Source organism: Faecalibacterium tardum (genome assembly GCF_040096515.1).
In the GTDB taxonomy this organism is placed as follows: Bacteria; Bacillota; Clostridia; order Oscillospirales; family Ruminococcaceae; genus Faecalibacterium; species Faecalibacterium tardum.
Genome location: NZ_JBBMEO010000001.1, coordinates 285,769 through 337,365 on the forward strand (window position 1 = coordinate 285,769; position 51,597 = coordinate 337,365).

Sequence of the window (51,597 nt, forward strand, 5' to 3'; positions counted from 1 at the left end):
GAGACCACCAAGGCCAGCGGGGTACTGTTCAAAAGCGGACTGATGCAGGCGCTGGAACTGCTGGGTCTGACCGATGGCAGCATCTACGGCGAGACCTACCACAAGCTGTTCGGGTGGAACCCCCGGGGCATCGTGCTGCACTCGCCGGAGTATTTGCCGGTGCGGCAGGTGCTGGCTACCGCTAAAGCCAGCGGCGGCGCGGTGGTATTTGCCCACCCCACGGTATATAAAAGTATGCCCCTGCTGCGTGAACTGGCGGCAGAGGGTGCAGTGGACGGCATAGAGGTGTACCATCCCAGCAACAGCCCGGAGGACAGCGCCGAGTGCCTTGCTTTGTGCAAGCAGTACGGCCTTGTGGCGACCGCAGGTACGGACTTCCATGGCCGCAATCACAAGCACCCGCACCCCATCGGCACCTGCACCGCACCGGACGAAGCCGCAGCGCAGCTGCGCGCCATCGCTGAAAAACGTAAAAGAGAGAGGACGTAAAGACCATGAGCAAGGAATTTTCCTTCCCGAACAAGGGCACCTGCTCCAAGCAGACCAACTTTGTACTGAACGATGACCACACCATTGCATCCATCGAGGTCGTCGGCGGCTGCAATGGCAACCTGAAAGGCATCTGCCAGCTGCTTACCGGAATGAAGGCAGAGGACGCCATTGCCCGCATGGACGGTACGCTGTGCGGCTTCCGCAGCACCAGCTGCCCGGACCAGATCGCCAAGAACCTGAAAAAGGCACTGGAACAGATGAACTAAATCCACCGGAGAGCCGCTGCACAGAACCTTGTGCGGCGGCTCTCTTTTTGCGCGGGGACGATTTTGAATGCCCGCCGCTATGCTCTGGGCATGAATAGCGGAAAATTATTTTAAATTAGTGCAATGCCGGGCAGCCTGCGGGCTGCCCGGCATTGCACTTTTGAGGGAGTGTTTTAAATGATTTTGCGCTGCGCTTTATGTCACAATTTGTACGCATTTCCAGCAAATGAAGGAGGATGTAAAAAATCTATACACAGGGCAAAGTTTGTTTGTTGTTCCTGTTCACTTTGCGGGGTATACTGTTGCCATAGAGAGCAGCACGATGAAGGCTGTGAAACGAAAATATGAAAGCAGGGAGGCTTTTTTATGTACTATTCCAGTGGCAACTACGAAGCTTTTGCAACCCCCAAAAAGCCGGAGGGCGTGGATCATAAATCCGCTTATATCATCGGCTCCGGTCTGGCAGCCCTGACCGCTGCCTGCTATCTGGTGCGCGACGGCCAGATGAAGGGCGAGCACGTCCATGTGTTTGAAAAGAACGCACTGGCCGGCGGTGCCTGCGATGGCTACAAGTACGATATCGGCTATGTGATGCGCGGCGGCCGTGAGATGGACAACCACTTCGAAGTTATGTGGGATCTGCTGCACTCCATCCCGTCTCTGGAGACCGAGGGTGCCAGCGTGCTGGATGAGTATTACTGGCTGAACAAGGAGGACCCCAACTTCTCCCTGTGCCGTGCCACTGTCAACCGCGGCGAGGATGCCCACACCGATGGCAAGTTCGGCCTGTCCGATAAGGGTGCCATGGAGATCATGAAGCTGTTCTTTACCCCGGACGAGCAGCTGCAGGATAAAAAAATCACCGATTTCTTCGATGACGAGGTGCTCAACTCCAACTTCTGGATGTACTGGCGCACCATGTTCGCCTTCGAGAACTGGCACAGCGCTTTGGAAATGAAGCTGTACCTCAAGCGCTATATCCACCACATCGGCGGTCTGCCGGACTTTACCGCTCTGCGCTTTACCCGCTATAACCAGTACGAGTCCATCATCCTGCCCATGGTGCGCTATCTGGAAAGCTTCGGCGTGCAGTTCCACTACAACACCAAGGTCACGGATGTGAAGTTCGACATCCAGAAGGGCCGTAAGCTGGCAAGTTCTGTCACCGTGGAGCACGAGGGCGAGACCACCAACATCGACCTGACCGAGAACGACCTGCTGTTCATCACCAACGGCGGCTGCGTGGAAAGCTGCACCGTTGGTGCACAGAATAAGGCCACCGGCTTCGACCCCACCATCCAGCCCGGCAACGGCTGGGATCTGTGGAAGAAGATCGCCGCACAGGATCCCTCCTTCGGTCACCCGGAAAAGTTCTGCTCTGAGCCGGAGCTGAGCAACTGGGAGAGCGCCACCATCACCACGCTGGACGACAAGATTCCTCAGTATATCCGCAAGATCTGCAAGCGCGACCCCTTCAGCGGCCATACCGTCACCGGCGGCATCGTCACCGTCAAGGACTCCAGCTGGCTGCTCAGCTGGACGCTGAACCGTCAGCAGCAGTTCAAGGATCAGCCCAAGAATCAGCTGTGCGTCTGGGTGTACGGCCTGTTCAGCGATAAGCCCGGCGATTACGTCAAGAAGCCCATGCGTGACTGCACCGGCCGCGAGATCTGCATGGAGTGGCTGTACCACATCGGTGTGCCCGAGGATCAGATCGCGGAGCTGGCAGAGCACAGCGCCAACACCGTGCCTGTGATGATGCCCTATATCGACGCCTTCTTCATGCCCCGTGCCATGGGCGACCGTCCCGATGTTGTGCCCGAGGGTGCTGTGAACTTTGCCTTCCTCGGCCAGTTTGCCGAGACCGCCCGCGATACCATCTTTACCACCGAGTACTCCATGCGCACCGGTATGGAGGCCGTGTACACCCTGCTGAACATTGACCGCGGCGTGCCCGAGGTCTGGGGCAGCACCTACGATGTGCGTGCCCTGATCGATGCCACCGTGAAGCTGCGCGACGGCAAGAAGATCACCGACATGGATCTGCCGCTGATCCCGCGTCTGGCTTTGAAGGAAGTCTTGAAGAAGATTGAAGGCACCGATCTTGAGAAGTTCCTCAAGGAGTATAACGCCATCTGATATTTCCCTCTTCTCCGATAGACCCGGCAACGGGTCAACATCCCCCTAAAAAAGACCTCTCTGATGCTCTGCGACAGGGCACGGGGAGGTCTTTTTTGTATGGAGTTTATGTAAAAATGGTACAATATGTGTTAAAATAAAGAGGAACGTGAAAATAATTTGTGCCAAAAGAATGATTTTGGCTTGTTTGCGGCGGCGTTCTGTGCTATGCTAGAGCTATTGAAAGGGCAGGAGGGAAGAGCCTGCCCCAAATGCGATACGCCAAAAATAAAAGGAGGTCGTTTTCCTGTGAAACAACTTATTTCCCGTCGCAGCTTTTTAAAGGCTGCTGGTGTGACCGCTGCCGCTGCATCTATGGCCATCGGTGCGCCTGCCGCATCGGCCTGCTGGTATGGTGATAAGTCTGACGTCACCATCCTGTACACCAACGATGTCCATACCTACATCGACAAGCAGAGCCCCAAGCTGACCTACGCCGCCATTGCCGATTTGAAGCAGAGCTATCAGAACGCCGGCAAGGACGTGCTGCTGGTGGACGCAGGCGACCATGTGCAGGGCACTGCCTACGGCTCCATGGACGAGGGCGCATCCATCATCAAGCTGATGAACGCTGCCGGTTACGATGTCGCCACCCCCGGCAACCACGAGTTCGACTACGGCATGGACCGCGCCAAGGCCATCATGAAGGAAGCGGACTTCCCGTACCTGTCCTGCAACTGGGTAGACCTGCGCACTACGCTGCGTGTGCTGCCCTCCGTCAAGGTGTTCGTGCGCGGCGGCAGACGCATTGCCTTTGTGGGCGTGACCACCCCCGAGACCTTTACCAAGTCCACCCCGGCCTACTTTATGGATAAGGCACAGCGCAAGTACATCTACGATATTCAGGGCGGCGAGGACGGCAAAAAGCTCTACGATGCCGTGCAGAAGGCCATTGATAAGGCAAAGCTTCTGGCAGACGTGGTCATCGGTCTGGGCCATCTGGGCGTAGACCCCTCTTCCTCTCCGTGGACCAGTGAGGAGGTCATTGCCCACACCAGCGGCTTTGACGCCTTTATCGACGGCCACTCCCATACCGTAATGGAGAACAAGCAGGTGCAGGATGCTTCCGGCAAGGCTGTCACCCTGACCCAGACCGGCTCTTACTTTGCCAACGTTGGCGAGATGACCATTGCTGCGGACGGCACCATCACCACCAAACTCATCCCCACTCACGAAGGCATGGACGCAGGCATCGCCGCCATGCAGACCGACTGGGTGCATACCGTGGACGATATGCTGGGCGAGAAAATCGCTGTGGGCGACAGCGATTTCTACGTCTCTGACCCCGCCACCGGCAAGCGCCGCATCCGCTCTGCCGAGACTAACCTCGGCGACTTTGTGGCCGACGGCATCTACACCTACTTCAACGAGGTGGAAAAGCTGCACTGTGATGTGGCCATCATGAACGGCGGCGGCATCCGCGCTGACGTGCCCGCAGGCGACTGGACCTTCAAGACCTGCAAGCAGGTCAGCCCCTTTGGCAACGTGGCCTGCCTGATGTCGGTCACCGGCAAGCAGATCCAGGACGCATTGGAGTTTGCAGCCCGCTTTGCAGGCGAGGACGGCAAGGAGAACGGCGGCTTCCTGCAGGTGGCTGGTGCTACCTACGAGATCCACACCGATATCCCCAACACTGTGCAGACCGATGAGAAGAACGTCTGGATCGGCAGCGCCACCGGCACTCCGCGCGTGCAGAACGTGAAGATCTACGATAAGGCTTCCGGCAGCTATCTGCCGCTGGACCCGGGCGCTACTTACGCACTGGCCGGCATGAACTACACCCTGCGCAATCTGGGCGACGGCTTTGCCATGTTTGACGGCGCAGAGCTGATCAAGGACTATGTGTCCGAGGATTATCTGGTCATGTCTACCTACGCTATGATCTTTGATGGCGCAGATGCTGCGGGTCTGCCGCACCTGTCCAGCGCCAACAGCCCGCTGGCCGCTTACTCCGGCTATCTGCTCAATTACGAGCAGCCCTACGGCGCAGGCCGCATCACCATTCTGTAAATTTATATTTCCCGTGAAAAGGCGAACCCGGAAAGCCCTGCGGACTTTCCGGGTTCGCTCTATCTATAATAGTTTTTCCGCGCGGAATCATACAAACAGAAAAGCCACCTGAGTTTCCTCAGATGGCTTTGTTCTGGTTGACCGATGGAGAGAATAATCGAACTTTTCCGCTCCATCGGAAAATGCTGATTGATTATCAGTTTCACCAAAATCAATAGGCAAATCAACGGTGTTGTTATCTCCGAAAGCGTTAAATACAATCTTTAAGTGCCCATTGTTATCGTCATCGTAGACATACACGGATATCAGGAATGTCTTGAAAAGGTCTTCCTGATATTGGCGGTCGTGGATGTCGCCGTTTCTGAAAAGCAGCAGGCTGGAAATCAGTTTTTTACGGTCAACATGGACAACTTCCTCTTTGGCAAGTGCCAGCTTTGACTTCAAGTCGGTACGCTGCTTTTCCAATTCTATGAGCCTGTCACGAGTTGTTTCTGTGACCACACCCATCTCGATGGCTTTCATCACGTTCGAGATAGACGACTGCACGGCTACCAGATCGCCCTCGATGGAATCAAGCTGGAGATTCCTGTCTGCCTTCTCCCAGTATTCCACAGTTTTATCGGCAATCCATTCGATGGCATCATCGGTCAGACAGTATTCCTTGATGGCCTGTGCTACCGCTGGCTCGATAACATCCCGGCGGATATTCTTCTTGTCACAGGTGCGCCCGACACGCCTGTTCTGACAAGCGTAATAGTAGTGGATATCTCCGGTCTTTGATCTGCCGGACATTCCAATCATGTAGCCACCGCACTTCCCACACCGGAGTTTTCCGGTCAAAAGATAGTCCTCATCGCCGGGACGGTGACGGCCATTCCTTTTCAGTTTTTTCACTCGTAGCGCCTCCTGTACCTTGTACCACAGGGGATCATCAATGATGGTCGGGATGCCGCCCTCGATGCGAACATCGCCGTATATGTAGATGCCACGGTATTTCTCGTTGGAACACAGCCTGTGAAAGCTGTTCTTATTCCATTCGCCTTTATCAGCCGTTTTTATGCCCCGGCGGTTCAGATCACGGGCAATGTCCGTGAATAACTCGCCGGAAGCGACACGAGTATAGACCTCCCGGACGATGGCAGCCGCTGGCTCATCCACCACGACCTTGCCATCCTTACCCCGCTTGTAGCCCAGAGGCTGCCGACCATTGACCATGCACTTGTTGGCATTATCCATCAGACCGCGGCGTACGTCTTCAGCGAGGTTGTCCGAATAGAACTGATTGACATTCATCATGCTGCGCAGGGCAAACCGCCCAGCGGCTGAATCGTCAAAATCTTCCTCGGCATAGTAGACTTTTATGCCGCAGTCCATCAGGCGGGATTCGTTCACCATTGCCTGCATCATGTTCCGTCCCATGCGGTTGGACTTCCACGCCAACACATAGCTGAATTTGCCTTTTTCAGCATCGTGCATCAAGCGCTGGAATGCTGGGCGGTTATCGGTGCGACCGCTGATCGCCCGGTCTTCATAGGTGGCAATAATGGTCAGACCGAGTTCTGCAGCGTGCTTCCGGCACGCCTCGATCTGCTGCTCAATGGAAACATCCCTTTGGTTATGGGACGAGTAGCGGGCATAGATGACGGCAATGCCCCCGGCGGGCTTCTTCTTTTTTGCCATTATCCATCACCACCCACATCAAAACGGTAGATACCATCGTCATCCGCGAATGAAATTGGCTTTCCGTTCCACATTCCAGCGGCCTCAAGTTCCGGCATGAGTTCAAACCATTGCTGCTCCGAAACGATTGGAATATTCAGGGCATCTGCTCTGTCGATTTTCTTTTGCATTGAGTCGCTGCACACAATCAAAAGACCTGTCTTTTTTGACACGTTCATGTCCATAGTCAAGCCATACGCAGAAATAATATCAAGAAAATCTGTTCTATTTCTCAGCATGACTGGATTCCCGGTCACACAAACACTCTTAAATTCCTGCAAGCGCGATGCGATTTCTTTCAGATTCATAGAGAAACACCCATCAGCTTAACTTCACAGCCGTTCCAAGCAGCATGAAGTTGTTGCCCTGCGTGGTAAACTTCAATCCGATAACGGCATCCGCCCCAAGCTTGGCCGCTTTTCTTTCCAAATCCTCCTGCGCCTGTTTCGTGAAATTGTCGATAGCATTCCCCATCATCTTGTTGCCGCCAGGCATAACGGTCAGAATGACAGAAGCTACGATACCCAAATATTCCGTTACATTTTTGCCTTGTATGTTGTCAGTTGTAGTCAAAAACATAATTATCCCTCGCATTCTGGCATTATTTTACAAACGGCTGAAAACCATGTGCTATTCTGGTATAATCAGATAAACTGCTGGCAGTAATTTTACAGAAAGGAGCGGAATATTATGGACGTTTCCATCGATTCCGATGATGTCCGAGAGCAGCTTCGCGCCATGCTGGCACTTGAACTGTTCTTGCATCTGTCAGCAGAAGATCAAGAACGTGTCATTGCTTTTCTAAAAAGCCTTTCATAACATAAAGAACGGCCTTTTTCTGCTCGGTGCTGAGCTGATTAAATAGTTCGACGAACTCTTTACTGCGCTCATCCTCTTCCATGGGGATGGGTGCAGTTTTTCTTTCCATGGGAACATCGTAGCCCATCAGCCATACCTCTGAAACATCAAGGGCTAATCCCAAGATGGTTAGCTTATCTTGCCGAGGAACGATTTTCCCTGAAACATATTGGGTCAAAGCGGTTTTTCCAAGATTGACACCGTAAGCGCGGCAGTACGGCTCTGCAAGCCTCAAAACATCAACCTGTTTCAGACCTCTGATATTCATAGCTTCTTGCAGACGTTCTGCGGTCGTTGATGGCTTCATTTGGTTCACCTCCAGTATGGTTACATCATATCATGGTATAAATAAAAGTTCAAGTATTCCAGCCAAAAAGTTCAAAAAAAGTGAATTTTTGTATTGACAAGGAGAAATCGTTGTGGTAAAGTGTGAACAGTTCAGTTAAACTGAACCGAACGGAAAAGAGGTGAAAACGATGCAGAGAAGCTATAACAAGCTGCTGGGCCGAATCGTTGAGATTTTCGGAACCAGAGGGGCATTTGGCAAGAGTATGGGATGGTCGGACCGCACCACATCTCTCAAACTCAACGGTAAGGTTGACTGGAAACAGGACGAAATCGAAGCTGCGTGTCAGGCACTAAAAATCGAAGTGTCGGATATCCCAGACTATTTTTTTGCCCTGTAAGTTCAGTTAAACTGAACGACGGAGGTTTACATGGATAGCGTTCCACACATCCACTTGGATGAAATCAGCCCCGAAGATACCGCCCGGCTGGCGCGGGGCTGCAAGAGGCTCTACCTCAAAATCATGGCCATGCCGGACGGAGAAGCCATGCTGGATGCCGCATGGGAGGCCTACCAACAAAGAAAGAAAGGGGAGAACAAGACGTGATTAAGATCCTGATGACCGTGTACGGCCTCACCGCTGAACAGGCAGCAGCTCGTGCCCCGGCGGCGCAGTTTGCTGTGACCTCTGTTATCGCAGCCCTGTTTGTCTGGCTGGACAGCATGGGGATGTTCGATGATGTAGGCCGCTGGATGGGTCGCAAGCTCCGGGAGGTGCTGGATGCTGTATCCGAGGACTGATGCGGAGGCTGGCTACCCTGACCCTCCTGTGTGCCCCCTCTGCCATCAGAGGTGCGATACCATCTATCGCGCCGAGGATGGAACAATCGTAGGCTGTGACCACTGCTTAGAGGCCACAGACGCATGGGAAGTCAACGAGTGCTTCCCGGAAAAGGAGTGTTTTTATGAAAGGATTGGTGTTTGACACCGAGAATCGGATGCAGTTCAAGGACTTCAGCGAACCGCTGCTGGACAACCTCCAGAAAGAGGTCGGCGGTTGCATCGAGGTGGTTCATCCCAAGTATCTGCCGGAAGGACTGTGCATGGTGATTGATGATGAGGGACTGCTGAAAGGCTACGCCATCAACAGCATTGCCAGCATTCTCTACGGTACGCCGGAACATGGTCAGCCCATTGTGGGCACCGCTGTGATTCTCCGTGAGGGCTTTGTGGCCGGGGAGCTCGACTTTATGAGCCTGGATGACGGAGATGAAGTTGGCCTGATGCTCTTGTTCTCTGCGCTTGGTATCTGCATCAAGAACGAAAGCGAGGCTGAGTGATGGATCTGGAAAAATTCTACTTCACCTACGGCTCCGATGATGTTCAGCCGTACTGCGGAGGATGGACGGAGGTTTGGGCACCCAACTACCAGATGGCGTGTCAGGCATTCCGGGCAGTGCATCCCGACCGCATTCCCAATATCCTGAACTGCTCCAGCGTGTACAGCGCAAGGGAGTTCGAGAAAACCAAGATGTTCGGCCCGGGCGGCAACTTCGGCCTCCGTTGCCGGGAGACCATCACTCTGAACATCGCTGTCAACAAGGCCGAGGAGGGGGTGATTTTTTGAAAGTAAGAGGCAAAAAGCTGACCCGCAAGCAGAAAGAGGCCCTTTCCGCACAGGGCTGGGACTTCCGCCTGTACCTCTGTGTCCGGGATGGCCCGGACTTCATGGAGCTGGTCAACCGTACCACCGGCAAGTACGTCATGTTCCGCAAGTAAGCCTATCAACTGAAAAGGAGTAAACATTATGATTCGCAATCCCAACGACATTCAGGACGGCGCAAAGAAGATTCGGATGCTCATTGCTGGCTACCCCGGCATCGGCAAGTCCACGCTGGCCCTGTCCGCACCCCGCCCGCTGCACATCGACTGCGACTTTGGCATTGACCGTATCGAACCTCGCTACCGTATGCCGTACATCCAGCCCCGCAGCTATGACGAGATTCTGAATGACCTGAAGCCGGAGAACCTCAAGGACTTCGAGACGCTGGTGTTCGATACCGCCGGAAAGCTTATCACCCTGATGGGCCTGTGGGCTATCAAGCAGAACCCCAAGTATGGTCAGCGGGACGGCAGTCTGTCCCTCAAGGGCTATGGCTTTGTTGGCCGCGAGTTCGTCCGGCTGATGGACTACTGCTTCTACGAGCTGAAGAAGAACATCGTGGTGGTCTTCCACGCCACCGAGGAAAAGGACGGCGATAACACCCGTCTCCGCATCAAGGTCGAGGGTCAGACCAAGAACAATGTGTGGGAGCCTATGGATCTGGGCGGCTTCGTGGAAATGTACGGCAACGACCGCACCATTGGTTTCTCCAACTGTGAGAAATATTTTGCCAAGGGCACCCGCGGCATCCACGGTGTCTATAAGATTCCCGCCCTCGGCCCCGGCAGCCCGAACGACTTCCTGACCAAGCTGTTTGAGGAGTACAACAGCAAGGCCGCCGAGGAGGTGGCTGCAAATGCCAAGGAGAACGAAGCCTACGAGCAGGTCATGCAGGAGGGCAGCAAGATCATTGCTGGCATCAAGGATGCCGATACCGCCAACGCTGCCATGCCGCCGTTCAAGGCTCTTCAGCACCACTTGACTTCCCGTCAGGAACTGAATGCCCAGTGGAAAGCTAAGATTGCCGCTCTCGGCCTGACTTTTGATACGACCGCTGTCCAGTACAAGCCCGCAGAGGAGGCACAGTAATGGCTGCATACCTTGTTACTCACTCGCTGCTGTCCTCGTGGCTGCACCTCATCCGGGAGAACCCCTACGAGGATTTGACCACCGAGGGCGACCCGCTGGCAGAGTTCATGCTGGTCCTGCGTCGGGAGCCTACACCCCGGACGGAGGCTATGCAGAACGGAATTGACTTTGAGAACCTTGTGACTTCCATTGTCAACGGCCGCGACGACCCCAATAATCCGTGGAACTGGGCCGCCGGGCAGATTGCCGCCATCATCAAAGGCGGGCAGTTGCAGTTTAAGTCCCGCAAAACCATTCGGGTGCGCGGTATGGATGTGGTCCTGTATGGCCGCCTCGATGCCCTCAAGGCTGGCACCATCTACGACATCAAGTTCAGTAAGGGCTATGAGCGCGGGAAATTCTATTCCAGCACTCAGCACCCCACCTATATGCTGCTCATCCCGGAAGCACAGCAGTTTTCCTACCTTGTCAGCAATGGCATGGATGTCTGGACGGAGTGCTACCGCAGGGACGAAACGCCGGATATTCGCCCCATCATTTCGGATTTCTTTGACTGGCTGGATGCCTATGGGCTGATGGCCGAGTTCAAGGAGCACTGGAAAGCCTTATGACCGGGCGGCTCGTGGACATAAGTTTCAGCCTGAACCGCAAGCAGCGCATCACGCTGGAAGTTGATTCCGATTTCCGAAACCTGTGGGACAAGCTGAATCAGGAGCCGCTGCTGGACATTGAAATCAAGAAGCACCGCAACAAGCGCAGCCACAGTGCAAACGCCTACTTCCATGTTCTGGTCAACAAGATCGCCGCTGAAACTGGCGAATCGGACGACCTTGTGAAAGAGCGGCTGGTTGTGGCCTACGGCACGGTTGCGAGAGATAAGGATGGCTGCACCGTGGGCTTCAAACTTCCGGTCAGCGTGGATGTTCACGACCTCTACAAATACACCCGCTGCTTTGATGTGCGGGAAGAGGACGGAAAATGGTTCAACTGCTACTTGGTTTACAAGGACACCAGCAAGATGGACACAAAAGAATTTTCACACCTGATTGACGGTGCGATTGATGAAGCCAAGGCTCTGGGTATCGAGACGGATACCCCGGAGCAGTTGGCCCGGTACAAGGAGGAATGGTCACGATGAAAGGCCGAATCGTCATCTGCGACTACTGCGGAACGCCCGCAGACTTCGTAGACAGTTCGGTGGTTTACCACGGCCACAGCTTCGGCATGATTTACCTCTGCCCTCGCTGCGGTGCCTATGTCGGCGTACACAAGGGGTCTGACAAACCCCTTGGCCGCTTGGCAAATTCGGAGTTGCGCAACTGGAAAAAGGCAGCTCATGCAGCATTTGACCCGCTCTGGAAATACGGTCCCTACCGTGGCCGCCGGAATGAGGCCTACCGCTGGCTGTCCGAGAAGATGGGCACCCCGATTGAATTTACGCATATTGGAATGTTCGATGTGGACCAGTGCCGCAAGGTGGTCCGCATCATGCGAGAAGAAAGGAACCGGTTATGGAAGATTTGAACGTCCAGACCATCGCTATCCCGGTTGAGGAGTACAAGGACTTGCTTCGGGCACAGACCGAGCTCGCCATCATCTACCAGAAGAACGCCAACGGTGATGCTTACGGCACTGGCACTTTCGTGCAGGAGATGCGGAACGCATTTTGCAACGTCAGGCAGGAGGACGCGCATGCTGAATAATTGCATATTTCAGGGCCGCTTCGCTGCCGATCCTGAAATGCGGACCACACAGAGCGGCCTGACAGTCGCCAGCTTTCGCATGGCCGTTGACCGGGACAATGTCGGTCAGGATGGCCGGCGGGCTACCGATTGGCTGAATTTCGTGGCATGGCGTAAAACGGCAGAGTTCGTTTGCCAGTATTTCCGCAAGGGAAGCACGGCTCTTGTGGAGTGCCAGTGCCAGACCCGCTCCTACGAAGACAAGAACGGTCAGAAGCGCACCGCCACCGAGTTTGTGGTCCAGAAGATTCACTTTTGCGGCCCAAAAACGGAGCAGCGAGTGGATGATGGCGGTGAGGCACCGCCGCCGGGCTACCAGCAGCCGCAGCAGATGGGCTTCAACACCCAGAGCCAGCGGCAGCAGTGGCAGCAGAGTGCCCCCGGCGGGCAGCAGCCCAGCTACTCGCAGGGCGACCCTGACGATTTCTCGGTCATCGATGACAGCGACGACCTGCCGTTCTAAGGGGGGCTGATAATGGCAACTGGAAAACGGTATTACTGGATTAAGCTCAAGGACTCGTTTATGTCGTCGGACATGATCGATTACCTCATGGGGCAGCCCGATGGTGCCAACTATGTTGTCCTTTATCAAATGCTCTGTCTCAAAACCATCAACACTGGCGGCCGACTGGCTTTCCAAATCGGGGATATGATTATTCCTTATGATGTAGAAAAAATTCAGCGCGAATGCAAATGGTTCTCGTTGGCAACTGTCCGTGTTGCTTTGGAAGTCTATAAGCAAATCGGTCTAATTTATGAGGACAAAGATGGTGTTCTCGTTTTGGCCAACTACTCAGACATTGTCGGCAGTGAAACAGACTACTCTGCGCAGAAGCGCCTTCAGCGTGAAAACCGCCGCAGACAACTTCCCCCAAAGTGTGCAGACAGCAACGAGGACAACAATGTGGACAATGTCCATACAGAGAAAGAGATAGAGATAGATAAAGAGAAAGATATAGAGAACAGAGAAAGAGTAAGAGATAACGGTAGTCCGACCGTCGATGCTGGGCTGGCTGAGATCATCCGCTCTTTCGAGGACAATCTCGGAGGTTTCCCACCAGCAGCGCGGGAAGACCTACTGGGCTGGAGGGAGATTTTCACGGACGACCTCATCTTGCTGGCCATCAAAAAGGCCGCTCTGGCCGGGGTTCGCAAATGGTCCTACGTCAACGGCATCCTGAAAGTATGGAAAAACGAGGGTGTGAGAACCCTTGGTGACGTGCAGTCCCGTGACGAGCGGCGCAAGCCCCCGGCGGGTCAGCAGCCCAAACGCTCCGCTGCCGAGGACTACAATGAAATTTTCGGTGAACTTTTGGGAGGTTCAACATGACAGACAAAAAACTGATGGAGTTGCTGGTGGTCATTGATGATCACTACGGCCGCATCCGCAGCAAAGAGGAACGCATGGCAGATACCAAAATCTATATCCAAGCGTTCGGTGCTATCCCGGATGAAATCGTGGAAAAGGCCCTGTACACTGCATTTACGCAGTGCCGCTACCAGAATCAGCTTATTGTTGACTGGTGCGCCGAGGTCAAGAAGCTGCTGGCCGCCGGGCTTCCCTCGGCAAACGACCTCTGGGCACAGGCTGCGACCGCCGCCAAGCAGATTACGGCAAATCTGTACTACATGACCCACGGCGGGCTGGTGACCAGCGAGGGCAAACTCACCGGAGAGAACTTCAAAACCCGGAATGCTGAGATCTTCGCCGCCCTGCCGGTGGCGGTGCAGCGCTGGGCTGGCTCTCCGGCAGAGCTGAGCATGACCTTTGGCCGTGACGGCGCAGACCTGCTCCAGTTCGTGAAGCCGGGCTTCGTCCGGGCGGTGTCCGAGGCTCCGATCGAGAGCTTGCAGCCCCCGGCCCTGCCCGGTGGGGCAGCTCCGGCGCAGATTGGAGGTGGCACGGCATGAGGCGGAAAAGTCCTTTTCACAGCCTGATCGTGGGCGTTTCGTGCGCAATGGTTGGCTGCATCCTCGCAAGCACGGCCTACTCCCGGCGAGTAGACGAGCTGGAAATCGAGCGGGACATCTACGCCAGCCGCTTCCAGAACTGGCAGATGCGGGCTATCGATGCAGAGGAAAACGCCAGCCAGCTTCAGACTGAGGTTGACAACTTGACTGCAGAACTGGCAGCGCAGATCGATTTGACACTTACATACGCCGGGTCATTCAGCTGCACTGCCTACTGCACCGAGGAATACGCCCACATCTGCGGCGAGGGACACGGCATTACATCCAGCGGCGCAAAGGCGCAGCCGGGCGTGACCGTGGCAGCTGACACCAGCATCCTGCCCTACGGCACGGTGATCTATATCGAGGGTGTAGGTCTCCGGGTCGTTCAGGACACCGGGAGTGCTGTGGTAGGTAACAAGCTGGACGTGGCGGTAAACACCCATGCAGAGGCTCTGAGCTGGTCTGGCTGGGGTTCTCACCGGGTCTGGATTGTCACAGCAGGAGGTGACGCTGATGCGGACACCTAAACAGAAAACCTCCGCCCAGAAGCGGTATGAGCAACTCAAGTCCCGTGGCCTGTGCGTTGCCTGTGGAAAAGTGCCGGCGCAGCCCGGCAAAACCAAATGCATCCAGTGCGGCATCAACGCCAGCAAGTCGGCGCTGAGCTGGTATTACCGCAAGCACAAGGAGGTGCAGCATGGCACTGAATGAATATGGAGTCAAACTGGACAGCAACGGCTATGCACCCAGCATCCTCAACCAGCAGCCCACCTGCCTGATTTGCGGGCGATACCACACGGCCCGGCACGAGGTCTTTTATGGCCCCTACCGGGATAAGAGCAAGCGCTTGGGGCTGTGGGCGAATCTCTGCCCGTGGTGTCACCAGAACGGCCCGAACGCCATCCACCGCAACCATGACGAAGATCTCCGCTTGAAAAAGTGGGCGCAGAGAAAGGCCATGGAGCATTACGGGTGGCCGGAGGAGAAGTTCCAGCAGGAGTTCGGGAGGTCGTACCTGTGAGCACTTGCCCGATTATCGCCATTGACCCCGGCAATGCCCAGTCTGGCTACTGCGTTATCGATCGCAACACCCTGCGCCCGCTGGAATTCGGCAAGGTTGACAACGCCGAGCTGCTGCGGAAGCTGGCCTCTGCCACGGAGCAGGGCTGGCGGTGGGCGGTCATCGAGATGGTGGCCTCCTACGGAATGTCGGTAGGCCGGGAGGTGTTCGATACCGTCCTCTGGATCGGCCGCTTCTACCAAGCTCTGAACGCCTGCTGCCCAGTACGGCTGCTGTGCCGCATCGAGGAGAAGCAACACATCTGCCACAACACCCGCGCCAATGATGCTGCCATCCGGCGGGCACTCATTGACCGATTCGCAGACCACGACCTCAAAAATGGCCGTGGTACAAAAAAGAACCCGGATTTCTTTTACGGCTTCAAAGCCGATGTGTGGGCAGCCTACGCTGTGGGTCTGACCGCCATTGAAAACCGAGAGAACGATTATCATTTTTCTGCTACTTGAAAGGAGCACATACCATGGATAGCTACGAAAACGAAGCCTCTAAGTTCGCCGCCCAGCGCACCAAGCTGAAGAACATCTGCGAGGCGCACGACCTGACCTACACGTTCATCAAGAACAGCTACCCCATCAAGCTGATTATCCGCCCCATCAAGGGTGTGGGCGAACAGATGTCCATGCTGGAAACCGCCAGCGAGGACAGCTACATCTCCCCGGATGCCTACCTCCTGTTCACCATGAAGGATGGTGTGCTGGTCTACCGCATGAGCAAGACCTTCACCATTGAGGATGCCCTGTTCGGCAAAATCAAGAACATCTTCAAGAATATGCACTCCTACTACTGCCAGTTCTTCTTCCGTGAGCTGATTGAGAGCGGCCGGCTGAAAGCCATCGGCGGGAAGATGCCGGAAATTCCTGAAACCACCGCAAAGGAGCCTGAGGAAAAGGCTCCCGACCTGCCCTCGGATGCCGAAAAGCTGGAAGAAATCGAGGATGATACCGATGATGCAGACGATGCCGAGGCCGAAGCGCCCGCAGAGGACGAGCTGGCAAAGGCCACCGAGATTGCCCGGCAGAACGACGGCATCACGCAGGTCCTGCTGGAACAGCAGATGGGTGTGACCGCAGAAAAGGCCATCGCCCTGCTGGATGAACTGGAAACGGCCGGCGTGATTGACTTCTACGATGGCCGCTACTACCTCGCCAAGGCAGACAGCGAGGAGGAATAATCCATGGCAAAGGCAGCAGTAACGCGCAGCATCCGAGACGACCACCAGAAGAATTTCCTCAAAATCTTCAATGGCCTGACCGGAAAACATAGCCGCTGGGAGATTTGGGAGGATTTCGTCACCCTGACCGCTATTGAGATCTCAAACAGCACGGACAAGGTAAACGCCACGGAGCGCACCAAGATGTATCAGACCATCATTTCCAAATACTCCGCCAAAGAGCGGGACGGCATGGCCGAAATGCTGGCCGAGGTGGTCATGGGCATGGAACAGAACCCCGACCAAGATTTCCTCGGCTCCTTGTACATGATGTGTGAGCTGGGCAATGACCACGCCGGGCAGTTCTTCACCCCCTACGATGTGTGCCGCTGCATGGCCGAGATCACGTTTGACCCGAAGCTGCACCCGGACATGGAGGGCTTTATCTCGGTATCTGACCCGGCCTGTGGAGCTGGCGCCACGCTGCTTGCCTTTTTGAACGTCTGCAAAAGACGGAATATCTGCTACCACAACAAAGTCCTTGTCATAGCCCAAGACATTGACTTTATCGTTGGGCTGATGTGCTACATCCAGTGCAGCTTCATGGGCTGCGCTGGATATGTAGTCATCGGTGACACACTCGTGAACCCGGCAACGGCCTACGACAGCCGCGGATTGCTGCCCGCAGGACCACAAAACCGCATCTGGTATATGCCGCTTTTCTCAACCGATGTGTGGTATATGCGCCGCCAGATAGCGCAGATGAACCTGCTGTTTGAGCCGAAAGGCGAACCTGCAAAAATCGAAAAAACCGATATTAAACCCGCAAATTTGCAAAAATCTATCAAAAATGAGCCTAAAGCCCCGGAAAATGAGCCTCTTAACGAAACCAAAACCGGGCAGCTCACGTTTTTCTAACCTGAATCAAGAAAGGAGTAACCCCTATGGCAGACATTACTTATATCCCTATCCGGCAGCTTCACCCGCACCCGGATAACCCCCGCAAGGAGCTGGGCGACCTGTCCGAGTTGGCGGCCAGCATCAAGGAAAACGGCGTGTACCAGAACCTGACGGTCATTCCCGGCCACTACCTCAGCAGCCGGGAGTACATCAGCAAGTGCGTTGACGAGGGCGGCGATGCAGCCGCCGCCGCAGCAGCATGGGCTCCCAAGGTTATGTGGGTGGGTGACGACTACACCATCATCATCGGCCATCGCCGGGCAGCGGCAGCGCAGCAGGCCGGGCTTTACGAGCTGCCCTGCGCCATCGTTGAGATGGATGAGCGGGAGCAGATGCAGACCATGATGGTGGAGAATATGCAGCGGTCAGACCTCACCGTCTACGAACAGGCTCAGGGCTTCCAGATGATGATGGACTTTGGGCAGACCGTGGAGCAGATCTCCGACAAATCCGGCTTCTCACAGTCCACCGTTCGGCGGCGTATCAAGCTGCTGGAACTGAACCACGACAGCTTCAAAAAAGCCGAAAAGCGCGGTGCAACCCTGTCTGACTTCGCCCAGCTGGACAAAATCGAGGACTTGGAAGCCAGAAACCGGGTGTTGGAGACCCTCGGCACCCAGAACTTCAACAGGGCTATGCAGGATGCGCTGGAACAGCAAAAATGGCAGCACCAAAAGGCCGAATGGATTGAGCAGCTCAAAAAATTCGCCGTGGAAGATCCGCAGGCCACCTACCAGACACACGAACACGTAAATGCGTATGGCAAATGGGGCACAAAAAAGGAAGTCATCATGCCGGAAGATGCCGACAAGGTTGCTTATGTCTATAAGGTCAGTGAAAATCAGATTGACCTGTATAAACCTCGCGATACGGATGCCGAGGATGCCAGCAACTCAGCGAGAGAAGCCGCAAGAGCCACCGAGAAGCTTGCGAGAGAACAGTTTGCCGCCGTCACAAAGCTCATGTATGAGCTGCGCTGGGACTTCGTGAAAAACCTGACTCCCGCAGAGTGCAGAAAGCACCTGCCGGAAATCTTGGCTTATTCCACCCCGGTTCTGACCGAATATCGGCACATGGAGGACGACGAAAATGTGTTGCAGCTGCTCGGCATCGGTCTGGATGAGCAGATTCGGGAAGACACGGAACTGGAAGATGCCCTGAAAATGTTCAATGCTTACGATACCGAGCCGGAGAAGATTCTACTGGCGGTTGCTTTTGATGCAACGGACAGCAGTCGTGAGGGTTATTGGAGCACGGAATGGAACGGGCCGACAGGCGCGAGCAAGTTCGTTCACCGCAAAAATGATGACCTTGACAGCACCTATGAACTGCTCGCTGCACTCGGTTACGAAATGGCCGATGATGAAAAGGCTTTGCAAGACGGCACCCACCAGCTTTTTGCGGTGTATGGTTCCGGCAGCCAGGCTGACACGCCCTGCGATAAGTGCAAAGCTGCTCACCCTGAATGCGACAAGTGCTGCAAAACTTGCGATGACCACTGCAATGCGTTCCAGCTGTGCAGAAAGGAGTATGGCGAATGACCGACCTTGTAAAGTGTGACCGCTGCGGTACGCCGTTCAGCATCCAGACCGCCGGCATCCGCGCCACATGGAGCGGCGACTACATGGTGCAGTATTTCACCTGCCCTGGCTGCCACCATCGCTACCAGATTCTGACCACGGACACCGAGCTGCGCCAGACCATCCAGAGGCATAAGGCCATCGCCGCAAAAATCAAGCTGGGCCAGACTAAGCATTTCCGGCCGGGAACGCTGAAAAAGTATCAGGCTGAAATGGAAAAGCTGGAGGCTGAGCAGAAAAAGCGGCGGGATGAACTGCTGGACAAGGGCAACGAGATTCTCGCCGCACTGGGAAAGGAGTAACCCATGGACGACTTAAAAGAATATGCAGACCGCCTCAAATTTGAAATTGTGGCTGCCGACTTTCTGAGCACCGAAGACCGGGAAATGGTCTTTGACCTCATCGAGAAAGTGCTGGGTGATACCGATGCCTGACCAGTTTTTCATCAACATTGCGCTGCTGGCCGTTGGCGTGTCCATCGGGGCGCTGCTGGGCGAAACCAGCCGCCAGCAGCACGACCGTGCTCTGTTCCGGGAGTATATCAACTTCATGGCCGAATCAGAGCAGAAAAACGAATTGCTTTTCCGTGAAGTGATTCATTTCCAGACACAGAAAGGAGCCTCCCATGAGGAAGAACAGGAATAACCGCCCGCCGGAAGTCGGCGCACGGGGGCTGCTGCGGCTGCGCTGCCCCTGCTGCGGTAAGGAGTTCGGTACATACCTCCACGTTTCGCAGATGTCCATCGGCTGCCGCTGCGGGGCCACGATCTCGCTTGAACGTGGGCTTGCCCACTATGAGTTTGAGTGTGGGTGCTGCGGGCTGCACGCCAAAGGCCAGACCAACATCGAGGATTTGGAAATCACCATCCCCTGCAAGTGCGGCAATCCCATCACGTTGCACTGGGACAAGGACAAGCGGAGGTACATCGAATGACCCTTGAGGAAGCCTGCCGCCTCATCGACCCGGCAACGGATTTGGACGCTCTGGCCGAGATTGAATATTACAACGGCTTCAAAGGCAAAGACGCTGCTGCCAAAGCCCTGCACGAGGCCAGCCAGATGGTCGTTGACTTTGTGCGCCAGATGTCATGGCATGATGCCAAGAACCCGCCAATCGCCCATGAAGAAAGCTGGGAATGCGCCGGCGAAAAGCACTGCGCCGTGATAAGCGACATCGTATGGGTGTGCTGCGAGAGCGGCCACACCATGAAAGGCTGGGTCGAAAACGGGACGTGGCACATTGAGGATGGCCACCGTGCAGAGGATGGCCACCGTGCAGAGGATGGCCACTACGGGCATGTGAAGCTGTGGGCTCCGCTGCTGGAGCCGCCGGAGGTGAAAAAATGAAAACCATCACAGTTAAGCATGAGGTTTCGCCGGGTCGTGAAAGTTGCGAATTCGGTGGAGATTTTTGGGGCAAAGAGGTGTGCAAGTACCATACGTTTCGTACTCAAACCCATGGACGAAAGGCTCCGCCGGAATACAGAAAGCCCAAATGCTTGCTGTTCGACTGCTGGCTTGAGCAGCCGTACAAGAAATGCGAGGCTTGCAAGAAAGCGTGTATGGAGGCTGAATATGACAACGGAACGACTGCATTTCATGGTTGAATCTCCGGCCAACTTTGTCAGACTGGCCTGCACAATTCTCTTTGAAAAAAGAGAAGCAATGTCCGAATGGGCTGCCACATGGCATGACGTGTTCGATTGTGCCAATGGCGAACAGCTTTTTCTCCAATTCATGGAAGAACTTTTCCCGGACGGCTGCACCATTGGAGAAAAGGAGCTAAAACAGATAACGGATAGAGCAGTCCGCTACTTGCAAACCGAAACCCGCTGCCTTGACCTGAAAGCCGGTCACGATAAGTCTCGGTTTACCTACTGGGTGTCTTTTATTCCTGAACACAAAGTCTATGGATGCGAGTTCGCCCGGCATGAGGAAACCATTATTGAAATCCTTACCGCATTCTTCGGGAAGTCGATCGCAGGTTACAGTCTGGACACTTTGAAGCACTTCATTCTCCGCTCCTTTGAAATCCGCTCTGATAATTCATCGGTACGGTCTATTGCAGAGGATGTGGACTTTATCCAACGGGCGGTATTTGCCCGGAGTTTTGGCAACGGCAGACAGGAGGTGCCTGAATGAAATGGGTTGCGCTTATCTATGCAGCGGAGTGGATTTCAGTGGGGTTGGCGGTGTCAACCGCAATCCACGTCACAGGAGATCTGAGAGCGCTTTGGTTCTTTTTGATTCCGGCATTGTCCGGCGTTAAATATCATGAGGATGATGGGGGCGGGAAAAAATGAGTTGCTTGTCCTGTGAGAACTACATACCCCTTGAACCGTCCATCCAGCGCACTGATGCCCAGGGCCAGACATATACTGTGCCCGGCCTGTGCAAAATTGGTGCAGACCACATAATTTGTGGACTTCCGGTCTACCTTCCGACAGCAAAATGTGATAAAATAATAGAGGCACCGCCGAAAGACGGTAGCTGAATTATGACGGAGGTAGGTTGTGACATTACAGGAATTGTCCAAGTACTATGACATCCAAATGACCCTCGAAAAAGACCGTGAAGCCTTGGAGAGACTGCGGCAAAGAATCACTCCCGCCTCCCCACAACTGACCGGGATGCCCCACACGCCGGGTGTTCGGGATAAAGTCGGAGATCTGGCCGTAGAGCTGGCTGACATGGACGAGCGTATCCGCTGGCTGGAAGAACTGGCAGCACAGGAAAAGCCCAAAGTCGAGGCCTACTGCAAGAGCATTGTGGATGCCCGGATGTATCTGGTTTTCAGACTGCGGTTTATCCGCTGCTACTCATGGGCCGAAGTTGCCGGAGTTCTGGGAAAAGGATATACCGAAGATGGGGTCAGCCGGATGGCGTACAACTACCTCAACAAAAACTGACCGATAAGCCCTGCGTTTGCAGGGCTTTTTATTTTTGCCCAAAAACTGAAATTCAAATCAAAAATTTCCTCAAAATCAGCTCAAAATTGAAATGAATTTAACTTTTGCCCCCTGAAAAGTTGAATTCAAAGTGGAAATCGTTGAGAATCAAAGGGGGATTGTTTCACTCGCTGTCGGACGTTGTCGGATGGTTTCGGATAGATTCCGAAGATTACCGATGGATTCAGATGACAACGGACGCTCCGAGTGATATGATTAGGATGCAAAATTCAAATCAAGCCAAGCGGTGCTCACCATTCCCGGTGGGTGCCGCTATTTTATTGCCTGAAAGGAGGATTCCGGGCCGCACGTTGCTCCTTTGCGTGCGGCATCACCGTAGCACCCCGAAAAGCCGAGGTGCTGCAGCTGGGCATTTCGCCGTGCCCAGTCACAAAGAAGGAGATTTTCCATGTATCAGAAAATCAAGGCAAAATTCAAGGCAAACCCCACCATTTTCTACGCCTGTTCCATCGTTGCATCATGGGCAGGAGTCGGCTCCCTGATGAACTTCCGCACACTGGCCATCAACAACGGCGCTGCTGCGGCTATCATCTGGGCGGTTTTCAACTCGCTGGCCTGTATCTGCTTCGGTCTGTTTGCGGAGTACATCCCGACCGTCCGGCGCATCATGCAGAGCAAGGTGATGTTCTACTTCATCGGCTTTTTGACCGTGTTCCAGACATGGACGCAGATGTCCGGCATCTATGAGATCTTCGGCGACACGCCGATCGGCACCACCGGAGGCACATTGATTGTCTACGGCACCTGCCTTGTGTTCCTGTTTATGCTTCTGAAAGAGGGCATGATTCGGAACGTCCTGTCTGATGGCTTTTCATGGGTGGTTGTTTACGGTCTGCTGGCAGTCGTTGTCATTGCCGCGCTGGTATACACCCACGGTGCATTCGTCAACATCGACCCCGGCCTGACTGCTGCCGGTATCCAGACGGGCCTCTACAAAGGCTTCCTGCTGCTGCCCGGCCCGTTCACTTATCCGTACTACTACTCGCTGTTCTCCTACAACGACAAAAATGAAGATGGCACCCAGCACGGCAACATGAAAAAGTCCTTTGTGCTGGCTGGCGTGATGTTCGGTGTCTACATGGTGCTGGCTGCGCTGCTCACATGGGTCAATTTCAGCCCACTGCTGAACACGCTCAAGGCTATCCTGATCACCATCATTGCGCTGTCCTCGCTGTCCACCTACCTCTATTCGGAGTATCTGGTGTTCGGTGAGAACATCGGCTTTCTCATTGACGTGCTCACTGTTACCTCGTGGCAGCTCGTGATCCCGCTGGGTGTCATGGGCATCTGGACGCTGATGAGCGAGCTTCGGGTGTACATCATCATCTTTGTGCTGCTGGCCTCCGTGGTCCTGCACCTCGTTTCTGACCGAAAGGAGGATGCACGATGAAAATCACGGTAAAGAAGCTGTCCGAGCTGCACAAGCCCGCCCACAACATCCGCCGGCATTCCGAGAAGCAGTTGACCGAGTACATCCGCAGCATTGAAATGTTCGGGCAGGTCAAGCCGCTGGTCGTGGCCGAGGACGGTGAGATCATCGCCGGTAACGGTCTGTATGAAGCGCTGCTCCGCATGGGCCGGGAAACCTGTGACTGCTATGTCATGGTCGGCCTGACCGATGTTCAGAAGAAAAAGCTCATGATGGCCGACAACAAGGTCTATGAGCTGGGATTCACTGATGTGGATGCCATCGAGGAACTGGTCAAGGAGCTGGACGGTGATGTGGATGTCCCGGGCTGGGATGCCGATCTGCTGGAAATGCTGAACAGCACCGAGGATGAAGCGGACGAAATGATTGGCTCCTACGGAGAATTCCCGGAGAGCGAGATTTCGTCCATCAACCGCCAGCAGAATGAGGAACACGTCCCCTATGCAGCAGCGCCTACCTATCCGGTAGCGCCGCCCGACCCACAGCCCGTGTCCACCGTCTCCGAGCCTCCGCAGCAGCCCTCCCCGGTGTTGGAGGTGTCTACACCTACCGAGCCGGAAACCGCTGTTCCTGAGGCGGCCAGCGGCGCAGAGCAGCACCGGTACATCCGCTGCCCGAAGTGTGGTGAGCTGATATGCCTGTGAAAGTAGTGGAAAGCAACCTGAACGTGTTGCAGGCTGCGAAGATCCGCATCCGAAATGTGTTCGCCAACGGCTGCAAAATCTACCTGAGCTTTTCTTCCGGCAAGGATAGCCTGTGCATGGCCAACCTCGTTTATGAAATGATTCTCTCCGGTGAGCTGGACCCCAAGCAGCTGACGGTGACGTTCATCGACGAGGAGGGGCTTTACCCCTCGATGGTCGATGCAGCATACCGCTGGCGGCGCAACTTCCTGTCGGTCGGCGCAAAATTCTTGTGGTTTTGCCTGCCGTTCAAGCAGGTGTCCGTCATTGACCACCTGTCCAGCTCCGAATCGTGGATAACGTGGGAGCCGGGCAAGGAAGATGTCTGGATGCGCAAACCGCCCGATTTTGCCATCATGTACAGTCCCTACCTCCACTATGCAGGGGAAATGAACTACCAGACGTTCTGCTCCAAGGCGTTTTCTGACGGCATCCAGCTTGTCGGTCTGCGCACGGCGGAAAGCCTGACCCGCTTCAAGTGCATTGCCAACACCAAAATGGAGCGCATCACCCGCGGCGGCAAGTTCTATCCCATCTACGACTGGAAGGACTCCGATGTGTGGCTGTACATCAAGGAGCGAAACCTTGAATTTCCTGAGATCTACATGAGGCTCTATGAGGCGGGTGTCCGAAAGAATGCCCTCCGGCTGTGCGCATTCTTCGGTGACTGCGGCACACAGGGCCTCCGTTGGATAGCTGAAACGGACAACGACCTGTGGGAGCGCATCCAGCGGCGAGAACCCAATGCCTACCTCGTTCTGCTCTACTGGGATTCTGAAATGTTCCGGCGCACCACCCGCAAGCGTGGGGAGCTGGAAGAAGAATCCGAGAAAAAGGACTATAAAGCCCTCTGCAAAGACCTTCTGTTCCTGCACCCGGAGCGCTACACCATCGCCAAGGACACCCTGTCCCACATCGAGCACTGGCGTGGCCTGTTCATCAAGACCTACGGCATCGCTGAGCAGAAGCACTACAAGACCATGTACGAGGGCCTGTTGTACGGAGACCCCAAAATGCGTATCCTGCGCATTCTCTGGACCACCATCTACAACGACCACAACGCCCGCATCAAGGAGGAGCAGAACCATGGAAAGCATTGATGTATTCGCCCCGCTGGCATCCCTCCAGTGGGTAGACCGCAACACTATTCACGCCAACGACTACAACCCCAACAAGGTCAGCGAGGAAAACCTGAAGCTGCTTATCCAGTCTATCCTGACCAACGGCTGGACACTGCCCATCGTGGTACGCCCTGACGGCACCATCATTGACGGCTTCCATCGCTGGACTGTATCGGGCCGGGAGCCGCTGCTGTCCCTGCTGGGCGGCAAAGTGCCGGTCGTAGTCGTAGACCACCACGGCGACGAGAGCGCCGACGTGTACGGCACCATAACCCACAACCGTGCCCGTGGCACCCACCTGTTGGAGCCGATGAAAGCCATTGTCAAGAAACTCATTGACGAGGGCAAGACCGTGGAGGAAATCGGCAAGCAGCTGGGCATGAAGCCCGAAGAAATCTTCCGCCTGTCCGGCTTTACCAAAGACGAGTTCCTGAACATGATGACCAAGGGCCACGACACATACTCCAAGGCTCAGGTCATCCGCAGCGTATGAAATCGTCCTTGCCAGCGCTCATGCGGGCAGGGGCTTTATCTCGAGGAAAGGAATCATCACTATGGACTACTATGATTTTGTGGCATCCGCCATTGCTGCCGTCGCCAGCCTCTATAATGCAAACGCTGAGCTGGCACATCTCCAGAAGATCGGCGTGAAAGACGTGTGCGTACTCTGGTGCGGCAGTACCCTTCAGAACAACAAGGCTTGGCTGTCCACCACCGTCCCTGACTGTATGTACTACGAGGCAACCTACGACGGCGACAAGAAGGAGCTGCGTCTGGATGCCTATAGGAAGATTCAAAGCGTGAGCATTCCCTGCTGAAAGGAGCACGACACCATGAACACCGTAACCGTATACGCCTGTCCCAGCGTCCCTATGGACAGCATCGAGTGTACCATCGAGTATGACCCTGCTGTGGTCGAAGCCTTTCTGCATCCGCCCAACAGCGGACAGGAGCGGGCCGACGATGGCTCGTTCGGTGACGAAAAGGTACTGTGACGGGGGTGCCCCACACTGAGCGGGCTCGACGACCCCGAAACCAAGCTAGTTAGTGAGGGAAAAATCAGTCATTTCGTTACGGTTTGTATAATGACTTCGCTGTGATTTTCCAAAGAGTTTTACAAAAAAGGAGGTGGTTTCTGAATGCCGACAAAAGAAAGAGTTGCTGACATGACTGTGACCACCACCCAACTGGCCGCCGTGCTGGGCATCACGAACCGCAGGGTGCAGCAGCTCACACAGGATGGGGTGCTCACCACCGTCAGTCGAGGAAAATTTGTCCTTGGTGACGCAGTGCAGGCCTACAATGCCAGCACTGCCCGTGGCGGGCTGACCAAAGAGGAAGCGGCAGAGGCCAAAAAGCTGGACCACATCAAGCAGAAAGCAGAAGCTACGCTCAAAGCCAGCAAAGCGAAAATCGCTCAAGCTGAGGCAAAAGAGCTGTCCGGGCAGATGCACCGCAGTGAGGATGTGGCCGCTATGACCTCTGAGCTTATCTACACCGTCCGGGGTGCGCTGATGGCGCTGCCCAGCCGTGTTGCCATCAATGCGGCTGCTCTGTCTGACCCGGCAGAGGTGGCAGAGTATATGCGTGGCGAGGTGAATCAGATAGCCGAGGAAATCGCCATGTTCCGTTACGACCCGGCAAAGTATGAGGCCCGTGTCCGTGAACGCAAGGCGTGGGCTGAAAAGCTGGCTGGTGACGACGATGAGTGAGAATGCAGCGGTTGACCGTCTGAATGCTCTGGTGTCAAAGCTGGTGGCAGCTATCCGGCCCCCGCCCAATGTGTCCGTGAGCGAGTGGGCCACACAAAACCGCGTCCTGTCCCCGGAAGCGTCTGCCGAGCAGGGCCGCTGGCGTAACAGCCGCACGCCCTATCTGGTGGAGATCATGGACGCATTCTCCGACCCGCGCATCCATCATATCGTTGTCGTTGCGTCCTCACAGGTCGGCAAGTCGGAGTTTGAAAACAATGTCATAGGCCGCACCATTGACGTTGACCCCGGCAGTATTCTTTTCATCCATCCCCAAATGACGGATGCCAAGGAGTACAGCAAGCTCCGTATCGCCCCCATGATACGAGACTGCCCTACACTGCGGGCCAAGGTCGCGGAGAAAAAGAGCCGGGACAGCGGCAACACGATTTTGCAGAAAAGTTATCCCGGCGGCATCCTGACCATGTGCGGATCTACCGAGGCGCACGCTCTGGCATCAAAGCCCATCCGCTATGTGCTGGGTGACGAGCGTGACCGCTGGGCAGTGAGTGCCGGCACAGAGGGCGACCCTTGGGAACTGGCAATGGCCCGGCAGACCACTTTCTACAACGCAAAGGCTGTGGAAGTCAGCACACCCACCATCAAGGGACACAGTGCCATTGCCAAGTCCTATGTCAAGGGCACGATGGAGCGCTGGGTATCCCAGTGCCCGCACTGCAAGGGATTCCATGAACTGCGTTGGGAAGATATTCGGTACGAGTATGACACCATCGAAACCCACGGAGAGAAAACCTACAAGGTCAAGGACGTGTGGTATCTCTGCCCGGAGTGCGCCTGCATTTCGGACGAAGTGACCATGAAGCGGGCACCAGCTCACTGGCAAGCGGAAAATCCCGCCGCCTATGAGAACGGTATCCGCAGCTTTTGGCTGAACAGCTTTGTTTCGCAGTGGGCAGCATGGAAAGATACCGTGCTGAAATACCTGAATGCCCTGGGCGATACCAAGAAGATGCAGGTTGTCTACAACACCCGTCTGGGGCTGCTGTGGGAAGATCGCGGCGATGTGCAGGACGAGGACACCATGCTTGGCCGCAGGGAGGAATACCCTGCGGAACTGCCGGATGGTGTGCTGGTGCTGACCGCTGGCGTTGATACGCAGGACGACCGCATGGAGTACGAGATCGTGGGCTTCGGCCACTTCGGGGAAACATGGGGCATCGAAAAAGGCATCATCTCTGGCCGCCCGGACAGTGACGAGGTCTGGCAGCAACTGGACGAGCTGGTTTTCGACCGCAAGCTGAAATTCGCTGACGGCCTAGAGCTGCCCGTTTCCATCAAATTTGTAGACGAGGGCGGCCATTTCACCCAAGAGGTGCGCCAGCGCTGCCATGACCGCATCGGCAAAAAGGTTTTCTGCATCAAGGGCTTTCCCGGCTCCGACCGGCCGTTCACAGGCCCGCCAAAGCAGGTGAAAATCACGGTGCAGAACCGCTACATCGGGATGTGCTGGCAGTACCAGTTGGGCGTTGACGCTGGCAAGCAAATCATCATGGACGATTTGAAAGTGCAGGAGCCGGGCCCTCGGTACTGCCACTTCCCACGCCGGGACGATTACGGCCTCGGCTACTTCAACGGCCTCTTGTCAGAGCATTTGATATACAAAGAGGGCCACCGCAACCCGTGGCAATGGGATAAAATCTCCGGCCATGAGCGAAACGAACCTCTTGACTGCCGAAACTATGCCATAGCGGCCTACAAGGTGCTGCCGAAAGACCTTGATGCCATCGACCGGGCGCTGAAAAGGCTGCGCGGCAAGGCACCAGAGGCACCGGCAGCCCCGGTGATAAATATTCAACAACCCGTCTCCCGTCCCCAGCCGTCCCCCGGCCGGAGGCGGGAGAACTTTTTAGACGACTGGTGAGGTGTGAGTTATGGATACCGTGACCATCAAAAAGCGGCTGGAGTTCCACACGAAGCGGCTTGATAACCTGTATGTGGCCTACAACAAGCTGCTTTCCGGTGGCGTGAAAAGCTACCGTCTGGACGACCGGGAACTCACACGTCTTGACCTCGGCAAGCTCAGCGATGAGATCAAAGATGCCGAGGAAAAGGTCGATGAACTGACCGCGCTGCTGAACGGCCAGAGTGCCCGCAAGGCATTCTCCGTTATCCCGCGCGATTGGTGATCCTTTAGGGTGACGGCCCGAAAGGGCCTTTGCCGCGGGCTGGCTGCTTTTTACTCCTTTCCCCAGCCAGCCCGCTTAGTTTGAAAATTACGGAGGCGATTACTCTTGAGTGTCAGATACCGCGTCACCGCTGCACCGCAGGCCAGCGGCTACAGCGAGGCGGGCGCATCCTACAAACGGCGTGCGCTGCGGGCTTTCTTCCCCAACAGCAACTCTCCGAGCAGCGATATTCACGACAACGCAGATATTCTGCGGCAGCGGAGCAGAATGCTCTACATGAGCGCACCTGTTGCGACCAGTGCCATCAACACGAATCGAACGAAGATCGTTGGCACCGGGCTGACCTTGAAAGCGACCGTTGACCGAAACGTACTGGGGCTATCCCCGGAAAAAGCCAAAGAGTGGCAGAGTAAAACCGAGGCAGAGTTCCGGCTTTGGGCCGAAAACCGCCGCAGTTGTGATGCCATGGGGCTGAACGATTTCTACGGCTTGCAGCAGTTGGCCCTGAAAAGCTGGCTTATGAGTGGTGATGTGTTCGCCGTGGTGAAAATTCGTGACCCGGACAAGCTGCACCCCTACGGGCTGCGGCTGCATCTGGTGGAGGCTGACCGTGTGTCCACCCCGGATAAGCTCGGCGGTATGCTGGATGGCCTGGGCTATACCGAGGGCACAAACCCCAACACCGGGAACAAAATCTATGATGGTGTGGAAGTGGACAGCAGCGGCATGATCGTGGCCTACCACGTCCGCAACACATATCCGCATGAGTGGCGGAATGACATCACCAAATGGCAGCGAGTGGAGGCGGTCGGTGCGACAACTGGGCTGCCCCAGATCCTGCACATTATGGAGTCCGAGCGTCCGGACCAGTACCGTGGTGTCCCGCTCATTGCACCCATCATCGAACCGCTGCTCCAGCTTCGCAGATATACGGAGTCGGAACTGCTGGCAGCTCTGGTGCAGAGCTTCTTCACGGCATGGATTGTCACCGATACCCCGAAGAACGCTATCCCGTTTGACGAAACCGGCAGCGGAGATCTCGGCGGTGTTCCTGTGGACAACCCAAAGGCTAACAACGCCAGCCACAGCCCGAACGAGTATGAGATGGGGCCGGGTACGGTTGCGCACCTCGGCAAGGGCGAGGACATCAAGTTCGGAAACCCCAATATTCCCACCGCAGGGTTTGATACGTTCGTCAAAACGCTGTGCAAACTCATGGGTGGTGCCATTGAAATGCCGTATGAGCTGTTGCTGAAAGAGTTCAACGCCAGCTACTCGGCCAGCCGTGCCTCTCTTTTGGAGGCATGGGAAGGTATCAAGATGCGGCGTGCATGGCTGGTAGGCAGCTTCTGCCAGCCTGTATATGAAATTTGGCTTTCTGAGGCTGTGGCCCGTGGACGAGTAATCGCCCCGGGCTTTTTTGATGACCCTCTGGTGCGTGCTGCATGGTGCGGCGCACGGTGGATTGGGCCTGTGCAGGGCACCCTTGACCCGAAGAAAGAGGTCGAGGCCGCCGTGCTCCAGACCCATCACGGCTTCCGCACCCATGAGCAGGTCACGCGCGAGCTGGGCGGCGGCGACTGGGAGGACAATGTCGCAGAGCTGGCCCACGAAAATGAGCAGCTCAAAGCTGCGGGCAGCGAGGGCGTAATCGAAACCACAGAAAGTGTCACTACACAGGGAGGTAAAGAAAATGCCGAAAGCACCGAGTAGCACCCCGATGGTGAGCATCCAGCGGCCCTGCTATGCAATGGCCAGCACTGACGGCCAGAGCGCTGACATCACCATGTACGGCCAGATCGTGGACACGCAGCCCACGGATTGGTGGACGGGCGAACCGGTTCCGGGCCAGTACATCATCGAGAGCGAGTTCCTGTCCGACTTGCAGCAGGTCGAGCATTGCACGGAGATCACCATCCGCATGGACAGTGTAGGCGGTGATGCCGGCGTGTCTATCCTGATTCACAACCGGCTGCGTGAGCTGGCCGCCAAGGGCACAAAGCTGACCTGTATTGTGGACGGCGTGGCCATGTCGGGCGGCAGCCTTATCATGTGTGCCTGTGATACCGTCAAAGCAAATCCGTCCAGCCTCGTCATGATTCACAAGTGCTGGTCGCTTATCTGGGGCAATTACAATGCCGACGAGCTGCGCAAAGCGGCGGATGCCAACGACGCATGGGATAAGAGTCAGGTTTCCATCTACAAGCGGAAAACCGGCCTTTCCGAGACTGTGCTGTTGCACATGATGTCTGACACCACCTACATGACCGGCAAAGAGGCCGTGGAGAAGGGCTTTGCAAATGAGCTTCTGGATGATGCCGAGCCGGTGGAAATCTCAGCAAGCGCCGACCGGCAGACCATCTACGCCAAGGGCCACGCCCTGCACCTGAGACCGGGCACAAAGCTGCCCGGCAATATTCCTATGGCTAAAGCGGCTGCACCTGCGACCGCTACTGCAAATACACCGGCGGCACCCGCCGCCCAGTCCAACGAAGGAGGACATACCACTATGGCAACTACCATCGAGGAGCTTCGCAAGGAAAACCCGGAGCTGTGCCGCCAGCTTGAGCAGAGCGCTTCTGAACAGGCATCCCAGAACGAGCGCACCCGCCTGTCTGAAATTGACGAGGTGGCCAACCTGTTCGACCCGACTATGGTTCAGGAGGCCAAGTACGGCAAGACCGCTTGCGATGCCCGCGAGCTGGCTTTCCGCGCTGCCAAGGCCGCAGCTGCGCAGGGCCACGAGTTCCTGAAGAATCTGGCGGCCGACAATCAGGCATCCGGTGCCCAGGGCGTGGAGGCCGTGCCGGGCGCATCCGCAACCGGCGACCCGGAGTCCCTGCCCGATGCAACGGGCAATGCACCCAAGACCCCGGCTGAACGCATGGCTGCGGCTGATGCTGCCGTCGCTGCGCTGCTTGACGGGGACGAGAAAAAGTAAGGAGGAACACTACAATGACTGAGCTGAACAAAAGACTGGGCAGCATGGATTATGACGGCCTGATTGCCGACATCTATCCTAAGCTGGTGGTCAGCGGCGGCACCATCCGTAAGCTGGCCGAGGCTGCCACCATCAAGCGTGGCACCATTCTGGCAAAGTCCAGCGGCACTTCCGGCGATGGCAAACTGGTGGTACTGGGCACCGCGGCCACTGGCGACGAGGTGCTGACTGCCAACTGCATCCTGTGTGATGACGTTGAGGTCGGCACGTCCGATGATGTGACCGTCCCTGTGTACCTGACGGGCTGCTTCAACACCAACAAGTGCATTGTGGCCGACAGCTACACCATGACCGAGGCTGACAAGGATGCCCTGCGCGAGGGCGGCATCTTTTTCAAGGCCGCTGCACCGGCACTGTAAGGAGGATATATCATGCCTGCTGAACTGAATTTTTTCGATACCTACACCCTGATGGCCGTCTATAAGAGGGTCGTCCCCAAGAAGACTTTCTTCCGTGACCGCTATTTCCCGACCAGCGACGAGGACATCTTTGCGTCCAACAAGGTTCTGACCGAGTACATGGACGGCGACCAGAAGATGGCAGCCTTTGTTGCGCCTCGTGTCGGCGCAATTCCGATGGAGCGCATGGGCTACGAGATCCATGAGCTTGAACCTGCATTCATCGGCATGAGCCGTGAGCTGTCCACCGACGACCTGACGAAGCGTGGCTTCGGTGAGGCTATCTATGCCAACAGCACCCCGGCGCAGCGTGCGGCCAAGCTGACCCAGAAAGACCTGGCAGATATGGATGCCCGCATCGTTCGCCGTGAGGAGTGGATGTGTGCCCAGACTATGCTGGATAACGGCTGCACCATGCAGGAAATGATCGACAACCAGACCAAGGGCGATACGAAGGTTGTGAAGTTCTACAACCCCGGCCACGAGAACGACCATATCTATGTCCCTGCTGCAAAGTGGAACGAGGAAGGCGGCAAATTCTTTGAGGATGTTGCTGCCATGTGTGATATGCTGTCCAGCCGTGGTCTGGCTTCCGCAGACCTGCTGCTGGGTGCCGATACCTACAATGCCGTTCTGGACCTCGAAAAGGTGCAGCGCCTGCTGGACAAGAACTCTGGCATCATTGTGGGCCAGATTGAGGAGCAGCTCAGCCCGTATCATGGTGTGGTCTATGGTGGCACCCTGAACTTCAAGGGGCACAAGCTGAACCTGATCTCCGTTGACGAGACCTATGTTGACGATGAGGGCAAGGTGCGGCCTCAGTTCCCCAAGACCGATGCCTTGGTCACCGCTCCCGGCTGCGGCCACCTGATGTATGGTGCCATCACCCAGATCAACTACGGTGATACCAAGCATACCACCATCGCAAGTCGCCGTGTTCCGAAGTTCAGCCTCAATCAGGAGAACGACCTGCGCAAGACCATTCTCAAGGCCCGCCCGCTGGCTGCACCCCACAACTACTGCCCGTGGATCCGCGTCAAGAACGTGGTCGGCTAAGTCTGGCCAGAAAGGAAGTATACCGATGCTTGTTGAGATTCTTTGCGGCGGCTATGGCTGCCGCACCAAGACGGGCATTCACACCGTCATGCGTGGTGAACAGTGCGAGGTCAGCGAAAGCGAAGCACGCCGCCTTATCGGGCTGGGCGTGGCAAAATCCCCGTACATCACCGACAGAGGCACGGCGAGCACCCTTGCGGCGGCTCCGGCGACTGCGGAAGGTAACGACACCCCCACAGCCGAAACCCAGCAGGGCGGCTCTGGGACGGCCCACCTTGACCCCAACCAGTTGCAGGACATGACTGTTGCTGAGCTGAAGAAGCTGGCGGCGGATATGGGCATCGAAACCAAGCAGCTCAAGACCAAGGATGAACTCGTCGAGGCTATCTGCGCCGAGGACGTTGTTCCCGGTGACGAGAGCACCGAGACCCCGGAGCTGTCTGCTGCGATGCCCACCGCATGAGCAGCTTCAAGGACGCTGTGCAGGAAGACCTGAACAGCGTCTTTCTGAATCTGGACGAGTTTGCAGAAACGCACACGGTCTACTATGACGGTGAGGAGTATTCGGATATTCCCATTGTCATGACCGGCCTCTCCGAAAAGGAGCGGGTGCGTCAGAGCATCAGTGACCATGCGGAGGGCATATACCGGGTAAGCCGGGTGTTGCATTGCGATATTGCAGCCATCGGCGGGAAGCAGCCGGAGCAGGGCTGCAAACTGGGCATTGACGAAAACGGATTTGTCCGCAGCTACTATGTGGCATCCTCTGTCTGCGAAATGGGGATGCTGCGGGTGGAATTGGAGGCGATTGACGAATGAGTGATGTGACAACAGACACCATGATGCACAGCGTGGCCGCTGGCATTGCTGTTGACATTGCAGAGGAGGGATTTGACCGCGTGTCAGCCATCCTTTCCGGGATTCCCGGTGGCGCCAATCGTGCCGTTGGCTCTGCGCTTGCCCGTGCCGCTGCTGCCGGAAAGACGGTAGCAAAGCGGGCGGTCACGCAGGAGTACGCCATCAGCAGCAGCGAATTCACCAACCGCACCAAGAACGTCAACAACATTCAGCGGGCCAGCAGCGGCGAGGTTTCTATCAACTTCGGCTACCGTGGCAGCGTCATCCCCCTTAGAGTTTTCGACACCAAGGTAGACCGCAGCGGCCGCGTTGTTACCCGTGTGAAGAAATCCAGTGCCCGACAGGCGCTGGACCACGCTTTCGAGGCGAAAATGGGTTCTCATTATGGTATCTACGAGAGGCAGGGCGAAAAAAGATTCCCGGTTAAGGAGCTTTTCGGCCCGGCTACCCCGCAGATGATGTATTCCAATGAGGTTGTCATGGACTCCATCGAGGCGAAAATGGCCTCCACATATGAGGAACGCATTGAGCATGAAATCACGCGAGTTTTGAACGGATGGGGTGTGTGATATGACCAGTGTGGTTTTGCTTGAACAGCTGAAAGCATTCACCGAGGAAATCATGGCCGACATGATTCTCCCGGTGGCTATGCAGCAGGGCGACACCGAGCAAGCCTACCGTGCCCCGGAAGTCTACCTGATGCGGCTGCCTGACAGCAGGGCGGCCAAGAAAAAGGCCCCCTACATCATCCACCGGGTCATTCCGCTGGAAACGGAACAGCAGCCCGGCAGCGAGGAGCGCACGGTCGTTTCCGTGCGCTCTATTTTCTGCTGCTACAACCCGGACGAGCAGGAGGGCGACCTTGCACTCCTGAACATGATGGAGCGTTTCCGGGTAGAGCTGCTGAAAGTCCGCAAGGTGGGCGCTGTCGGAGCGGATGGAAAGCCCCGGTATCAGTTCACTCTCGATATTTCTCCCGACCACAAGTTGGAAAGCATTCCTTATGACGAGGAATCGAAGCCCTACTATGCCGGAGAAATGATCACCTACTGGAAGCTGCCGACCGTGCAGCAAACGGAGGACATTGAATTATGGCGGTGAAAAAGACCACGGCGGAACAGCCCGCCGAAAACACCGTGAGCGCCGAGCCTGCACAGAGCAAGCCCAGCGTTTCTATTTACGTCGGCCCGTCCATTCTGGGCTACATCCAGAAAAACACGATTTACCCCTGCGCCGCTGCGGAGGCTGTAGAGCGTGATGATGTGAAGATTGCCACCGAGAAATATCCCGGTGTGGCCGACTTCATCATCAATGTGGACGAGCTGCACACCACGCCTGAAAAGGTAAAAGCACGCGGCGAGGCCGTCCTTGCATTTGCACGGATGCTCGCCAAATCCAAGTAAGGAGGAATACATACTATGGCAGATCATGGTATCAATGTCAGCCGCGCCGACACCGCCGTGGCGACACCGAACACCGCAACCTGCGGCATTCCCTTTGTCATTGGCACCGCACCGCTGTCCAAGGCGACCGGTACCCCTGCGACCGCTGGCCTCCCGGTGCTCTGCACCAGCTATGATGAAGCAAAGGAGCAGCTGGGCTATGACGACGACTGGGCCAAGTACACCGTCTGCGAGGTGATGCACTATCACTTCAAGCTGTGCGCCTGCCAGCCGGTCATTTTCCTGCCCGTTGGCGAGACTGCCGAGGCTGCCGATGTGGCCGCCGCCGTTGAGCAGATCGAGCTGTGCCTGACCATGTTCGGCATCGTGCCCGACCTGATTATGGCTCCCGGCTTCTCCCAGGATGCAACCGTTGCAGCGGTTATGGACGCAAAGGCTGGCTCTATCAACGGTATGTTTACCGGCAAGGCTCTGGTGGACATTTCCGCAAAGACCTATACCGCTGCGGTGCAGGCGAAGAACAGCGGCACCTACACCGAAAAAACCATCCTGTGCTGGCCCAACGGCACCCTCGGTGATCTGCGTTTCCACGGCTCCACCGTCGAGGCGGGCTGCCTTGCAGAAACCGATACCGGCAACGAGGGCATTCCCTATGAAAGCCCCTCCAACAAGACCGTTCACATCGACGGCCTGTGCGATGACGACGGCAACACCATCAACCTGACCTATAATCAGGCCCTTGTCGTTGATGCCGCGGGCATCTGCACCTTCCTGAACTTTATGGGCGGCTGGACCGCTTGGGGCAACCATACTGCGTGCTACCCCAAGTCCACGGATGTGAAGGACTACTTCATCCCGCTCAGCCGTATGTTCGACTACGTCACCAACACACTCATCAAGACGTTCTGGAGCAAGCTCGACAAGCCGATGAACCGTCGCCTCATCGACACCATTCTGGATAGCGCCAACATCTGGCTGAACGGTCTGGTTGGCGCAGGTTATCTGCTGGGTGCCAGTGTGGAAATGCTGGAAAGCGAGAACCCGCTGACCAGCCTGATGGCGGGCAAAATCAAGCTGCACGTCTACATGACCCCGCCCTCTCCGGCGCAGGAGATTGACTTTGTGCTGGAATACGACGCTGATTATGTGACCAGCGCACTCCAGTCCTAAAGAGGAGGTACTACAATGGCAATCGATCAGAGCGTTATCAACTTCGCGGTCTATGAGGACAGCGTGGAATATCTGGGTATGTCGAAAGCTACCCTGCCGGATGTTACCTTTCTGACGCAGAGCATTTCGGGTGCTGGTGTCGGCGGTAACGTCGAAGCGGTCATTCTGGGCCATTTGGAGGCTATGACCCTCGGTCTGGAATTCCGCACCACCACGCCGCAGTCCGTCCGGCTGTCGGAGCTGCGCCGCCACAGCATTGACCTGCGTGTGGCAAACCAGTATGAGGATCCTGTTTCGGGCGTGGTTGAGGCACGGAAGGAAAAGCACATTTTCGTGGTCGTGCCCAAATCGACCAAGGGCGGCACCATTGCCCCCGCAACGCCCACTTCTGGCTCTGGTGAGTACGCCGTCCGTTACTGGGCAACGTACATCAACGGCAAGAAGGTGCGTGAGCTGGACCCCCTCAACTTCATCTGCTACATCAACGGTGTGGATTATCTGGCCGGTGTCCGTGCGGCCCTGGGCAAGTAATCTGCATATGCCGTTCCGCCGGAGCTGCATTTTGCAGCCCCGGCCTATTTTTTGAGCGTGAAAGGAGCTATCCAGCATGAACGCCGTCATTGACCCGAAAGAATTTGATGCAGCTCAGGCTGCCGCCGCAAAGGCTGCTGCCGCTGCTGACCCGTACACCTACACCCACAAGCTCCAGAAGCCCCTTGACTATGAGGGCAAGCACTACGAATCCCTCACGTTCGACTGGGGCAAGCTGACCGGCAATGACTCCCTCGCCATTGAGGCCGAGCTTACGGCTCTGAATCAGCCTGTGATCATCCCCTCGATGAGTGCGGGCTACCTCATCCGCATGGCCTGCCGGGCGTGTACCGAGCCTATCGGTGTTGATGTCATCGGTGCTATGAGCATCCGGGACTACAACACCATCCGCACCAAAGCGAGAAATTTTTTGCTGAGGTCGGACTTGTAACTGGTGATGGCGGCGTGTGGCTGCGGCGACAGGTGCTCGCAATGGCACAGGTCAACTGTACGCCCGCGCCCTACTGGCTGGAAATGCCCCTGTATCAATTCCGGCAATGGATCCGTAGCAGCAATGACCTCATTGCCGAGCGCCAGAGAGCGAGAAAGGACGGTAAGTAGTGGCTCGTAAAGAGTGGGAGCTGCTGTTCAACCTGTCCGCTAAACAGAACAGCAGCTTTTCCAGTACATTCAAGGCTGCGCAGTCTGCCCTTGTGGAAACGCAGGGGAAGATTCAGCAGCTGAACAAAGTACAATCCGACATTTCGGCGTACCAGAAGCAGCAACAGGCCGTTGACGCAACCCGTCAGCGGCTTTCTGTTTTGCAGCAGCAGTACGACAACATCCAGAAAGAAATTCAGGAAACCGAGGGTTATTCCTCTGCGCTGGAAAACAAGCTGCTATCCAAACAGGCGCAGATCGACAAGACCACGGCCTCCCTGAACACCTATGAGCAGCGTTTGGCTGCCACCGGGAATGCTCTGCACGAAGCTGGCGTGGATACCACGCAACTGACGGCGGAAAGCGTCCGGCTGGAAACTGAGGTCGATAAGCTCAAGGATAAGCAGGTTGACCTCAAGAAAACGATGGACGAGGCCGGCGAGGGCGCAAAGGGATTCGGTGAAAAATCGGTCGAGGCGCTTGAGACGGTCGAAGCCACGCTGGCCGCGGTCGGCATTTCAAAGGCCCTTGGAGAAATCCGGGATGCCTACATGGACTGCATCAACACCGCAGGTGATTTTGAAGCATCCATGAGCAATGTCGAGGCCCTCTCCGGCGCTACCGGTGAGGAGCTGACGGCCCTGTCCGACAAGGCCAAGGAAATGGGCGCGACCACCAAATTCACCGCTGGTGAATCGGCTGACGCTCTGTCCTACATGGCTTTGGCAGGCTGGGACACCCAGTCCATGTTGGACGGCATCAGCCCGGTGCTGAATCTGGCTGCTGCTGCCAACATGGATCTGGCGCAGGCATCCGATATTGTCACCGACTACCTGACTGCTTTTGGCCTGAAAGCCTCCGACACCACACACTTTGTGGACGTGATGGCCTACGCCATGGCCAACTCCAACACGGATGTCATCCAGTTGGGTGAGGCTTACAAGGCGTGTGCAGCTACCGCTACGTCCCTCGGCTACTCGGTCGAGGAAACCACCGCTGTGTTGGCTACCATGGCCAACGCCGGTGTCAAGGGTGGCGAGGCTGGCACAGCCCTGAACGCCATCTTTACCCGCCTTGCCACCAACACGAAAGAGTGCGGGGACACCCTTGCAGAATACGGTGTGCAGATCTATGACGCACACGGCAATATGCAGAGCCTGTCCAGCATCCTCACAGGCATGGCCGGTATCTGGGACACCCTGACCGACCAAGAGCAGGCCAACCTCGCAAAGGTCATTGCCGGCACGAACCAGTATTCCAAACTGCAAACCATCATGGCCGGGTGCAGCGAAGCCGCAGCCGAGGGCGGGCAGTCTTTTGCGGACTACACCGCAGCTCTGAACGACTGCGCCGGGTCTGCCGATAAAATGGCGGGCACCATGCTCGACAACATGAATGGCAGACTGACGCTGATGCAGTCCGCAGCAGACGGCCTAAAAATCGCCATCGGCGAGGATTTGACCCCGGTGATGTCGGATTTGTACGATGTCGGCGCGGAAGTCCTGGGCTGGATGCAGGGATTTGTAGAAGAAAATCCCGGCGTAGTCAATGGCGTTGCAGCCGGCACGGTTACTCTGGGCGGCTTCCTCGCGGTGCTGACTGCGGTCACGACCGCCATCAAGGTGGGCAGTACCGCAATGGGGCTGTTTACTGCCACGCTTGGCCCGGCTGCCCCGGTGCTGGTCGGAGTTGCCCTGGCGGGCACGGCGCTGGCCACGGTCGTTGCCGGTCTGTCTGGTGCGGCCGATGCGACGGTGCCCTCTGTAAAGGAACTGACCAGCGCCGCTCGTGACATGGGCGACAGTATGGAAGAAGCAAGCGCAAGCTACGATTCCACCCTGTCCAACATGGCAGCGACCGCCAGCGTTGCGGACCAGTACATCAGCAAGTTGGAGGCCATCGAGGCCGCCACAAATGGGAACACGGACGGAAATGCCGAATACCACGACACGCTGGCCCGGCTGTCTGTTCTGGTTCCCAGCCTTGCGGATGATATTGACCTTGAGACCAATTCCATCAAGGGCGGCACCGCTGCGCTGCGCCAGCATACGGATGCCTATGTAGCAGATGCCAAGGCTCAGGCCCGGCAGGAATACCTGAACACCCTCTATGACCAGTACAACAATGTGCTGGTTGAGAGCGCTGAGAACGAAACCAAGCTGGCGACTGCGCAGGCAAAGGTTGAAAAATCCAATGCCGGCATGTCTGCTGCCTACGATAAGCTGCTGACCACCCTCGGCCTGACGGATGAGCAGTTCAAGCTCACCTACGGCACGGTAGAAGATCTGCCGTGGCGCACCATGAGCGAGGATGTGCAGCAACTGCGCACTGAGTACATGGGGTACTCGGATGACCTTGTCACTGCCCGGCGGGAGGTCGAGAACTACACCGCCGCCGTAGAGCAGGATCAGGAGGCTATCAATGCCGCCGAGGCCGAGTATCAGGAGGCCAGCGCCGCAGTCGATGCCTTGAATGCTTCGCAACAGTCCGCCGCCGACAGCGCAGACGATGTTGCAGCGCAGCAGCAGAACGTGGCGAATGCCATCTCTGATGCAGAGCTTCGAATTCAGGACATCATTGCAGCCTACAAGGATGCCTATGATGAAGCCTACGGCAGCATCAGCGGCCAGTATGCGTTGTGGGATTCTGCGGAAAAGGTCGTTTCGACCTCCGCTACATCCATCAACAATGCACTGCAAAGCCAGATCACCTACTGGGACAACTACAACCAGAACCTCGAAAAGCTGAACGAACGGGCGGCTGACATCGACGGTCTGAGTGAAGTTATCGCCAGTTTTGCGGATGGCAGCAAGGAATCCGTCAATGCGATTGCCGGTATGGCCTCGGCCTCGGATGCTGATCTCGCCAAAATGGTTGAGAACTATGCTGCACTGAAAGAAGCGCAGGATACCACCAGCGAATCTATCGCCGACCTCAAGACCGGCATGAGCAATTCTATGGACGAAATCGCCAAGACCGTAGCCGATACCGTATCGGAAATGGACATGAGCGACGAGGCCACGAAAAGCGCCAAGGAGACGATTCAGGGCTTCATCGATGGCGCATCCAGCATGATGCCCCGTGTGCAGGAAGCCTATGCCAAAATCGCCTCGGCGGCCTCTACTGCGCTGGCAGGCTCCAACGAGCGCTACAATGTCAACCACGGAATCCCCGGATATGCTGTTGGTACGGAAGATGCGGCTCCCGGCTTTGCCCTCGTTGGTGAGCATGGCCCGGAGCTGGTCTACTTCAACGGCGGGGAATCTGTTCTGACGGCCTCGGAAACCAGACGGGAGATGGAGAGCGCAAGCGTTACCCCCATGAGCGCTGAGCTGCCAGAGAGCAACGGCTCCTCCTCAGCACGCAGCACGGTTCCTATATCGCTCTCGCCGGTTTACCATATCTCAGGTATATCTGATACTGCCGAGCTGCAAAACGTCCTGAATGCCCAGAATGACAGCCTGAGAGAACTTGTCCTCGAAATCGTGAAAGATGCAGAGGACGATGATTTCAGAGGGAGGTATGCATGAGTAAAACCTATACGACTGTGCAAGGCGACCGCTGGGACAGCGTGGCCTATAAGCAGCTCGGCAGTTGCGCCTATGCTCCCAACCTGATGGCTGCTAATCCGCAGCACTTGGGCTATTTTGTGTTCCCGGCCGGAATCGTTCTGACGCTCCCGGATACCGAGACACAAACCAGCTCTACCTTGCCCCCGTGGAAGAAGGTGGTCACATGAGCGACGAAAATACCGCCCGCCATGCCGAGTGTACTGTGGAGTTTGACGGCGTGGACATCACCAGCAGCATCAAGCCCTACCTGCTGTCGCTGACATTTACCGATAATGAGGAAGATGCCAGTGACGACCTGCAGATCAAACTCCAAGACCGGGAGGGCGTTTGGATGACCGACTGGCTCCAGAAGATGCTGGACGGCGATGTGTCGGCCGCATCTTCTGATGGCTACAAGGTTGGTGACGTGGTGCAGTTCCTTGGCGGTCCACACTACAAGGCATCTACCGACAAAAAGGCAAACGGAACACCAAAGGCTGGCCCGGCCAAGATCACCATCATCAAGCAGGGCGCGCTGCACCCGTACCATGTTATTCACACGGACGGAACGTCCCGGGTCTATGGCTGGGTCGATGCCAGCGAGATCTCCGGTAAATCTGGCGGCAGTTCTTCCGGCAGCAGTGAAGGTGGCCTGAAAATCCGGGCTACCATCACGGCCTGTAACTGGCACTCTGACGGAAAGGATGAGGCGCTGGACTGCGGGGAGTTTGAGCTGGATAGCATAAACGCATCCGGCCCGCCCGACATTATCACCATAAAGGCCACGGGGCTGCCCTATACCAGCCAGATCCGGCAGACCAAGCAGAGCAAGGGCTGGGAAAAGTACAAGTTATCCGGCATCGCCAATGAAATGGCGAAGAAGAACGGTATGAAGTCCCAGTTCCTTGCGAAAAAGGATCCTGAGTATAAGCGTGTGGAGCAGTACCGCTGCTCTGACATCGACTTCCTGTCGCAGTTGTGCCATGATGCCGGCTTGTCGCTGAAATGCACAGACGGCAAACTCGTTATCTTCGACCAGAAAGAATACGAGGGAAAAGATTCTGCATGGACTGTCACCAAAGACGACAAAAGCTATATCAAGTGGAGCCACACGCTCGGCCAGGCCGGAACGCAGTATGCGTCCTGCCGGGTGTCCTATGTTGGGCCGAACGGCAAGCCCATTGAGGGTATCGCCTACGTCAAGGACTACGATGCCAAGAGCAAAACCAACCAGCAGCTGGAAGTTTATGCCCCGGTCACGAGCAAGACCGAGGCCAAAGAACTGGCTGCCAAAAAGCTCCGGTTGCACAACAAGTTTGAGCGTCAGGTTGGCTTTACCTACCACGGCGACCCGGGCAAGGTTGCAGGCCTGACGTTTGAAACCAAGAGCTTCGGGCCGTGGGATGGAAAGTACATCGTGAAGCAGGCCAAGCATACCGTGACCGGCTCTGGCGGGTACACCACGCAGGTTTCCGGCCGTCATGTTTTAGGAGGGTACTGATGAACACCGCTGTTGACGTTCGCCTCGGTAAAGTCACCGATGTGAACAAAGAAAAGCGCCTTGTCCGCTGCAAATTTGAGGACACCGGCATCACGTCCGGCTGGCTCCCGGTGATGCAGCACTACAAAGCCATTGTCTATACGGAGTCAGCCGGCGAACACAATCACCAGTATATCCACCCCAGCCCCTACAACCTTGAGATCAAAACGACCATGGATGGCTCACGCCAGATTTGGGATGAGGAAGAAAAGGTCATCGGGGCGGACAACTCCACAAACCATCAGCACAAGTCCCATGTGGTGTGGTGGCTGCCGGCCATTGATGATACGGTGGTCTGCTTGTACCTCCCGTGCTTCAATGCTGATGGCTTCGTGCTGGGAGGGATTTATCCGTGATTGTCGGTTGCCTCGGAGACATCAGTTTTGCCGTGTTCGATAGCCATGTCGAGACCATCAAGAACATGGTGCAAAATGTATCTGCCAGATATACTACCCACCAGCGCGCCGGAGGCCCGGCCCTGACCGAGTTTACAGGCACCGATGCTCAAACAATTACGTTTGACATTGAACTGGCCGCATACCTCGGCGTGAATCCAACCAAAGAGCGGGAACGACTGCAAGAATGCGTCCTCAATGGGACAACGCTGCCGTTCGTTCTCGGCAATGTGGTCTATGGCAGCTATCGGTGGGTTATCAAATCTGTAAAATTCAAGACCCTGCACACAGACGCTTTCGGTACACCGACATGGATTACCGCAAGCGTTTCTTTGTTGGAATATCAGAGAGAATGAGGTGATTTTTGTGAGCAACTACTTGGTATCGGCAAACGACCTGACCACCATTTCCCTTGGGGAGCAGGATACCGTGACCAGCGTTCTGCAGAACATCGCCGTCATCCTGTCTACACCGAAAGGCACAGTGCCTTGCTACCGGGAATTTGGCATTGATATTGCGAACATTCTCGACCGGCCGGAAAATGTGGCGCAGCCTATGCTCTGCGCTGCCATCAAGGAGGCCATCGAGCGGTTTGAACCTCGTGCCACCTACATGGGGACTACTTTCAAGGAAGCCCCGGACACTCCCGGGCGGATGCTGCCCGTCGTGGAGGTGAGCATCAGTGCGTAAAACCTACGAGTTCGTGTCTACGGACATGGATGAGCTGGACAGGCTGCTTGTCGCAGGATATGAGCAGTTCTTTGGCAAAACTGTGATGCCCGGTAGCCCGGAACGGCTTTTCATTTCGTGGGTCGAAGATGCCATCATGTACGAGCGTGCCCAGAATAACTGGACAGGCTGCCAAAACTTGCCCAGCAGCGCAGAGGGCGAGTATCTGGATGGCCTGGCCGAGCTGTTCTATTTGCAGGAGCGCCCCAAGCCTACGGCGGCGACCTGCACCATGCGTTTTTACATCAGCGAGCCCCGCCAGACGGCGGTGCTGATTCCGGCCGGCACCCGTGTCACAGACGACAATGCAGCCCTGTACTGGGAAACCTCCGCAGACGAGTACGTTCCCATCGGCGCAACATACACGGATGTTCAGGTGACCTGCCAGACCGTGGGCACGGCTGGCAATGATTATGCTGTGGGGGACATCCACACCGCTGTTGACATCTACGACTACTACTCCGGCTGCTCCAATATCACGGTCAGCGCAAACGGTTCTGATGCCCCGGACGACGAGGAATTTTATGAGCTGATGCGTGACAGTCAGAGTGCATGGTCTGATGCTGGCCCAATCGGTGCCTACAAATACTTTGCAAAGAGGGTTTCCACGGAAATCGCAGATGTCGTTGCAAATTCGCCCAGCCCTGGCACGGTTTGCCTGTATGCCGTCATGAACGATGGCAGCGTGGCTGGCGAAGAAACCAAGCGTGCCATGGTTGCGGCCTGCTCACCGGATGAAATCCGGCCGCTGACGGACTATGTGATCTCCGGCGACCCGGAAGAAGTGCCCTATGATATCGACCTGACCTATTACCTGACCCGTGACGGAAGCATTTCCGCAAGTGAAGCTCAGTCCGGCGTGAATGAGGCTGTGCAGCGGTACATCCGCTGGCAGTCCGGCAAGATGGGCAGGGACATCAACCCTGACAGGCTGCGGTATCTGCTTCTTTCGGCCGGCATCAAACGTGTAGACCTCAAACAGCCCGCCTTTACTCCGCTGGAAGACGGTGCGCCATCCCTTGACCGCAACGACAAGGTTCCGCAAGTGGCAAAGTTGGGCACGGTGACGATAAAGAGCGGAGGGTATGAGGATGAGTAACCACGGCCTGACTGCTGACAACATGATGCAGCAGTTTCCGATTGCGCTCCAAAAAGACCCTAAGACGGTGGCTCTGGGACAGGCCATAGCCAAGGTGATGGAATCCCGGCAGGATGAAATCGACTCCCTGCGGATTTATACCCGCATCGACGAACTGCCCGAATGGCTGCTTGACATTCTGGCTCGTGACTTCGCCGTGGACTGGTACGATAGATCCTACACCCTTGAGGAAAAAAGAAAAACCATCAAGGACAGCTTCTATGTTCACCGGCACCGTGGCACAAAAGCGGCTGTTGAAAGAGCCATTTCTGCGATTTATCCCAATCCCAAAGTTTTGGAGTGGTTTGAGTACGGCGGCGATCCGTACCACTTCAAACTCCGTATCACGGTTGATTTCGCTGCAATCAATGAGGCCAAACATCAGCAGGTTTTGCAAAAAATCATCTGCTACAAAAATCTTCGGTCGCATTTGGACAGCGTCATTTACTACACGGAAACGGAGCCGAAAGCGTGCTATGTTGCAGCGATTCCCTGCGCCACAACGATGTCCTACACGGTTCTTATGCCGGGTGTTATCGAGCCGCGGGCAGTCAGCGCACACGCCTGCGCCGCTGGTGCGGTCAGCACAACTCGGATGAAAACGACCATTGCGCTGCCCGGAACTATCCACGCCAAGGCTGTGTCTGCACAGGCGCTTGCATCTGGCAGACCTGCGCAGACCTATGAAACCGTCACCATCAAGTTAGGAGGGAAATCGTTATGAGCTGGGAAAAATATGCATATACCAGCGCCGGTGCTGCGATGTTGTCCGAGTCCATTTCGGGCGGTGCGCTCACCATCACCCGTGCTGTAAGCGGCACGGGCACAGTTGACACCGACTTGTCCGAGGAAACGGCAGTCAGCGGTGATACCTATGAGCTTAAACTGCTGGGCATCGACACCGTGGAATATGAGGGTGAAAAAGCCCGCAAAGTTAGCATTTGGACGGGCGGTGCAGATAAGCCGTACTTCATGCACCAGATCGGTGTGTTTGGCCGCCTCAATGACGACCCGGAGGACACGCTGCTCTTTTTGATGCAGGACGATCGGGGCATCGAGATCCCGGCCATCGGTACTGCTGACCATGAATTCCAAATTGCTGTGTTGCTGGCCGTTTCGACCAAAGCCAATATCTCACTCACCGTTGACCCGCAGGTTGAAGCAATTATGCGGATGGTGCGGGAAATGGTGCTGAAGGAGATCTCACAGCACAACGATGCCCCGGATGCCCATGCCAAAATCATCACCGAAGCCACCAGTAAGGCTCTGAAAGAGCTGGAGGAATCCGGCCAGATCATGTCGGAAGACAGGGTCAAAGAGCTTATCAAGGAAAGCGGCGGTGGTGGTGGCGGCAGCTCCGGCGGCTACTATGGCAAATACGACCTGACCCTTTCTGTGGACGGCTGGAAAGCCGTATCGGACAGCGAGGGTGAAATGCCGTATGCGTATACCTACGATGCAGAGTTGGCAGACTGCACCCCTGAGCTTTGGCCCAGCGGTTCCGCAACTGCCAGCTGCTTTTCTATTTCGAACAAGGCGGGTGTCCTGAACGGGTGCGAGACTTTGAACGGTATTGTTCGCTTTTTCTCTCAGCGCATCCCGGAAGCTGATATTCAGGCAGTCGTCACTCTGTTCGGGAAAGGAGGTGGCACCGGTGAACTGGTAATTGCGACCCGTGACCGGCTGGGCTGCGTGAAAATTGGCGACGGCGTGGAAGTGACCAAAGACGGTGTTATTTCTGTCCACGCCACAGTTTCCGAAGACCAGATGGCAGCTACGGATGATGTATCCGAAATGCTGGCCGAAATCTACGACAAATAAACACCAAACAACAATTTACGGAGGATACTTATTATGGCTTACAATGTTGAGAAGCTCGCAAAGCTGGGCGCACTGAAGGAGCTGGGTCTGAAGCAGAAGGCCGTTGACGAGGCCCAGAACAAGCGCATCAAGGCTCTGGAGGATGTCGGCGCACAGGCCAACGTCTTGGAGGGCGTTAAGGTGAACGGCGTTGCCCTGGCCATCGCTGAGAAGATGGTGGACATTCTGGTTGCCACCGGCTCCAAGAACGGTAGCATTTCCGTGGCTGGTACCGATGTTGCCATCAAGGGTCTGGCTGCACTGGCCTACAAGGCGAAGATTTCCCAGTCTGACCTCGATGACGCTCTGGCTGCTGTTCTGGCTGCAAAGGCCGACAAGGCCACTACTCTGGGTGGATACGGCATCACCGACGCTTACACCAAGGACGAGATCAACGCCAAGATCAGCGCTGTCTATAAGCCCGCTGGCTCTGTGGTCTTTTCTGCGCTGCCCGCTCTGGCTGAGAATGTTCTGGGCAACGTCTACAACGTGACCGATGCTTTCACCACCACCAACAACTTCGTTGAGGGTGCGGGCAACAAATATCCCAAGGGCACCAATGTCGTGGTGGTCAAGGTCGGCGATGCCTACAAGTATGATGTGCTGGCCGGTTTCGTTGACCTGTCTGGCTATGTGGAGAAAGAAGCGGGCAAGGGTCTGTCTGACGAGAACTTCACTGCGGCTCTCAAGGATAAGCTGGACGGCATTGAGGCTGGCGCAAACAAGTATGTCCATCCCACCCACACCGCTGCTGCCAGCGGTTTGTACAAGACCACTGTGGATGAAGAGGGCCATGTGACCGATACCATTCCTGTGACCAAGGATGATATCACCGGCCTTGGCATCCCGGCTCAGGATACCACCTATGACGAGGCGACCACTGCCAAGGCTGGCCTGATGTCCGCTGCGGATAAGACCAAGCTGGACGGCATGAATACCACCATCGATAAGGCCATTGCGAACCATACGGCTACCGATGCTGAGGTGTCCGAGATGCTGGCAGAGATTTACGGCGAGTAAGCCTCTGAGATCTCATGAGTAAAGGGGCGGCGGAGAATATTCACCGCTGCCCCTTATTTTTTTATGGGAGGTGACTTCTTTGAGCAATGCGCTCACAACTTTGGATCAGCTCCGCAGCGCTGCATCCCAGTCCAGCAATGCTACCGCCAAAGTCGCATCTGCCGCCGCTGCTGCACTGGAAGAAATGCACGGACTGAAAGCAGACCGGGCAACATTCGTTTCGTTCTCCATCCCTGTCACCGGCTGGAAGTCCGATTCCAGCGTCCCCGGGTATACGAAGTATATCGACATCAAGGTGGATGGTCTGACGGCGGCAGATAGCGTGGTGGTGGATGTTGTCCCGGCGAGCAGCGCAGTTGCACGAGCGGCAAATTTTGTTGCGACGGAAAGCCGTGCCGGCATCCTCCGGCTCCGTGCGGCATCGGTGCCCACAGCTGCGATTTCGGCGCAGTACCACATCATCACGGCCGCGACAGCGGCAAAGGAGGGTTAATCTTATGGCATGGGGTCCTTTTAATGCTGGTGGTGGCGGCGGTTCGTCCGGCGGCACTGCGGCAGATATTTCCTATGACAACAGCAAGTCCGGAATTTCGGCGGCGAATGTGCAGGAAGCCATTGATGCGCTTTCTGTGCTGACCCTGACGATTCAGGCCGTGCCCGCCCAGAGCGGGAGCTTGACCTATACCGGCTCCACCCAGAGTCCCACATGGAAAGGCTATGACAGCAGCATGATGACGATCGGGGGCGTGACCTCCGGCATCAATGCTGGCACCTATACGGCCACGTTTACGCCCATCGGCAAGTATGTCTGGACGGACGGCACGCAGGAAGCCAAGAGTGTGTCGTGGACGATTGGCCGAGCCGAGGTCAAGAATGTGCCGGCACAGACCGGTAGCGTGACTTACAATGGCTCGGCGCAGTCCCCGTCGTGGAGCAACTATAACAGTTCTCAGCTGACGATCGGTGGCACGAGCAGCGCAACCAACGCTGGCAGCTACAGCGCCACCTTTACCCCGACTTCCAATTATAAGTGGTCGGATGGGACGACTACGGCCAAGAGCGCTTCGTGGACGATCGGCAAGGCGACCGGCAGTATTACGCTGTCCGCAAGCAGTCTGAGCCTGACCTACCCGAAAACCTCTGGCACCATCACTGTTACGCGGCCGGGCAGCGGTACGGTGACCGCATCCTCTGGCAGTACGAACATTGCAACGGTAAGTGTTTCCGGCACCACCATCACGGTGACCGCAAAGGCGACCGGCAGTGCCACTATTACGGTCAATGTGGGTGCAGATACCAACTATACCGCACCGTCCAGCAAGACGTTCACGGTGGCCGTTACGCTGGTGTCCAAAACGCTCAGCAGCAACAGTTGGGCAGTCATCAAGGCCGTCAGCGATGCTGGTCAGGGTGCAAACTACTGGTCTGTTGGTGCCACGAAGTCCGTGACAATCAATGGCAAGGTGGGTGCGACTACGATCTCCAGCTTGAAAGTTGATGCCTTTATCATCGGTTTCAACCACAATTCCGGCAAGGAGGGCAGCAACCGCATCCACTTCCTGTTGGGCAAGATCAGCGGCAAGTTTGTTGGTCTGGTGGATAGCAGCTACGGCAGCACGACTTCCACGTCTGGCGCATTCACGATGAACACCAGCAACACAAACTCTGGCGGCTGGGGGAGCAGTCAGATGCGGAGCAAGGTGCTTGGTAGCGCAAGCTCTCCCACCAGCCCGACCGCCAACACGTTGCTGGCCGCACTTCCCTCTGACCTGCGGGCGGTGATGAAGTCCTGCACGAAGTATACGGATAATAAGGGCGGTGGCAATACCGCCAGCAATGTGTCCTCTACCACGGATTATCTGTTCCTGCTGTCCGAGTATGAGGTCTTTGCAACGCACCAGTATTGCAATGATGCGGAGCCGAACTATCAGGCACAGTACGATTACTTCAAAGCGGGTAACAGCAAAGTTGCCAATAAACATTCCGCCACCGGAACGGCGGCGGTCTGGTGGCTGCGGTCGCCGGACTACAACATCTTCTACAACACCTCCTTCTGCGCGGTTTCGTCGTCGGGGTCGTTGGACTTTTTACTAGCGCTTACATTGCGTATGGTGTTGTGCCCGGCTTTGTTGTCTAATCCCCCGCAGGGATTCTCAACTTGCTCAAGCCCACGGAAGTGGGCGGAAAACAGCAAACTTTCCTCAAAAAATTCAAAGGGCGCGTCAGCGCCCCGCGCGATTTTTTGAGGAAAGATACTGAAAGTGCTATCACTCAACTGTCTTATGAGTGCATACACGGCACGAAAAACGCTATACAATACTTTCAAAACCTGTTTGTTAGGAGGTATTGTATGGCAACTAACAAGCGCGTCTTTACACTGCGCCTGTCCGATGAAGTTTTTGATAAGATCGGTGTTCTAGCAACAAAAGAGCATCGGTCCATCACGAACTACATAGAGTATGTGCTGCTCAAGCATTTGGAAGAAGTTGAGCGAGAGCAAGGGAAAATCGATCTCGATGACCCCGAAGGAGACTAAAGTATCATGTCAGTTTTGAAATCCAAGCGCACAGAAAGCAAGGCGGAGTATGTGAATGTCGCCAATGCGATTTACATTGAAACGATAAACTTCCTGACCCGCATTTCCGCAAGGTATTCCAGATTGATTGCAGAACCGGTTGCAAAGCTGGCGGGTGAGGTGATAGACCATGCCGAAAAGGCAAACAGCATCTATCCCTCCGACGATCAGCGGCGCCAGCTTCGTAAAGCACATCTTCTGGAAGCGCGGGCATCCCTGATGGCGCTGGATGTTCGGTTGACTCACTGCTATCTCATCATGACCCAGAACCCGCAGGGATGTTTCACAACTCCCTCAGGGAAAAGTGTCGATGCGAAGAAAGCAACTGAAAGACTGGATAAAATGGCTCAAAAGTTGGGTGAGCTGATTGACAAGGAAAACGACCTGCTGCAAGGCATGATCGGAACGGTCAATCGGAAAGCCTGATTTTTAAGTGGGTGTATCTCTGTCAATTCCTGCGGCGGCGGTCTGGTGGCTGCGGTCGCCGAACTACAACAACATCAACAACAACAACTACTTCTGCGCGGTTTCGTCGTCGGGGTCGTTGGACTATAACAACGCTAACAATGCGTATGGTGTTGTGCC

76 protein-coding genes (2 of these 76 cut by a window edge) are annotated in these 51,597 nt (G+C 55.9%); 72 read left to right on the forward strand and 4 right to left on the reverse strand.

The features are described from left to right. The 4 genes from WMO44_RS01375 to WMO44_RS01390 form a co-directional block, all read left to right on the forward strand. Positions 1 to 489, forward strand: partial view of a PHP domain-containing protein gene (locus tag WMO44_RS01375; protein ID WP_005926700.1) — the 3' portion only. Its footprint begins 372 nt before the window's first position; only the last 489 of its 861 coding nucleotides appear in the window; the start codon falls outside the window, past its left edge; it ends in the stop codon at positions 487 to 489. A 5-nt stretch (positions 490 to 494) separates the two neighbouring features. After that, on the forward strand, positions 495 to 758 hold the full coding sequence (locus WMO44_RS01380) for a TIGR03905 family TSCPD domain-containing protein (protein WP_349151507.1): 264 nt from the start codon (positions 495 to 497) through the stop codon (positions 756 to 758). A gap of 366 nt (positions 759 to 1,124) precedes the next feature. Next, positions 1,125 to 2,897, forward strand: a complete 1,773-nt coding sequence (locus WMO44_RS01385) for an oleate hydratase (RefSeq protein ID WP_349151508.1) — start codon at positions 1,125 to 1,127, stop codon at positions 2,895 to 2,897. Between the two features lie 288 nt (positions 2,898 to 3,185). Further along, entirely contained in the window at positions 3,186 to 4,946 is a 1,761-nt protein-coding gene (locus tag WMO44_RS01390; protein ID WP_349151509.1) for a bifunctional metallophosphatase/5'-nucleotidase, read from the forward strand. A gap of 87 nt (positions 4,947 to 5,033) precedes the next feature. On the opposite strand, the gene WMO44_RS01395 is transcribed toward WMO44_RS01390, so the two are convergent. From WMO44_RS01395 to WMO44_RS01405, 3 genes are read right to left on the reverse strand one after another with little or no spacing between them, the layout of a single operon-like run. Next, entirely contained in the window at positions 5,034 to 6,626 is a 1,593-nt protein-coding gene (locus WMO44_RS01395) for a recombinase family protein (protein WP_349151510.1), read from the reverse strand. After that, positions 6,626 to 6,973 carry a BRCT domain-containing protein gene (locus WMO44_RS01400; protein ID WP_291016139.1) on the reverse strand — a complete coding sequence of 116 codons (348 nt, stop codon included), beginning with the start codon at positions 6,971 to 6,973 and terminating at the stop codon, positions 6,626 to 6,628. Before WMO44_RS01400 ends, WMO44_RS01395 begins: the two co-directional genes overlap by 1 nt. 13 nt (positions 6,974 to 6,986) lie before the next feature. Then, the gene (locus tag WMO44_RS01405; RefSeq protein WP_291016137.1) at positions 6,987 to 7,244 is read right to left on the reverse strand and encodes a heavy metal-binding domain-containing protein; all 258 of its coding nucleotides are present in this window, start codon (positions 7,242 to 7,244) and stop codon (positions 6,987 to 6,989) included. 111 nt (positions 7,245 to 7,355) lie between these two features. Between WMO44_RS01405 and WMO44_RS01410 the strand changes: the two genes are divergently transcribed. Beyond that, entirely contained in the window at positions 7,356 to 7,484 is a 129-nt protein-coding gene (locus tag WMO44_RS01410) for a hypothetical protein (protein ID WP_279221241.1), read from the forward strand. On the opposite strand, the gene WMO44_RS01415 is transcribed toward WMO44_RS01410, so the two are convergent. After that, complete coding sequence (locus WMO44_RS01415; RefSeq protein ID WP_156069560.1) at positions 7,456 to 7,830, reverse strand: transcriptional regulator; 375 nt, start codon at positions 7,828 to 7,830, stop codon at positions 7,456 to 7,458. The genes WMO44_RS01410 and WMO44_RS01415 overlap by 29 nt on opposite strands. A gap of 169 nt (positions 7,831 to 7,999) precedes the next feature. On the opposite strand from WMO44_RS01415, the gene WMO44_RS01420 reads away from it, so the two are divergent. The 67 genes from WMO44_RS01420 to WMO44_RS15105 all read left to right on the forward strand — a co-directional run. Next, complete coding sequence (locus WMO44_RS01420) at positions 8,000 to 8,209, forward strand: DUF739 family protein (RefSeq protein ID WP_120119968.1); 210 nt, start codon at positions 8,000 to 8,002, stop codon at positions 8,207 to 8,209. Positions 8,210 to 8,239: 30 nt separating this feature from the next. Continuing rightward, positions 8,240 to 8,416 (forward strand): hypothetical protein, encoded by a 177-nt coding sequence (locus WMO44_RS01425; protein WP_349151511.1) that lies wholly within the window; start codon positions 8,240 to 8,242, stop codon positions 8,414 to 8,416. Then, positions 8,413 to 8,610 (forward strand): hypothetical protein, encoded by a 198-nt coding sequence (locus WMO44_RS01430; protein WP_349151512.1) that lies wholly within the window; start codon positions 8,413 to 8,415, stop codon positions 8,608 to 8,610. The genes WMO44_RS01425 and WMO44_RS01430 overlap by 4 nt, the downstream gene beginning before the upstream one ends. A gap of 164 nt (positions 8,611 to 8,774) precedes the next feature. Continuing rightward, complete coding sequence (locus WMO44_RS01435) at positions 8,775 to 9,149, forward strand: DUF3846 domain-containing protein (RefSeq protein ID WP_291016128.1); 375 nt, start codon at positions 8,775 to 8,777, stop codon at positions 9,147 to 9,149. Continuing rightward, a complete protein-coding gene (locus tag WMO44_RS01440; protein WP_349151513.1) occupies positions 9,149 to 9,436 on the forward strand; it encodes a hypothetical protein in 288 nt (95 codons plus the stop codon). The genes WMO44_RS01435 and WMO44_RS01440 overlap by 1 nt, the downstream gene beginning before the upstream one ends. Then, positions 9,433 to 9,588 (forward strand): DUF6906 family protein, encoded by a 156-nt coding sequence (locus tag WMO44_RS01445; protein WP_181573335.1) that lies wholly within the window; start codon positions 9,433 to 9,435, stop codon positions 9,586 to 9,588. Before WMO44_RS01440 ends, WMO44_RS01445 begins: the two co-directional genes overlap by 4 nt. Before the next feature lie 28 nt (positions 9,589 to 9,616). Then, positions 9,617 to 10,561, forward strand: coding sequence for an ATP-binding protein (locus tag WMO44_RS01450; protein WP_349151514.1), 945 nt, complete (start codon positions 9,617 to 9,619; stop codon positions 10,559 to 10,561). Then, positions 10,561 to 11,172 carry a hypothetical protein gene (locus WMO44_RS01455; RefSeq protein ID WP_349151515.1) on the forward strand — a complete coding sequence of 204 codons (612 nt, stop codon included), beginning with the start codon at positions 10,561 to 10,563 and terminating at the stop codon, positions 11,170 to 11,172. Before WMO44_RS01450 ends, WMO44_RS01455 begins: the two co-directional genes overlap by 1 nt. Then, positions 11,169 to 11,699, forward strand: coding sequence for a hypothetical protein (locus WMO44_RS01460; protein WP_349151516.1), 531 nt, complete (start codon positions 11,169 to 11,171; stop codon positions 11,697 to 11,699). The genes WMO44_RS01455 and WMO44_RS01460 overlap by 4 nt, the downstream gene beginning before the upstream one ends. Then, positions 11,696 to 12,085 carry a DUF3268 family zinc-finger domain-containing protein gene (locus WMO44_RS01465; protein ID WP_097772580.1) on the forward strand — a complete coding sequence of 130 codons (390 nt, stop codon included), beginning with the start codon at positions 11,696 to 11,698 and terminating at the stop codon, positions 12,083 to 12,085. Before WMO44_RS01460 ends, WMO44_RS01465 begins: the two co-directional genes overlap by 4 nt. Continuing rightward, positions 12,073 to 12,264: a hypothetical protein gene (locus WMO44_RS01470; RefSeq protein ID WP_097772581.1), complete on the forward strand. Its 192-nt coding sequence runs from the start codon at positions 12,073 to 12,075 to the stop codon at positions 12,262 to 12,264. The genes WMO44_RS01465 and WMO44_RS01470 overlap by 13 nt, the downstream gene beginning before the upstream one ends. Next, on the forward strand, positions 12,254 to 12,766 hold the full coding sequence (locus tag WMO44_RS01475; RefSeq protein WP_349151517.1) for a single-stranded DNA-binding protein: 513 nt from the start codon (positions 12,254 to 12,256) through the stop codon (positions 12,764 to 12,766). The genes WMO44_RS01470 and WMO44_RS01475 overlap by 11 nt, the downstream gene beginning before the upstream one ends. Positions 12,767 to 12,778: 12 nt before the next feature. Next, positions 12,779 to 13,633 carry a DnaD domain protein gene (locus WMO44_RS01480; RefSeq protein ID WP_349151518.1) on the forward strand — a complete coding sequence of 285 codons (855 nt, stop codon included), beginning with the start codon at positions 12,779 to 12,781 and terminating at the stop codon, positions 13,631 to 13,633. Continuing rightward, positions 13,630 to 14,214, forward strand: a complete 585-nt coding sequence (locus tag WMO44_RS01485; protein ID WP_097772584.1) for a hypothetical protein — start codon at positions 13,630 to 13,632, stop codon at positions 14,212 to 14,214. Before WMO44_RS01480 ends, WMO44_RS01485 begins: the two co-directional genes overlap by 4 nt. Further along, positions 14,211 to 14,783: a 3D domain-containing protein gene (locus WMO44_RS01490; protein WP_097772585.1), complete on the forward strand. Its 573-nt coding sequence runs from the start codon at positions 14,211 to 14,213 to the stop codon at positions 14,781 to 14,783. Before WMO44_RS01485 ends, WMO44_RS01490 begins: the two co-directional genes overlap by 4 nt. Next, a complete protein-coding gene (locus tag WMO44_RS01495) occupies positions 14,770 to 14,967 on the forward strand; it encodes a hypothetical protein (protein ID WP_097786504.1) in 198 nt (65 codons plus the stop codon). Before WMO44_RS01490 ends, WMO44_RS01495 begins: the two co-directional genes overlap by 14 nt. Next, positions 14,954 to 15,277: a hypothetical protein gene (locus WMO44_RS01500; RefSeq protein ID WP_349151519.1), complete on the forward strand. Its 324-nt coding sequence runs from the start codon at positions 14,954 to 14,956 to the stop codon at positions 15,275 to 15,277. Before WMO44_RS01495 ends, WMO44_RS01500 begins: the two co-directional genes overlap by 14 nt. Then, positions 15,274 to 15,783, forward strand: coding sequence for a hypothetical protein (locus WMO44_RS01505; protein ID WP_349151520.1), 510 nt, complete (start codon positions 15,274 to 15,276; stop codon positions 15,781 to 15,783). Before WMO44_RS01500 ends, WMO44_RS01505 begins: the two co-directional genes overlap by 4 nt. Positions 15,784 to 15,797: 14 nt before the next feature. Further along, on the forward strand, positions 15,798 to 16,508 hold the full coding sequence (locus WMO44_RS01510; RefSeq protein ID WP_349151521.1) for a hypothetical protein: 711 nt from the start codon (positions 15,798 to 15,800) through the stop codon (positions 16,506 to 16,508). A 3-nt stretch (positions 16,509 to 16,511) separates the two neighbouring features. Continuing rightward, positions 16,512 to 17,405 (forward strand): N-6 DNA methylase, encoded by an 894-nt coding sequence (locus WMO44_RS01515; protein ID WP_349151522.1) that lies wholly within the window; start codon positions 16,512 to 16,514, stop codon positions 17,403 to 17,405. Positions 17,406 to 17,431: 26 nt separating this feature from the next. After that, positions 17,432 to 18,988, forward strand: a complete 1,557-nt coding sequence (locus WMO44_RS01520; protein ID WP_349151523.1) for a ParB/RepB/Spo0J family partition protein — start codon at positions 17,432 to 17,434, stop codon at positions 18,986 to 18,988. Then, positions 18,985 to 19,329 carry a hypothetical protein gene (locus tag WMO44_RS01525; RefSeq protein ID WP_349151524.1) on the forward strand — a complete coding sequence of 115 codons (345 nt, stop codon included), beginning with the start codon at positions 18,985 to 18,987 and terminating at the stop codon, positions 19,327 to 19,329. The genes WMO44_RS01520 and WMO44_RS01525 overlap by 4 nt, the downstream gene beginning before the upstream one ends. A 3-nt stretch (positions 19,330 to 19,332) precedes the next feature. Continuing rightward, complete coding sequence (locus tag WMO44_RS01530; protein WP_015563563.1) at positions 19,333 to 19,461, forward strand: hypothetical protein; 129 nt, start codon at positions 19,333 to 19,335, stop codon at positions 19,459 to 19,461. Beyond that, positions 19,454 to 19,672, forward strand: a complete 219-nt coding sequence (locus WMO44_RS01535) for a hypothetical protein (protein WP_015563562.1) — start codon at positions 19,454 to 19,456, stop codon at positions 19,670 to 19,672. Before WMO44_RS01530 ends, WMO44_RS01535 begins: the two co-directional genes overlap by 8 nt. Then, positions 19,653 to 19,961, forward strand: coding sequence for a hypothetical protein (locus WMO44_RS01540; RefSeq protein WP_249238488.1), 309 nt, complete (start codon positions 19,653 to 19,655; stop codon positions 19,959 to 19,961). The genes WMO44_RS01535 and WMO44_RS01540 overlap by 20 nt, the downstream gene beginning before the upstream one ends. Continuing rightward, entirely contained in the window at positions 19,958 to 20,374 is a 417-nt protein-coding gene (locus tag WMO44_RS01545) for a hypothetical protein (RefSeq protein ID WP_349151525.1), read from the forward strand. Before WMO44_RS01540 ends, WMO44_RS01545 begins: the two co-directional genes overlap by 4 nt. Further along, positions 20,371 to 20,634 (forward strand): hypothetical protein, encoded by a 264-nt coding sequence (locus WMO44_RS01550; protein ID WP_097772595.1) that lies wholly within the window; start codon positions 20,371 to 20,373, stop codon positions 20,632 to 20,634. The genes WMO44_RS01545 and WMO44_RS01550 overlap by 4 nt, the downstream gene beginning before the upstream one ends. Further along, positions 20,603 to 21,169 (forward strand): hypothetical protein, encoded by a 567-nt coding sequence (locus tag WMO44_RS01555; protein WP_143405744.1) that lies wholly within the window; start codon positions 20,603 to 20,605, stop codon positions 21,167 to 21,169. Before WMO44_RS01550 ends, WMO44_RS01555 begins: the two co-directional genes overlap by 32 nt. Next, the gene (locus tag WMO44_RS01560; RefSeq protein ID WP_179859160.1) at positions 21,166 to 21,330 is read left to right on the forward strand and encodes a hypothetical protein; all 165 of its coding nucleotides are present in this window, start codon (positions 21,166 to 21,168) and stop codon (positions 21,328 to 21,330) included. The genes WMO44_RS01555 and WMO44_RS01560 overlap by 4 nt, the downstream gene beginning before the upstream one ends. A gap of 210 nt (positions 21,331 to 21,540) precedes the next feature. Then, entirely contained in the window at positions 21,541 to 21,936 is a 396-nt protein-coding gene (locus tag WMO44_RS01565) for a Rossmann-fold NAD(P)-binding domain-containing protein (protein WP_143405745.1), read from the forward strand. 448 nt (positions 21,937 to 22,384) lie between these two features. Continuing rightward, positions 22,385 to 23,386, forward strand: coding sequence for a hypothetical protein (locus WMO44_RS01570; RefSeq protein WP_349151526.1), 1,002 nt, complete (start codon positions 22,385 to 22,387; stop codon positions 23,384 to 23,386). Then, positions 23,383 to 24,069, forward strand: a complete 687-nt coding sequence (locus WMO44_RS01575; RefSeq protein ID WP_097772599.1) for a ParB/Srx family N-terminal domain-containing protein — start codon at positions 23,383 to 23,385, stop codon at positions 24,067 to 24,069. The genes WMO44_RS01570 and WMO44_RS01575 overlap by 4 nt, the downstream gene beginning before the upstream one ends. Beyond that, positions 24,060 to 25,208 (forward strand): phosphoadenosine phosphosulfate reductase domain-containing protein, encoded by a 1,149-nt coding sequence (locus WMO44_RS01580; protein WP_097772600.1) that lies wholly within the window; start codon positions 24,060 to 24,062, stop codon positions 25,206 to 25,208. Before WMO44_RS01575 ends, WMO44_RS01580 begins: the two co-directional genes overlap by 10 nt. Further along, on the forward strand, positions 25,195 to 25,722 hold the full coding sequence (locus tag WMO44_RS01585) for a ParB N-terminal domain-containing protein (RefSeq protein ID WP_097772601.1): 528 nt from the start codon (positions 25,195 to 25,197) through the stop codon (positions 25,720 to 25,722). Before WMO44_RS01580 ends, WMO44_RS01585 begins: the two co-directional genes overlap by 14 nt. A gap of 61 nt (positions 25,723 to 25,783) precedes the next feature. Further along, on the forward strand, positions 25,784 to 26,047 hold the full coding sequence (locus WMO44_RS01590) for a DUF6275 family protein (protein WP_227613371.1): 264 nt from the start codon (positions 25,784 to 25,786) through the stop codon (positions 26,045 to 26,047). A gap of 15 nt (positions 26,048 to 26,062) precedes the next feature. After that, on the forward strand, positions 26,063 to 26,224 hold the full coding sequence (locus WMO44_RS01595) for a hypothetical protein (RefSeq protein ID WP_179859159.1): 162 nt from the start codon (positions 26,063 to 26,065) through the stop codon (positions 26,222 to 26,224). Between the two features lie 144 nt (positions 26,225 to 26,368). Further along, complete coding sequence (locus WMO44_RS01600) at positions 26,369 to 26,941, forward strand: hypothetical protein (RefSeq protein WP_097772602.1); 573 nt, start codon at positions 26,369 to 26,371, stop codon at positions 26,939 to 26,941. After that, entirely contained in the window at positions 26,892 to 28,862 is a 1,971-nt protein-coding gene (locus WMO44_RS01605; protein WP_242960383.1) for a phage terminase large subunit family protein, read from the forward strand. The genes WMO44_RS01600 and WMO44_RS01605 overlap by 50 nt, the downstream gene beginning before the upstream one ends. Positions 28,863 to 28,872: 10 nt before the next feature. Beyond that, positions 28,873 to 29,127 carry a DUF6148 family protein gene (locus tag WMO44_RS01610; RefSeq protein ID WP_097772604.1) on the forward strand — a complete coding sequence of 85 codons (255 nt, stop codon included), beginning with the start codon at positions 28,873 to 28,875 and terminating at the stop codon, positions 29,125 to 29,127. Positions 29,128 to 29,232: 105 nt separating this feature from the next. Further along, positions 29,233 to 30,840 carry a phage portal protein gene (locus tag WMO44_RS01615; RefSeq protein ID WP_349151527.1) on the forward strand — a complete coding sequence of 536 codons (1,608 nt, stop codon included), beginning with the start codon at positions 29,233 to 29,235 and terminating at the stop codon, positions 30,838 to 30,840. Next, positions 30,821 to 32,068: a head maturation protease, ClpP-related gene (locus tag WMO44_RS01620; protein WP_349151528.1), complete on the forward strand. Its 1,248-nt coding sequence runs from the start codon at positions 30,821 to 30,823 to the stop codon at positions 32,066 to 32,068. The genes WMO44_RS01615 and WMO44_RS01620 overlap by 20 nt, the downstream gene beginning before the upstream one ends. A 14-nt stretch (positions 32,069 to 32,082) precedes the next feature. Then, positions 32,083 to 32,487 carry a head decoration protein gene (locus WMO44_RS01625; RefSeq protein WP_120119930.1) on the forward strand — a complete coding sequence of 135 codons (405 nt, stop codon included), beginning with the start codon at positions 32,083 to 32,085 and terminating at the stop codon, positions 32,485 to 32,487. A gap of 12 nt (positions 32,488 to 32,499) precedes the next feature. After that, a complete protein-coding gene (locus tag WMO44_RS01630; RefSeq protein WP_156069628.1) occupies positions 32,500 to 33,582 on the forward strand; it encodes a major capsid protein in 1,083 nt (360 codons plus the stop codon). 25 nt (positions 33,583 to 33,607) lie between these two features. Continuing rightward, on the forward strand, positions 33,608 to 34,045 hold the full coding sequence (locus tag WMO44_RS01635) for a Rho termination factor N-terminal domain-containing protein (RefSeq protein WP_227613377.1): 438 nt from the start codon (positions 33,608 to 33,610) through the stop codon (positions 34,043 to 34,045). Next, positions 34,042 to 34,401, forward strand: coding sequence for a hypothetical protein (locus WMO44_RS01640; protein ID WP_227613378.1), 360 nt, complete (start codon positions 34,042 to 34,044; stop codon positions 34,399 to 34,401). Before WMO44_RS01635 ends, WMO44_RS01640 begins: the two co-directional genes overlap by 4 nt. Further along, positions 34,398 to 35,009, forward strand: coding sequence for a hypothetical protein (locus WMO44_RS01645; protein WP_227613379.1), 612 nt, complete (start codon positions 34,398 to 34,400; stop codon positions 35,007 to 35,009). Before WMO44_RS01640 ends, WMO44_RS01645 begins: the two co-directional genes overlap by 4 nt. A gap of 1 nt (position 35,010) precedes the next feature. Continuing rightward, positions 35,011 to 35,541, forward strand: a complete 531-nt coding sequence (locus tag WMO44_RS01650; protein WP_349151529.1) for a hypothetical protein — start codon at positions 35,011 to 35,013, stop codon at positions 35,539 to 35,541. Next, positions 35,532 to 35,843, forward strand: a complete 312-nt coding sequence (locus WMO44_RS01655) for a hypothetical protein (RefSeq protein ID WP_227613381.1) — start codon at positions 35,532 to 35,534, stop codon at positions 35,841 to 35,843. The genes WMO44_RS01650 and WMO44_RS01655 overlap by 10 nt, the downstream gene beginning before the upstream one ends. 15 nt (positions 35,844 to 35,858) lie before the next feature. After that, entirely contained in the window at positions 35,859 to 37,013 is a 1,155-nt protein-coding gene (locus tag WMO44_RS01660) for a phage tail sheath family protein (RefSeq protein ID WP_349151530.1), read from the forward strand. 15 nt (positions 37,014 to 37,028) lie between these two features. Further along, the gene (locus WMO44_RS01665) at positions 37,029 to 37,544 is read left to right on the forward strand and encodes a phage major tail tube protein (protein ID WP_249238483.1); all 516 of its coding nucleotides are present in this window, start codon (positions 37,029 to 37,031) and stop codon (positions 37,542 to 37,544) included. Positions 37,545 to 37,620: 76 nt separating this feature from the next. Then, positions 37,621 to 37,995 (forward strand): phage tail assembly protein, encoded by a 375-nt coding sequence (locus WMO44_RS01670; protein ID WP_097772616.1) that lies wholly within the window; start codon positions 37,621 to 37,623, stop codon positions 37,993 to 37,995. 41 nt (positions 37,996 to 38,036) lie between these two features. Then, a complete protein-coding gene (locus tag WMO44_RS01675) occupies positions 38,037 to 38,165 on the forward strand; it encodes a hypothetical protein (RefSeq protein ID WP_015563536.1) in 129 nt (42 codons plus the stop codon). Further along, positions 38,165 to 41,734, forward strand: coding sequence for a phage tail tape measure protein (locus WMO44_RS01680; RefSeq protein ID WP_349151531.1), 3,570 nt, complete (start codon positions 38,165 to 38,167; stop codon positions 41,732 to 41,734). The genes WMO44_RS01675 and WMO44_RS01680 overlap by 1 nt, the downstream gene beginning before the upstream one ends. After that, entirely contained in the window at positions 41,731 to 41,943 is a 213-nt protein-coding gene (locus tag WMO44_RS01685; RefSeq protein ID WP_097772618.1) for a tail protein X, read from the forward strand. Before WMO44_RS01680 ends, WMO44_RS01685 begins: the two co-directional genes overlap by 4 nt. Further along, positions 41,940 to 43,256: a phage late control D family protein gene (locus WMO44_RS01690; protein ID WP_291011186.1), complete on the forward strand. Its 1,317-nt coding sequence runs from the start codon at positions 41,940 to 41,942 to the stop codon at positions 43,254 to 43,256. Before WMO44_RS01685 ends, WMO44_RS01690 begins: the two co-directional genes overlap by 4 nt. After that, entirely contained in the window at positions 43,256 to 43,651 is a 396-nt protein-coding gene (locus WMO44_RS01695) for a hypothetical protein (RefSeq protein WP_097772620.1), read from the forward strand. Before WMO44_RS01690 ends, WMO44_RS01695 begins: the two co-directional genes overlap by 1 nt. Beyond that, complete coding sequence (locus WMO44_RS01700; protein ID WP_249238480.1) at positions 43,648 to 44,046, forward strand: phage tail protein; 399 nt, start codon at positions 43,648 to 43,650, stop codon at positions 44,044 to 44,046. The genes WMO44_RS01695 and WMO44_RS01700 overlap by 4 nt, the downstream gene beginning before the upstream one ends. A 10-nt stretch (positions 44,047 to 44,056) precedes the next feature. Continuing rightward, positions 44,057 to 44,380, forward strand: a complete 324-nt coding sequence (locus WMO44_RS01705; RefSeq protein WP_097772721.1) for a GPW/gp25 family protein — start codon at positions 44,057 to 44,059, stop codon at positions 44,378 to 44,380. Further along, positions 44,373 to 45,518 carry a baseplate J/gp47 family protein gene (locus tag WMO44_RS01710; protein WP_227613389.1) on the forward strand — a complete coding sequence of 382 codons (1,146 nt, stop codon included), beginning with the start codon at positions 44,373 to 44,375 and terminating at the stop codon, positions 45,516 to 45,518. Before WMO44_RS01705 ends, WMO44_RS01710 begins: the two co-directional genes overlap by 8 nt. After that, positions 45,511 to 46,281, forward strand: coding sequence for a phage tail protein I (locus WMO44_RS01715; RefSeq protein ID WP_179859158.1), 771 nt, complete (start codon positions 45,511 to 45,513; stop codon positions 46,279 to 46,281). The genes WMO44_RS01710 and WMO44_RS01715 overlap by 8 nt, the downstream gene beginning before the upstream one ends. After that, entirely contained in the window at positions 46,278 to 47,378 is a 1,101-nt protein-coding gene (locus tag WMO44_RS01720) for a hypothetical protein (RefSeq protein WP_249238478.1), read from the forward strand. Before WMO44_RS01715 ends, WMO44_RS01720 begins: the two co-directional genes overlap by 4 nt. A gap of 33 nt (positions 47,379 to 47,411) precedes the next feature. Further along, positions 47,412 to 48,437 (forward strand): hypothetical protein, encoded by a 1,026-nt coding sequence (locus WMO44_RS01725; RefSeq protein WP_349151532.1) that lies wholly within the window; start codon positions 47,412 to 47,414, stop codon positions 48,435 to 48,437. Between the two features lie 79 nt (positions 48,438 to 48,516). Next, positions 48,517 to 48,930, forward strand: coding sequence for a hypothetical protein (locus WMO44_RS01730; RefSeq protein ID WP_097772626.1), 414 nt, complete (start codon positions 48,517 to 48,519; stop codon positions 48,928 to 48,930). 4 nt (positions 48,931 to 48,934) lie between these two features. After that, entirely contained in the window at positions 48,935 to 50,683 is a 1,749-nt protein-coding gene (locus WMO44_RS01735) for a DUF6273 domain-containing protein (protein WP_349151533.1), read from the forward strand. A gap of 104 nt (positions 50,684 to 50,787) precedes the next feature. After that, entirely contained in the window at positions 50,788 to 50,973 is a 186-nt protein-coding gene (locus WMO44_RS01740; RefSeq protein WP_349151534.1) for a type II toxin-antitoxin system antitoxin, read from the forward strand. Between the two features lie 6 nt (positions 50,974 to 50,979). Further along, positions 50,980 to 51,438, forward strand: coding sequence for a hypothetical protein (locus WMO44_RS01745; protein WP_097772629.1), 459 nt, complete (start codon positions 50,980 to 50,982; stop codon positions 51,436 to 51,438). 7 nt (positions 51,439 to 51,445) lie between these two features. Then, positions 51,446 to 51,597, forward strand: the 5' portion of a protein-coding gene (locus WMO44_RS15105) for a DUF6273 domain-containing protein (RefSeq protein ID WP_353963852.1). The gene runs 55 nt beyond the window's last position; only the first 152 of its 207 coding nucleotides appear in the window; the start codon lies at positions 51,446 to 51,448; its stop codon lies beyond the right edge, outside the window.

What these genes read in the sequence shown, in the direction of transcription:
- WMO44_RS01465 (WP_097772580.1), top strand. Translation starts at nt 11,696, where the DNA reads ATGAAAGGCCGAATCGTCATCTGCGACTACTGCGGAACGCCCGCAGAC.
- WMO44_RS01735 (WP_349151533.1), top strand. Translation starts at nt 48,935, where the DNA reads ATGGCATGGGGTCCTTTTAATGCTGGTGGTGGCGGCGGTTCGTCCGGC.
- WMO44_RS01455 (WP_349151515.1), top strand. Translation starts at nt 10,561, where the DNA reads ATGGCTGCATACCTTGTTACTCACTCGCTGCTGTCCTCGTGGCTGCAC.
- WMO44_RS01675 (WP_015563536.1), top strand. Translation starts at nt 38,037, where the DNA reads ATGGCACAGGTCAACTGTACGCCCGCGCCCTACTGGCTGGAAATGCCC.
- WMO44_RS01550 (WP_097772595.1), top strand. Translation starts at nt 20,371, where the DNA reads ATGAAAACCATCACAGTTAAGCATGAGGTTTCGCCGGGTCGTGAAAGT.
- WMO44_RS01450 (WP_349151514.1), top strand. Translation starts at nt 9,617, where the DNA reads ATGATTCGCAATCCCAACGACATTCAGGACGGCGCAAAGAAGATTCGG.
- WMO44_RS01380 (WP_349151507.1), top strand. Translation starts at nt 495, where the DNA reads ATGAGCAAGGAATTTTCCTTCCCGAACAAGGGCACCTGCTCCAAGCAG.
- WMO44_RS01595 (WP_179859159.1), top strand. Translation starts at nt 26,063, where the DNA reads ATGAACACCGTAACCGTATACGCCTGTCCCAGCGTCCCTATGGACAGC.
- WMO44_RS01635 (WP_227613377.1), top strand. Translation starts at nt 33,608, where the DNA reads ATGCTTGTTGAGATTCTTTGCGGCGGCTATGGCTGCCGCACCAAGACG.
- WMO44_RS01580 (WP_097772600.1), top strand. Translation starts at nt 24,060, where the DNA reads ATGCCTGTGAAAGTAGTGGAAAGCAACCTGAACGTGTTGCAGGCTGCG.
- WMO44_RS01420 (WP_120119968.1), top strand. Translation starts at nt 8,000, where the DNA reads ATGCAGAGAAGCTATAACAAGCTGCTGGGCCGAATCGTTGAGATTTTC.
- WMO44_RS01525 (WP_349151524.1), top strand. Translation starts at nt 18,985, where the DNA reads ATGACCGACCTTGTAAAGTGTGACCGCTGCGGTACGCCGTTCAGCATC.
- WMO44_RS01590 (WP_227613371.1), top strand. Translation starts at nt 25,784, where the DNA reads ATGGACTACTATGATTTTGTGGCATCCGCCATTGCTGCCGTCGCCAGC.
- WMO44_RS01385 (WP_349151508.1), top strand. Translation starts at nt 1,125, where the DNA reads ATGTACTATTCCAGTGGCAACTACGAAGCTTTTGCAACCCCCAAAAAG.
- WMO44_RS01555 (WP_143405744.1), top strand. Translation starts at nt 20,603, where the DNA reads ATGACAACGGAACGACTGCATTTCATGGTTGAATCTCCGGCCAACTTT.
- WMO44_RS01410 (WP_279221241.1), top strand. Translation starts at nt 7,356, where the DNA reads ATGGACGTTTCCATCGATTCCGATGATGTCCGAGAGCAGCTTCGCGCC.
- WMO44_RS01395 (WP_349151510.1), bottom strand. Translation starts at nt 6,626, where the DNA reads ATGGCAAAAAAGAAGAAGCCCGCCGGGGGCATTGCCGTCATCTATGCC.
- WMO44_RS01660 (WP_349151530.1), top strand. Translation starts at nt 35,859, where the DNA reads ATGGCAGATCATGGTATCAATGTCAGCCGCGCCGACACCGCCGTGGCG.
- WMO44_RS01540 (WP_249238488.1), top strand. Translation starts at nt 19,653, where the DNA reads ATGAGGAAGAACAGGAATAACCGCCCGCCGGAAGTCGGCGCACGGGGG.
- WMO44_RS01695 (WP_097772620.1), top strand. Translation starts at nt 43,256, where the DNA reads ATGAACACCGCTGTTGACGTTCGCCTCGGTAAAGTCACCGATGTGAAC.
- WMO44_RS01620 (WP_349151528.1), top strand. Translation starts at nt 30,821, where the DNA reads ATGCCGAAAGCACCGAGTAGCACCCCGATGGTGAGCATCCAGCGGCCC.
- WMO44_RS01600 (WP_097772602.1), top strand. Translation starts at nt 26,369, where the DNA reads ATGCCGACAAAAGAAAGAGTTGCTGACATGACTGTGACCACCACCCAA.
- WMO44_RS01470 (WP_097772581.1), top strand. Translation starts at nt 12,073, where the DNA reads ATGGAAGATTTGAACGTCCAGACCATCGCTATCCCGGTTGAGGAGTAC.
- WMO44_RS01425 (WP_349151511.1), top strand. Translation starts at nt 8,240, where the DNA reads ATGGATAGCGTTCCACACATCCACTTGGATGAAATCAGCCCCGAAGAT.
- WMO44_RS01685 (WP_097772618.1), top strand. Translation starts at nt 41,731, where the DNA reads ATGAGTAAAACCTATACGACTGTGCAAGGCGACCGCTGGGACAGCGTG.
- WMO44_RS01570 (WP_349151526.1), top strand. Translation starts at nt 22,385, where the DNA reads ATGTATCAGAAAATCAAGGCAAAATTCAAGGCAAACCCCACCATTTTC.
- WMO44_RS01435 (WP_291016128.1), top strand. Translation starts at nt 8,775, where the DNA reads ATGAAAGGATTGGTGTTTGACACCGAGAATCGGATGCAGTTCAAGGAC.
- WMO44_RS01440 (WP_349151513.1), top strand. Translation starts at nt 9,149, where the DNA reads ATGGATCTGGAAAAATTCTACTTCACCTACGGCTCCGATGATGTTCAG.
- WMO44_RS01715 (WP_179859158.1), top strand. Translation starts at nt 45,511, where the DNA reads ATGAGTAACCACGGCCTGACTGCTGACAACATGATGCAGCAGTTTCCG.
- WMO44_RS01480 (WP_349151518.1), top strand. Translation starts at nt 12,779, where the DNA reads ATGGCAACTGGAAAACGGTATTACTGGATTAAGCTCAAGGACTCGTTT.
- WMO44_RS01725 (WP_349151532.1), top strand. Translation starts at nt 47,412, where the DNA reads ATGGCTTACAATGTTGAGAAGCTCGCAAAGCTGGGCGCACTGAAGGAG.
- WMO44_RS01405 (WP_291016137.1), bottom strand. Translation starts at nt 7,244, where the DNA reads ATGTTTTTGACTACAACTGACAACATACAAGGCAAAAATGTAACGGAA.
- WMO44_RS01630 (WP_156069628.1), top strand. Translation starts at nt 32,500, where the DNA reads ATGCCTGCTGAACTGAATTTTTTCGATACCTACACCCTGATGGCCGTC.
- WMO44_RS01645 (WP_227613379.1), top strand. Translation starts at nt 34,398, where the DNA reads ATGAGTGATGTGACAACAGACACCATGATGCACAGCGTGGCCGCTGGC.
- WMO44_RS01720 (WP_249238478.1), top strand. Translation starts at nt 46,278, where the DNA reads ATGAGCTGGGAAAAATATGCATATACCAGCGCCGGTGCTGCGATGTTG.
- WMO44_RS01560 (WP_179859160.1), top strand. Translation starts at nt 21,166, where the DNA reads ATGAAATGGGTTGCGCTTATCTATGCAGCGGAGTGGATTTCAGTGGGG.
- WMO44_RS01650 (WP_349151529.1), top strand. Translation starts at nt 35,011, where the DNA reads ATGACCAGTGTGGTTTTGCTTGAACAGCTGAAAGCATTCACCGAGGAA.
- WMO44_RS01515 (WP_349151522.1), top strand. Translation starts at nt 16,512, where the DNA reads ATGGCAAAGGCAGCAGTAACGCGCAGCATCCGAGACGACCACCAGAAG.
- WMO44_RS01520 (WP_349151523.1), top strand. Translation starts at nt 17,432, where the DNA reads ATGGCAGACATTACTTATATCCCTATCCGGCAGCTTCACCCGCACCCG.
- WMO44_RS01400 (WP_291016139.1), bottom strand. Translation starts at nt 6,973, where the DNA reads ATGAATCTGAAAGAAATCGCATCGCGCTTGCAGGAATTTAAGAGTGTT.
- WMO44_RS01460 (WP_349151516.1), top strand. Translation starts at nt 11,169, where the DNA reads ATGACCGGGCGGCTCGTGGACATAAGTTTCAGCCTGAACCGCAAGCAG.
- WMO44_RS01490 (WP_097772585.1), top strand. Translation starts at nt 14,211, where the DNA reads ATGAGGCGGAAAAGTCCTTTTCACAGCCTGATCGTGGGCGTTTCGTGC.
- WMO44_RS01670 (WP_097772616.1), top strand. Translation starts at nt 37,621, where the DNA reads ATGAACGCCGTCATTGACCCGAAAGAATTTGATGCAGCTCAGGCTGCC.
- WMO44_RS01640 (WP_227613378.1), top strand. Translation starts at nt 34,042, where the DNA reads ATGAGCAGCTTCAAGGACGCTGTGCAGGAAGACCTGAACAGCGTCTTT.
- WMO44_RS01585 (WP_097772601.1), top strand. Translation starts at nt 25,195, where the DNA reads ATGGAAAGCATTGATGTATTCGCCCCGCTGGCATCCCTCCAGTGGGTA.
- WMO44_RS01545 (WP_349151525.1), top strand. Translation starts at nt 19,958, where the DNA reads ATGACCCTTGAGGAAGCCTGCCGCCTCATCGACCCGGCAACGGATTTG.
- WMO44_RS01690 (WP_291011186.1), top strand. Translation starts at nt 41,940, where the DNA reads ATGAGCGACGAAAATACCGCCCGCCATGCCGAGTGTACTGTGGAGTTT.
- WMO44_RS01415 (WP_156069560.1), bottom strand. Translation starts at nt 7,830, where the DNA reads ATGAAGCCATCAACGACCGCAGAACGTCTGCAAGAAGCTATGAATATC.
- WMO44_RS01610 (WP_097772604.1), top strand. Translation starts at nt 28,873, where the DNA reads ATGGATACCGTGACCATCAAAAAGCGGCTGGAGTTCCACACGAAGCGG.
- WMO44_RS01485 (WP_097772584.1), top strand. Translation starts at nt 13,630, where the DNA reads ATGACAGACAAAAAACTGATGGAGTTGCTGGTGGTCATTGATGATCAC.
- WMO44_RS01740 (WP_349151534.1), top strand. Translation starts at nt 50,788, where the DNA reads ATGGCAACTAACAAGCGCGTCTTTACACTGCGCCTGTCCGATGAAGTT.
- WMO44_RS01530 (WP_015563563.1), top strand. Translation starts at nt 19,333, where the DNA reads ATGGACGACTTAAAAGAATATGCAGACCGCCTCAAATTTGAAATTGTG.
- WMO44_RS01510 (WP_349151521.1), top strand. Translation starts at nt 15,798, where the DNA reads ATGGATAGCTACGAAAACGAAGCCTCTAAGTTCGCCGCCCAGCGCACC.
- WMO44_RS01625 (WP_120119930.1), top strand. Translation starts at nt 32,083, where the DNA reads ATGACTGAGCTGAACAAAAGACTGGGCAGCATGGATTATGACGGCCTG.
- WMO44_RS01665 (WP_249238483.1), top strand. Translation starts at nt 37,029, where the DNA reads ATGGCAATCGATCAGAGCGTTATCAACTTCGCGGTCTATGAGGACAGC.
- WMO44_RS01500 (WP_349151519.1), top strand. Translation starts at nt 14,954, where the DNA reads ATGGCACTGAATGAATATGGAGTCAAACTGGACAGCAACGGCTATGCA.
- WMO44_RS01575 (WP_097772599.1), top strand. Translation starts at nt 23,383, where the DNA reads ATGAAAATCACGGTAAAGAAGCTGTCCGAGCTGCACAAGCCCGCCCAC.
- WMO44_RS01745 (WP_097772629.1), top strand. Translation starts at nt 50,980, where the DNA reads ATGTCAGTTTTGAAATCCAAGCGCACAGAAAGCAAGGCGGAGTATGTG.
- WMO44_RS01475 (WP_349151517.1), top strand. Translation starts at nt 12,254, where the DNA reads ATGCTGAATAATTGCATATTTCAGGGCCGCTTCGCTGCCGATCCTGAA.
- WMO44_RS01495 (WP_097786504.1), top strand. Translation starts at nt 14,770, where the DNA reads ATGCGGACACCTAAACAGAAAACCTCCGCCCAGAAGCGGTATGAGCAA.
- WMO44_RS01535 (WP_015563562.1), top strand. Translation starts at nt 19,454, where the DNA reads ATGCCTGACCAGTTTTTCATCAACATTGCGCTGCTGGCCGTTGGCGTG.
- WMO44_RS01655 (WP_227613381.1), top strand. Translation starts at nt 35,532, where the DNA reads ATGGCGGTGAAAAAGACCACGGCGGAACAGCCCGCCGAAAACACCGTG.